General features: G+C 64.0%; 52 protein-coding genes and 1 rRNA gene (1 of these 53 only partly in view). 6 read left to right on the top strand and 47 right to left on the bottom strand.

Going from position 1 to position 56,997, the window contains the following annotated elements; translation table 11 throughout:
* From gmd to GMST_RS19600, 8 genes are all read right to left on the bottom strand, one after another.
* Positions 1-83, bottom strand: partial view of a GDP-mannose 4,6-dehydratase gene (gmd, locus tag GMST_RS19635; protein WP_183356409.1) — the 5' portion only. The gene continues 967 nt to the left of window position 1, outside the view; 83 of the gene's 1,050 nt are visible here — the first part of the coding sequence; its start codon is at positions 81-83; its stop codon lies beyond the left edge, outside the window.
* An 82-nt stretch (positions 84-165) separates the two neighbouring features.
* A complete protein-coding gene (gene hldE / locus GMST_RS19630) occupies positions 166-1,629 on the bottom strand; it encodes a bifunctional D-glycero-beta-D-manno-heptose-7-phosphate kinase/D-glycero-beta-D-manno-heptose 1-phosphate adenylyltransferase HldE (RefSeq protein WP_183356408.1) in 1,464 nt (487 codons plus the stop codon).
* 66 nt (positions 1,630-1,695) lie between these two features.
* Positions 1,696-2,088: a four helix bundle protein gene (locus tag GMST_RS19625; RefSeq protein WP_183356407.1), complete on the bottom strand. Its 393-nt coding sequence runs from the start codon at positions 2,086-2,088 to the stop codon at positions 1,696-1,698.
* Between the two features lie 69 nt (positions 2,089-2,157).
* Positions 2,158-3,108: a GSU2086 family protein gene (locus GMST_RS19620; RefSeq protein WP_183356406.1), complete on the bottom strand. Its 951-nt coding sequence runs from the start codon at positions 3,106-3,108 to the stop codon at positions 2,158-2,160.
* A gap of 49 nt (positions 3,109-3,157) precedes the next feature.
* Positions 3,158-5,083, bottom strand: coding sequence for an LTA synthase family protein (locus GMST_RS19615; protein WP_183356405.1), 1,926 nt, complete (start codon positions 5,081-5,083; stop codon positions 3,158-3,160).
* A gap of 124 nt (positions 5,084-5,207) precedes the next feature.
* Entirely contained in the window at positions 5,208-6,131 is a 924-nt protein-coding gene (locus GMST_RS19610; protein ID WP_183356404.1) for an alpha-1,2-fucosyltransferase, read from the bottom strand.
* Positions 6,132-6,133: 2 nt separating this feature from the next.
* Complete coding sequence (locus GMST_RS19605) at positions 6,134-6,967, bottom strand: glycosyltransferase family protein (RefSeq protein ID WP_183356403.1); 834 nt, start codon at positions 6,965-6,967, stop codon at positions 6,134-6,136.
* 10 nt (positions 6,968-6,977) lie between these two features.
* A complete protein-coding gene (locus GMST_RS19600; protein WP_183356402.1) occupies positions 6,978-7,988 on the bottom strand; it encodes an NAD-dependent epimerase in 1,011 nt (336 codons plus the stop codon).
* Between the two features lie 246 nt (positions 7,989-8,234).
* Here GMST_RS19600 and GMST_RS19595 point away from each other — a divergent pair, with 246 nt between their 5' ends.
* A complete protein-coding gene (locus GMST_RS19595) occupies positions 8,235-9,134 on the top strand; it encodes an O-fucosyltransferase family protein (protein ID WP_183356401.1) in 900 nt (299 codons plus the stop codon).
* Here the strand turns inward: GMST_RS19595 and GMST_RS19590 are convergent.
* The 23 genes from GMST_RS19590 to GMST_RS19480 form a co-directional block, all read right to left on the bottom strand.
* A complete protein-coding gene (locus GMST_RS19590; RefSeq protein ID WP_183356400.1) occupies positions 9,131-9,925 on the bottom strand; it encodes a class I SAM-dependent methyltransferase in 795 nt (264 codons plus the stop codon). The genes GMST_RS19595 and GMST_RS19590 overlap by 4 nt on opposite strands.
* The gene (locus GMST_RS19585) at positions 9,922-10,842 is read right to left on the bottom strand and encodes a glycosyltransferase family 2 protein (RefSeq protein ID WP_183356399.1); all 921 of its coding nucleotides are present in this window, start codon (positions 10,840-10,842) and stop codon (positions 9,922-9,924) included. The genes GMST_RS19590 and GMST_RS19585 overlap by 4 nt, the downstream gene beginning before the upstream one ends.
* A 90-nt stretch (positions 10,843-10,932) precedes the next feature.
* Complete coding sequence (locus GMST_RS19580) at positions 10,933-12,102, bottom strand: glycosyltransferase family 4 protein (RefSeq protein WP_183356398.1); 1,170 nt, start codon at positions 12,100-12,102, stop codon at positions 10,933-10,935.
* Complete coding sequence (locus GMST_RS19575; RefSeq protein ID WP_183356397.1) at positions 12,099-12,857, bottom strand: glycosyltransferase family 2 protein; 759 nt, start codon at positions 12,855-12,857, stop codon at positions 12,099-12,101. The genes GMST_RS19580 and GMST_RS19575 overlap by 4 nt, the downstream gene beginning before the upstream one ends.
* A complete protein-coding gene (locus tag GMST_RS19570; protein ID WP_246399928.1) occupies positions 12,850-13,611 on the bottom strand; it encodes a glycosyltransferase family 2 protein in 762 nt (253 codons plus the stop codon). Before GMST_RS19570 ends, GMST_RS19575 begins: the two co-directional genes overlap by 8 nt.
* On the bottom strand, positions 13,608-14,654 hold the full coding sequence (gene waaC, locus GMST_RS19565; protein ID WP_183356396.1) for a lipopolysaccharide heptosyltransferase I: 1,047 nt from the start codon (positions 14,652-14,654) through the stop codon (positions 13,608-13,610). Before waaC ends, GMST_RS19570 begins: the two co-directional genes overlap by 4 nt.
* A 151-nt stretch (positions 14,655-14,805) precedes the next feature.
* A complete protein-coding gene (gene waaF / locus GMST_RS19560; protein ID WP_183356395.1) occupies positions 14,806-15,867 on the bottom strand; it encodes a lipopolysaccharide heptosyltransferase II in 1,062 nt (353 codons plus the stop codon).
* A complete protein-coding gene (locus tag GMST_RS19555; RefSeq protein ID WP_183356394.1) occupies positions 15,864-16,025 on the bottom strand; it encodes a Trm112 family protein in 162 nt (53 codons plus the stop codon). The genes waaF and GMST_RS19555 overlap by 4 nt, the downstream gene beginning before the upstream one ends.
* 320 nt (positions 16,026-16,345) lie before the next feature.
* Positions 16,346-17,416, bottom strand: coding sequence for a tetraacyldisaccharide 4'-kinase (gene lpxK, locus GMST_RS19550; RefSeq protein WP_183356393.1), 1,071 nt, complete (start codon positions 17,414-17,416; stop codon positions 16,346-16,348).
* On the bottom strand, positions 17,413-18,738 hold the full coding sequence (locus GMST_RS19545; RefSeq protein ID WP_183356392.1) for a 3-deoxy-D-manno-octulosonic acid transferase: 1,326 nt from the start codon (positions 18,736-18,738) through the stop codon (positions 17,413-17,415). The genes lpxK and GMST_RS19545 overlap by 4 nt, the downstream gene beginning before the upstream one ends.
* The gene (locus tag GMST_RS19540; RefSeq protein ID WP_183356391.1) at positions 18,735-19,460 is read right to left on the bottom strand and encodes a phosphatase PAP2 family protein; all 726 of its coding nucleotides are present in this window, start codon (positions 19,458-19,460) and stop codon (positions 18,735-18,737) included. Before GMST_RS19540 ends, GMST_RS19545 begins: the two co-directional genes overlap by 4 nt.
* Positions 19,450-20,391, bottom strand: coding sequence for a lysophospholipid acyltransferase family protein (locus tag GMST_RS19535; protein WP_183356390.1), 942 nt, complete (start codon positions 20,389-20,391; stop codon positions 19,450-19,452). The genes GMST_RS19540 and GMST_RS19535 overlap by 11 nt, the downstream gene beginning before the upstream one ends.
* Positions 20,392-20,599: 208 nt before the next feature.
* Entirely contained in the window at positions 20,600-22,333 is a 1,734-nt protein-coding gene (msbA, locus tag GMST_RS19530) for a lipid A export permease/ATP-binding protein MsbA (protein WP_183356389.1), read from the bottom strand.
* Positions 22,334-23,488, bottom strand: a complete 1,155-nt coding sequence (gene lpxB / locus GMST_RS19525) for a lipid-A-disaccharide synthase (RefSeq protein WP_183356388.1) — start codon at positions 23,486-23,488, stop codon at positions 22,334-22,336.
* Positions 23,489-23,613: 125 nt separating this feature from the next.
* A complete protein-coding gene (lpxA, locus tag GMST_RS19520) occupies positions 23,614-24,390 on the bottom strand; it encodes an acyl-ACP--UDP-N-acetylglucosamine O-acyltransferase (protein WP_183356387.1) in 777 nt (258 codons plus the stop codon).
* A 108-nt stretch (positions 24,391-24,498) separates the two neighbouring features.
* A complete protein-coding gene (gene fabZ, locus GMST_RS19515) occupies positions 24,499-24,933 on the bottom strand; it encodes a 3-hydroxyacyl-ACP dehydratase FabZ (RefSeq protein ID WP_183356386.1) in 435 nt (144 codons plus the stop codon).
* A gap of 110 nt (positions 24,934-25,043) precedes the next feature.
* Positions 25,044-26,102 carry a UDP-3-O-(3-hydroxymyristoyl)glucosamine N-acyltransferase gene (lpxD, locus tag GMST_RS19510; RefSeq protein ID WP_183356385.1) on the bottom strand — a complete coding sequence of 353 codons (1,059 nt, stop codon included), beginning with the start codon at positions 26,100-26,102 and terminating at the stop codon, positions 25,044-25,046.
* A 162-nt stretch (positions 26,103-26,264) separates the two neighbouring features.
* Positions 26,265-26,780 (bottom strand): OmpH/Skp family outer membrane protein, encoded by a 516-nt coding sequence (locus GMST_RS19505; protein ID WP_183356384.1) that lies wholly within the window; start codon positions 26,778-26,780, stop codon positions 26,265-26,267.
* Between the two features lie 27 nt (positions 26,781-26,807).
* On the bottom strand, positions 26,808-29,234 hold the full coding sequence (bamA, locus tag GMST_RS19500) for an outer membrane protein assembly factor BamA (RefSeq protein ID WP_183356383.1): 2,427 nt from the start codon (positions 29,232-29,234) through the stop codon (positions 26,808-26,810).
* 115 nt (positions 29,235-29,349) lie between these two features.
* A complete protein-coding gene (locus GMST_RS19495; RefSeq protein WP_183356382.1) occupies positions 29,350-30,021 on the bottom strand; it encodes an ABC transporter ATP-binding protein in 672 nt (223 codons plus the stop codon).
* Positions 30,014-31,261 (bottom strand): lipoprotein-releasing ABC transporter permease subunit, encoded by a 1,248-nt coding sequence (locus GMST_RS19490; protein ID WP_183356381.1) that lies wholly within the window; start codon positions 31,259-31,261, stop codon positions 30,014-30,016. Before GMST_RS19490 ends, GMST_RS19495 begins: the two co-directional genes overlap by 8 nt.
* Positions 31,262-32,740: a lysine--tRNA ligase gene (gene lysS / locus GMST_RS19485; RefSeq protein WP_183356380.1), complete on the bottom strand. Its 1,479-nt coding sequence runs from the start codon at positions 32,738-32,740 to the stop codon at positions 31,262-31,264.
* Positions 32,741-32,876: 136 nt separating this feature from the next.
* The gene (locus GMST_RS19480; RefSeq protein ID WP_183356379.1) at positions 32,877-34,247 is read right to left on the bottom strand and encodes an RCC1 domain-containing protein; all 1,371 of its coding nucleotides are present in this window, start codon (positions 34,245-34,247) and stop codon (positions 32,877-32,879) included.
* 159 nt (positions 34,248-34,406) lie between these two features.
* Here GMST_RS19480 and ettA point away from each other — a divergent pair, with 159 nt between their 5' ends.
* The gene (gene ettA, locus GMST_RS19475) at positions 34,407-36,092 is read left to right on the top strand and encodes an energy-dependent translational throttle protein EttA (protein ID WP_183356378.1); all 1,686 of its coding nucleotides are present in this window, start codon (positions 34,407-34,409) and stop codon (positions 36,090-36,092) included.
* Between the two features lie 73 nt (positions 36,093-36,165).
* Here ettA and GMST_RS19470 read toward each other — a convergent pair whose 3' ends face one another.
* The 4 genes from GMST_RS19470 to GMST_RS19455 form a co-directional block, all read right to left on the bottom strand.
* Positions 36,166-36,969: a methyltransferase domain-containing protein gene (locus GMST_RS19470; protein ID WP_183356377.1), complete on the bottom strand. Its 804-nt coding sequence runs from the start codon at positions 36,967-36,969 to the stop codon at positions 36,166-36,168.
* An 86-nt stretch (positions 36,970-37,055) separates the two neighbouring features.
* A complete protein-coding gene (locus GMST_RS19465; protein WP_183356376.1) occupies positions 37,056-37,865 on the bottom strand; it encodes an alpha/beta fold hydrolase in 810 nt (269 codons plus the stop codon).
* Positions 37,866-38,000: 135 nt separating this feature from the next.
* Positions 38,001-39,170: an 8-amino-7-oxononanoate synthase gene (gene bioF, locus GMST_RS19460; protein WP_183356375.1), complete on the bottom strand. Its 1,170-nt coding sequence runs from the start codon at positions 39,168-39,170 to the stop codon at positions 38,001-38,003.
* Between the two features lie 312 nt (positions 39,171-39,482).
* Positions 39,483-40,610, bottom strand: a complete 1,128-nt coding sequence (locus GMST_RS19455) for a metallophosphoesterase (RefSeq protein WP_183356374.1) — start codon at positions 40,608-40,610, stop codon at positions 39,483-39,485.
* 235 nt (positions 40,611-40,845) lie between these two features.
* On the opposite strand from GMST_RS19455, the gene GMST_RS19450 reads away from it, so the two are divergent.
* The gene (locus tag GMST_RS19450) at positions 40,846-42,180 is read left to right on the top strand and encodes a 4Fe-4S binding protein (protein ID WP_183356373.1); all 1,335 of its coding nucleotides are present in this window, start codon (positions 40,846-40,848) and stop codon (positions 42,178-42,180) included.
* Here the strand turns inward: GMST_RS19450 and GMST_RS19445 are convergent.
* Both GMST_RS19445 and GMST_RS19440 read right to left on the bottom strand, forming a co-directional pair.
* The gene (locus GMST_RS19445) at positions 42,177-43,046 is read right to left on the bottom strand and encodes a sterol desaturase family protein (RefSeq protein WP_183356372.1); all 870 of its coding nucleotides are present in this window, start codon (positions 43,044-43,046) and stop codon (positions 42,177-42,179) included. The genes GMST_RS19450 and GMST_RS19445 overlap by 4 nt on opposite strands.
* A 40-nt stretch (positions 43,047-43,086) precedes the next feature.
* A complete protein-coding gene (locus GMST_RS19440; RefSeq protein ID WP_183356371.1) occupies positions 43,087-43,596 on the bottom strand; it encodes a DUF1440 domain-containing protein in 510 nt (169 codons plus the stop codon).
* Between the two features lie 292 nt (positions 43,597-43,888).
* On the opposite strand from GMST_RS19440, the gene GMST_RS19435 reads away from it, so the two are divergent.
* Together GMST_RS19435 and GMST_RS19430 are read left to right on the top strand one after the other, a co-directional pair.
* Positions 43,889-44,338, top strand: coding sequence for an AtaL-like protein (locus tag GMST_RS19435; protein WP_183356370.1), 450 nt, complete (start codon positions 43,889-43,891; stop codon positions 44,336-44,338).
* Between the two features lie 39 nt (positions 44,339-44,377).
* A complete protein-coding gene (locus GMST_RS19430; RefSeq protein ID WP_183356369.1) occupies positions 44,378-44,836 on the top strand; it encodes a surface-adhesin E family protein in 459 nt (152 codons plus the stop codon).
* A 60-nt stretch (positions 44,837-44,896) separates the two neighbouring features.
* On the opposite strand, the gene aroC is transcribed toward GMST_RS19430, so the two are convergent.
* The 7 genes from aroC to GMST_RS19395 form a co-directional block, all read right to left on the bottom strand.
* Positions 44,897-45,979, bottom strand: coding sequence for a chorismate synthase (aroC, locus tag GMST_RS19425; protein ID WP_183356368.1), 1,083 nt, complete (start codon positions 45,977-45,979; stop codon positions 44,897-44,899).
* A 135-nt stretch (positions 45,980-46,114) separates the two neighbouring features.
* The gene (gene glgX / locus GMST_RS19420; protein ID WP_183356367.1) at positions 46,115-48,208 is read right to left on the bottom strand and encodes a glycogen debranching protein GlgX; all 2,094 of its coding nucleotides are present in this window, start codon (positions 48,206-48,208) and stop codon (positions 46,115-46,117) included.
* Between the two features lie 207 nt (positions 48,209-48,415).
* Positions 48,416-50,011, bottom strand: coding sequence for an apolipoprotein N-acyltransferase (lnt, locus tag GMST_RS19415; RefSeq protein ID WP_183356366.1), 1,596 nt, complete (start codon positions 50,009-50,011; stop codon positions 48,416-48,418).
* 124 nt (positions 50,012-50,135) lie between these two features.
* Positions 50,136-50,606, bottom strand: coding sequence for a glycine zipper family protein (locus tag GMST_RS19410; RefSeq protein WP_246399918.1), 471 nt, complete (start codon positions 50,604-50,606; stop codon positions 50,136-50,138).
* A gap of 70 nt (positions 50,607-50,676) precedes the next feature.
* Entirely contained in the window at positions 50,677-51,135 is a 459-nt protein-coding gene (locus GMST_RS19405; RefSeq protein WP_183356364.1) for a hypothetical protein, read from the bottom strand.
* Positions 51,136-51,219: 84 nt separating this feature from the next.
* Positions 51,220-52,137, bottom strand: coding sequence for a DMT family transporter (locus tag GMST_RS19400; protein WP_183356363.1), 918 nt, complete (start codon positions 52,135-52,137; stop codon positions 51,220-51,222).
* Positions 52,138-52,255: 118 nt separating this feature from the next.
* Entirely contained in the window at positions 52,256-52,840 is a 585-nt protein-coding gene (locus GMST_RS19395) for a DUF4142 domain-containing protein (RefSeq protein WP_183356362.1), read from the bottom strand.
* Between the two features lie 252 nt (positions 52,841-53,092).
* Here GMST_RS19395 and GMST_RS19390 point away from each other — a divergent pair, with 252 nt between their 5' ends.
* The gene (locus tag GMST_RS19390; protein ID WP_183356361.1) at positions 53,093-54,373 is read left to right on the top strand and encodes a M16 family metallopeptidase; all 1,281 of its coding nucleotides are present in this window, start codon (positions 53,093-53,095) and stop codon (positions 54,371-54,373) included.
* 114 nt (positions 54,374-54,487) lie between these two features.
* On the opposite strand, the gene ung is transcribed toward GMST_RS19390, so the two are convergent.
* The 3 genes from ung to rrf form a co-directional block, all read right to left on the bottom strand.
* Complete coding sequence (ung, locus tag GMST_RS19385; RefSeq protein ID WP_183356360.1) at positions 54,488-55,177, bottom strand: uracil-DNA glycosylase; 690 nt, start codon at positions 55,175-55,177, stop codon at positions 54,488-54,490.
* A 23-nt stretch (positions 55,178-55,200) separates the two neighbouring features.
* Entirely contained in the window at positions 55,201-56,676 is a 1,476-nt protein-coding gene (gene modF, locus GMST_RS19380) for a molybdate ABC transporter ATP-binding protein ModF (protein ID WP_246399916.1), read from the bottom strand.
* Positions 56,677-56,882: 206 nt separating this feature from the next.
* Positions 56,883-56,997 (bottom strand): 5S ribosomal RNA (gene rrf / locus GMST_RS19375); the annotation flags it as partial.

Raw genomic sequence — 56,997 nt, 5'->3', positions numbered from 1 at the left:
ACCTCGTACCCCTTCGAGAGGAGCAGTTCCGTGAGGTAGGATCCGTCCTGTCCGGTGATGCCGGTAATAAATGCCTTTTTCATGGGTCCTCCAAAAACTGGAATTTTCAAATTAATAAACTACCCGACCGGGGCCTCCAACGCAAGCCGGATCGGGAGACAAGCCTCAGTAAGAGGCCAAAATTTTCTCGATGATGCGGCTGGTGGACCTGCCGTCCACGAACTGGACCAGCTCGACCCTCCCGCCGCGGGCCTCGACGATCTCGCGCCCGACCACCTGGTCGAGGGAATAATCGCCCCCCTTTACCAGGACGTCGGGCTGGACCGCCTCGATCACCCGCACCGGGGTGTCCTCGTCGAAGAGGACCACGAAGTCGATGCAGTCGAGCGCGGCCAAGATGTGCGCCCGCTCGGACTCCTCGATGAGCGGCCGGCGCTCACCCTTGAGTCGCCTGACCGAGGCGTCGGAGTTGAGCCCCACCACCAGCAGGTCCCCGAACTGGCGGGCCTTCTGCAGGTACTTCACGTGCCCCACGTGCAAAAGGTCGAAACAGCCGTTGGTGAAGACCACCCTCTTGCCCCGGGCACGTTCGCCGGCGACCAGGTGGGACAGGACGTCGAGGTTCTTGATCTTGGCGTCGGCGTCCTTCTGGCTGTGCCCGACCTCGGCCACGATCTCCTGGGGGAGCACCACCGAGGTCCCCAGTTTCCCCACCGCGATCCCCGCCGCCACGTTGGCGACCCAGGCGGCTTCCGGGAGTTTGAGGCCGCAGGCGAGCCCCAGCGAGAGGACCGAGATCACCGTGTCGCCGGCCCCGGTCACGTCGTAGACCTCGCGCGCCACCGTCGGGATGTGCACGGCGGGAAGCTCGCTGCGGAACAGCGACATCCCCGCCTCGGAGCGGGTGATAAGGAGCGCGTCCAGTTCCAGGGAGCCCAAAAGCCGCGCCGCGGCGGTTTCCAGGCTCTGCTGGTCCACGATGGCGACTCCCGAGGCGATCTCCGCCTCCTTGCGGTTCGGGGTGAGCAGGGTGGCGCCGCGGTACTTTACGTAGTCGCTCCCCTTCGGGTCGACCACCACCGGGGTCCCGAGCTCTCGCCCGGTCCGGCAGACCGCAGCCAGGACCTCCGGGGTGAGCACGCCTTTGAGGTAGTCCGAGACCACGATGACGTTGAAGCCGGGGGCGTTCGCCTCGAGATAGGCGAGCATCGCCTTTTGGCTGTGCTCGGTCACCTCGCTGCGGCTTTCCCGGTCGATCCTGACGATCTGCTGGTTGGCGGCGATGACCCGGGTCTTCTTGCTGGTCTTGCGCTCGGCCTCCTCGAACAGGCCCGCCAATTCCACCCCCTGTTCCTGGAGGGCCTGGCGCAGCACCGCACCGTTTGGGTCGGCGCCGATGACCGAGCAGATGGAGACCCTAGCCCCCAAGGCCACCAGGTTGTGCACCACGTTTCCGGCGCCTCCCAGGCGCAGGTCCTCGCGCACCACCTCGACCACCTGGACCGGGGCCTCCGGCGAGATGCGCTCCGCCCTCCCCCACAGGTACTCGTCCAGCATCAGGTCGCCCAAAACCAGGACGCGCACCTGCGCCGCTCTTTCGAAAAATGATTCTACTTCTCTGCGTTCCACGGAAACCTCGGAAAATCGTTCTATGTTCTACGTTCTAGGTTCTATGTTGTAACCAAAAAGAACCCTTCAGACCCTTCCTTCTGGGTAGGCTCTAGGTTTAGGGTTACCCGGGTGCTTTAGGTAACGGATAAAGCCATCCAGAAGGTTCGTTATCTTCGTGCAACGGGTTATGATCGTATTGAAAGCAGTTTGGTCCACATGCCCGACATCGAGCCCTGCGTAGATCAAGCTCGTTACTTCAGAAAGGGATCCTCGAGATATCACGAGAAACTGCACGAACTCCTTATTGCTCCCCCTGTCAAATCCTTCAGCAATATTGGACATGACAGATACAGCCGCACGCTGCATTTGGTCGCGATAGCCAAAGTCATGGCACCGGGAGAGCACCTTATAAACATCGCGCACCAGGAGCCTTGCCTCTTTCCAAGATTCCACGTCTTCGAACCGGGTTATCTTCAAAACACCCTCCCAAAGAGAAGTGCCTCGATTCTAACATAGAACCTAGAACGGAGAACCTAGAACGGCCGCTCAAAGCCTGTCCAGCACCCCAGCTGCCAAAAACGGCAGCATGATCTCGTGGTGGCCGGTTATCGTGTAACCGTGGCTCTTCCCGGAGGTCGGGCGCTTCACCACGTTGGTGAGCGGCCGGTAGTGCTGCTGCATATCGAAGTTCGCGGTGGTGAAGTGATCGACGTGGTGCCCCAGGTTCTGGGCGATGGAGAGCGCCTTCAAAAACACCTCGGGAAGCAGCACGGCGCTGCCGATGTTCAGGTACACCCCGCCGTCGCCCAACTCGGAGACCACGGAGGTGAGGATCCGGAAATCGGTGTAGCTCGCCTGGCCGATGACGGCACCGTCCGCCGTGGGATGCTGATGGGTGATGTCGGTCCCGACCGCGACGTGCACGGTCACCGGGATGCCGCGCTCGGCGCAGAGCGCCTGGAGGCTTTCGCCTCTGAAGGGGAGCTCGCGCTCGTTGATCATCCGGCCGATGGATTCGCCGTAGCCCAGCCCCTTTTCGACCCCCGCCTTGATGGCCGCGTTGATCTGGAAGCCGGTCTCCTCGGCCATGCCGAAGGTGCCGGCGTGCAGGACGGCACCCACGTCCTCGCTGGTCGCACCGATGAGGGCGATCTCGAAATCGTGGATGGAGCCGGCGCCGTTCAAGGCCACCGCGGTGATGACGTCCGCCTCGATGAGCGAGCGCAACACCGGCTGCAGCCCGCACTTGATCACGTGCCCCCCCATGGCGAGCACCACCGGTTTCCCCTTGCGCCGCGCGGCGACCACCGCGTCGATCACCTTGTTGAGGGCCTGGGAGCCGAGCTGCTTGGGGAGCGCGGCCAAAAGGTCCGCGACACTCATCCCGGCCTTGACCGGCTTGGCGAAATCGTGGGCCACCGAGACCTTGTTCTTGCGCTCGGCGATGGGGTAGGTGCTGACACCCGAGATGTCCAACGGCTCGTATCTTTTCTTCATCGGTTCGGTCCTTTCGGTGCGGGGTGCGGCCGGCGCTTCCCGGATGCTCTCAAAGCCCCGCGTAGCGGCTGTAGAGGTACTGCATGTAGGCCTGCGCGTCCTTGAGCGTCTCGGCCTGGCGGGCTTCGGAAAGCTCGGCCCCGGCCCTGAGCACCACCTTGCGCGAGACGTTGTCGAAGACCGTGGTCTGCTCCGGGGTGCGCAGGGCGAACCCGGTATAGGAGTTGTAGAACGCGTAGTTGTTGCGGTGCCGGTTGAACAGGTTGTTACTCCAGGTAAAGCCGTCGTGCGCAAGCCCCAGCTGGGCCAGGACGGTTGCCGAGATGTCGGACTGCGCCCCGATCTCGGAGCGGCGCGCGCCGCGGTAGGCGGGCTTCACCACCTCGCCGTACAAAAGCAGCGGGATGTGGTAGCGCTCCGGCACGATGTCGCTGCGGTGCAAGGGGAGCGAGTGTCCGTGGTCGGCCACGAAGACGAACAGGGTGTTGGCGTACCAGCTCTGCTTGCGCGCCATCTCGAAGAACCCTTTCAGGCTGCGGTCGGTGTAGTGCACGGCGTTCTTGAACAGGGAAGCCTCGTCGCGCCCCGGGAAGACCGGCTGCATCGGCACCTCGAACGGTTCGTGGCTGCTCAAGGTGAACATGGCGCTGAAAAACGGGGTCCGCTCGCCGCTGAGGTCGTCGATCACCCGCTTGAACAGCACGTGGTCCTGGGCGCCCCACTTCGAGTTCATGTCCTCCTTGCGGAAGGAGTCGCGGTTCACGATCTTCTTGAACCCGGAGTGCACGAAGAAGGCGTGCATGTCGTCGAAGCGGTCGTCGCCGCCGTAGTGGAACTGGGTGGCGTAGCCGGCCTGGGCCAGGCTCCCCCCCAGGGTCGGGAGCCTCTCCATCTTGAGCGGGTGGTTCAAGACGCTCCCCTCGGGGGTAGAGGGGAACCCGGAGAGCACGGCGGCGATGCCGTAGGAGCTGCGGTAGCCGTTGGCGTAGAAATCGGTGAAGAGCACCCCGTTTTGGGAGAGCTCGTCGAAGAACGGGGTTACCCCCTTCTCACCCCCCAGGGAGCCGATCAGGTCGGCGGTCCAGCTCTCCAGGATGAACAGGACGATGTTGGGGCGCTTGGTGGTGAGTACCTCTTCGGTGTCGTTGGGGCCCCCGCGCCCCAGTATCCGTTCCACCCGGCTCTTCACCTCGTCCTCGGGGAGGTAGACGAAGCTGTTCCCCTTGTGGCGCAGGTAGTACTTGAAGTCGTAGAGAAGGTTCCAGCTCGCGTTCAAAGCCGCGTGGTTGGCGAACTGGTGGCTCGAGAAGTAGACGAAGCTCGGGTTCATCGGGGCGACCCCCACGCTGCCGCGGATCCCGAGGAAGATGAACCCGGCGCCGAGGATCCCGAAAAGGGCCCTGAAAAGGCCGGCGCGCACGCCGCGGGCGCCGCGCTCGGCGTAGAGGCCGGAGCAGAGGGCGCGCTGCAAAAGTACCCCTGCCACTACCAAGAGCCCGGCCAGGCCGAAGAGGAGCAGCAAGGGGGACGAGGAGATCGAGGCGAGCGCCTCTTTGGGGTAGCGCAGGTAGGCGACCGTCATGGCGTTTAGCTTGGCGCCGTACTCCTGGTAGGACTGCAGGTCGCCGCCGGTGATGAGGGCGGCCAAGACGAAGCAGCACCAGGTGAAGACCTTCGCCACCGCCGCAGCTTTGGGGATCGGGTAGTAGCGGTTCGCCAGCCAGAGCAGGTAGGGGACGGCCACCAGGTAGCAGGAGCTGGAGAGATCGATGTAGAGGCCGTAGCCGAAGATGCCGGCGAGCGTCGCGGCGTCCAGGCCGTGCAGCTTGTCGAAGTGGTAGCCCACGAAGGCGATCCGGCAGAGCAGGAAGAAGACCAGCCAGGTGACGCCGTAGCGCAGCAGGAATCCGGCAACGGCCTTTATTTCGGGGAGGCATCCTTCAGGCGCGGTCGACGCCTTGGAGAAATCGTTCATGCGTAGTTGGTTCCAATTGCTCGAGTCCGGCCGGAAGCCTTAAAGGAGGCTGCCGCCGGCGGTGTACGGGCGGCCTAAAGGGCGTGCCGGCCCGGAGTTACAGGGGCCTCGTCCCGGTTCCGGATCAGGGGATCTCGGCCAGGTACGAGACGGTGAAGCGCTCCCGCTCGACGCGGTCGTCGCGGGACATGAGGTGGAAAAGCGGCTTGTTGCCGTAAAACGAGCTCCACTGCGAGAAGGTGCTCATGGGGCCCAGGATCAGGTCGCACTGGGAAAGTGCCGTCATATCCCCCACCGGCGTGCCGGGTCCGAAACCGACCGCGAGGCCGGGGAACTCCTCGGCGCTTCTCTGCTCGTCGCTGCAGATCAGGAAGGCCACCCGCTGTCCCGGGAACTGCTCGGCAAGTTCGTGCATCCACTGTGCATAGCGGGCGGTGGGGTAGTAGAACTGGCCGCCGTTCAGGGTCGGGTAGTCGCCGTGGCGCACGTGCACCCCGACCACCAGGTCGGCCTCGCGCTTGAGCGCCTGGACCGAGCGTGCCGCGGCCTCCGCGAAGGCGGCGACCGGCCGGAAGTAGTCCCGGACCACCCCGGCGTGGCGCTCTACCCACTCCGGGGCGCGGAAGCGCCACCCCTGCACCAGCACCAGGCGCGCCGCGCCGCAGGCCGCGCCGACCGCGGGGGAATCGAGCCAGGTGACCTCGGCCCCCTCTTCTTCCTTGAGCGTCGCCACCCTTCCCGACGCGAGCGGGAGTTTTCGGTTCAGCCAGGTGAGCCCGCGCACCGCCTGGTAGGGGAGCCGGGTCTTCTTGAGGAACCCGGCCACCGGGGGGAGATCCAGCAGGCTCGAGCCGCGGGGGGGCGGGTACTGGCAGAAGACGTCCTTGCGGGTGCTCTCGAAAAAGTCGGCATAGGAGTGGAAGCTGAAGTTCACCACCCGGTGCCCCTTTTCCTCGGCAAAGGCGAGGAAGTTCGCGAAGAGCACCAGCCGGTTGGCCATCCGCCCGCTGCGCGAGGCGATCACGAAGAGCTTGGAGTCACCGGTCACGTTCACCCCTTCACCCGGCGGAAATGGTTCTTGGCGAAATCAAGGCCGAAGATCCCCTCCAGCACCATGAGTAACTTGTGGCGCCGCTCGCGCCAGGTGAGCCGGTACCCCGGCTGGGTCGCGAAGAGACCGGTTACCTCTTTTTTCAAGAGGGGCTGGATGATCTTCGGGTGGGTCCCGGTGAAAAGGCGCAGCGAAGTGGGATCGACCTTTTCGTAGACGTCCTTCTTGGTCTGCCCCCCCTGCTGGAGCGAATCGCTGCGCACCCAGCCGTAGTGGTACATCTTGGCGCCGGTCACCACCGCGTTGAGGTAGCGGGCGCGCCGGCTGGTCTTCAAAAGGACCGCGAAGAGCCCGTCGGACGGGAAGACCAGCCGCAGGCTGTTCTTGAAGACGCGCACCTCGCGGCGGTACCAGCGCGGGCTCCAGGCCTGGGTGTTGTGGTTGCCGTAGAAATGGACGTAGTCGAAGGCGAGCCCTTCCACCTTGGGGTTGTCCAGGTGCTTGCGCATCTGGTCCATGACGAGCTGCTGGTCTTCCTCGTGCAGGATCTCGTCCCCCTGGATGTAGAAGGCCCAGTCGCCGGTGCAGCTGTAGTAGGCGACGTTGGTCTGCTGGGCGAGCACGAAGTTCCCCACCAGGCGGTTCCAGCTGCTCCGGTAGACCTTGATCCTGGGATCCCCCATCGCCGCCACGGCCTCGGCGGTGCCGTCCTCGGTGTCCCCCACCACGACGATGAACTCGTCGCACAAGGGGAGTGCCGAGCGGATCGACTCGCGGAAGGGGTAGCCCAGGGAGACCGCCCCGTTCAAAAAGGTAAAACCACTGACTTTCATGTCCAACCCTTCAGGCTTGATAGTAGGTGCGGTACCACTCAACGAAGCGGGGAATCCCCTCTTCGATGCTGGTGGCCGGGCGGAACCCCGTGTCCCGCATCAGGTCGTCGACGTCGGCGCAGGTCACCGGGACGTCGCCGGACTGGATCGGGAGCAGGTTCTTTAAGGCCGTCTTGCCGAGCGCCTTTTCGAGCACCTCGATCATGTGCAGAAGTTCCACCGGCTGGTTGTTGCCGATGTTGTAGAGACGGTAGGGGGCGAAGCTGATTCCGGGGTCCGGGTCGGCGCCGTTCCAGGTCGGATCTCCTGCCGGCGGCCGGTCCAGCACCTGGCAGACCCCCTCGACGATGTCGTCCACGTAGGTGAAGTCGCGCTGCATCTTGCCGTAGTTGAAGACGTCGATGGGGCGCCCCTCGAGAATCGCCCGGGTGAACAGGAACAGCGCCATGTCCGGTCTCCCCCAGGGTCCGTACACGGTGAAAAAGCGCAGTCCGGTGGTCGGGATGCCGTAGAGCGCGGCATAGCTGTGGGCCATCAGCTCGTTGGCCTTCTTGGTCGCGGCGTAGAGCGACACCGGGTGATCCACGTTGTGGTGCACCGAAAACGGCATCGTGGTGTTCGCACCGTACACCGAGCTGGAGGAGGCGTAGACCAGGTGGCCGACCCGGGTGTGCCGGCACCCCTCCAGGATGTTCAAAAAGCCGCTCAGGTTACTGTCGGTGTAGGCGTGCGGGTTCACCAGCGAGTAGCGCACCCCGGCCTGGGCCGCCAGATGCGCCACCCGGTCGAAGCGCTCCTCGGCGAACAGCGCCTCCATACCGGTGCGGTCGGCGAGGTTCAGGCGCACGAAGCGAAAACCGGGGTGGGCCTGCAAAAGCTCCAGCCGGGCCATCTTCAGGTTCACGTCGTAGTATTCGTTCAGGTCGTCCAGCCCGACGACTTCGGCACCCAGGTTCAAGAGCCGGGTGGCCAGGTGGAAGCCGATGAAGCCGGCGGCACCGGTAACCAGGATCTTTGCCATCTTTCCCCCTTTTGGGCCGCATCGGGAACCCATCCGCCGACCGGTTGCCGGATCAGCTTCCGGTCCCAGCCGAACGAGCCACTATACGGAATCCGACGCGATTTTGCAACGAAACTGCGGTAGCGCAGCCAAGCGGCGACCTTGACAAGAGCGGCACCCGCGGCATATAGTCGCGGACGCGCTTCCGGAACCCCGGCCGCCACGCCGGTCCCACCGGGACCTGCCACCCCCCTCGCCAGGAACGTCATGCTTATTCTTGCCAAGAAATACGGCAGGCTGTGCAACCGGCTCTTCAACGCCGTCCACATCCTCGCCTTCGCCATCGAGCACAAACACACCTTCGTGAATCCGGCCTTCTACGACTACGCCGAGCACTTCGAGGCGACCGCCCACGACCCGTGGTGTCGCTACCCGGAAAAGCCGCAAGGGGCCCAACCCTCCCGGTTCAGGCGCCTGGTCCAGTACCGGCTCGTCAACTACGCCGCGAACCTCTGCCTGCAGCTCTCACGGTTCACGGGGCTCGAACGCATCTGCGGCATCACCTCGCTGCGCCCGGGTAACAAGCGGACCAACCCGCAGATCGACCTGAGCGCGCTTAAGCTCGACCTTTCCGACCCCCGGCGCATCGTCATGCTGCAGGGGTGGAACCTGCGCGCCTTCGACCTGGTCATCAAGCACGGGGCAGAGATCCGGGAGTACTTCCGGCCGGCTAGGCACTATCAGGAGGAGGTCGACGTCTTTCTGGCCGAAAAGCGCCGGGAGCACGACCTTTTGGTCGGGGTGGTGATCCGGCACGGCGATTACCGCAGGTGGCAGGAGGGGCGCTACTTCTATTCGCGGGAGACCTACTGCGACCTCATGCAGCAGATGTGCGCCCTGAACCCCGGGAAAAAGGTGTGGTTCCTGATCTGCTCGGACGAGGAGCAGGATACCGCGGTCTTTAAGGAGGCGGGGCTCAGCTTCTTCTTCCGCAGCGGGCACATGATGCAGAACCTCTACTCCCTGGCCGGCTGCGATTACCTCATCACCCCGCCGAGCACCTTCGGCATGTGGCCCTCCTTCTACGGCCGCACCCCGATGTACATCATCGAGGACCCCGAACTCCCCTTAAGCCTCAGCGAGAGCTTCGAGGTCTGCCAGGGCTAGCGCGGCTCCCCGCCCCCGGAGGCGATGAGCTGCGCCATGTCGGTGTTGATGCGGCTTGACATCCGGCGGGCGACGAAGCGGTCCAGGCGGAGCTTCTTGACCGCCTTCACCGCCAGGCGGAAGGAGCGCTGGCTCACGCTCTTCCTGGTCAAAAGGTGCAGGCTGCGCCCGTCTGACACCACGTTGAGGCCGAAGTGTGCCGCCAGCCGGCGCAGCGCCTCCGGCGTGTAGAACGACACGTGCTGGCCGTGCTCGAAGGCGTAGTACCACCACTGTTGCGGCCCCGGCACCGGGTTGGGGAGCAGCTGGGTGGTGAACATGATGTTCTCCGAATAGGCCAGCATCTTGGCCACCTCGTCCAGAGGTTTCACGAAGTGCTCGAAGTTCTCCAGGGAGGTCACCGCCTCCAGCGCCTGCCCCGGCCGGTACTCGAACCCCTCGGCGAAGAGGTTCTGGCAGTAGGGATCGCTCCAGGAGAAATCGAAGCCGATGTCCCGCATCATCCGGGTGAAGATCCCGTACCCTCCCCCGTAGTCCAGGAAATGCCCCCGTTTATCGAAGAACACGTAGAGCAGAGCGGACATCGCCCGGGAGAGGTCCCGGTTGCGCGCCAGGATCCCGGTATCGTAGATGTTGATCGGGCGGGCGTAGGCCTCCTCCAGCCAGTAGGGCTCCTCGGCCTGCAGGAAGCCGCAGCCCAGGCAGCGGTGGAAGCTCACCTGGTGCTTGCGCAGCACCGGCACGGTGAACTGGAGGACGGTCTCTGCCGCACAGATGTTACAGGTGGTCACCCGAAAACTCCTTTGACTGCCTTCACGAGCTTCGCGAGCCGGCGTTTTTTGCGCTCGAGCCAGGGAAGCGGCAGATAGTTGTGGTACTCGATGCGGTCGGCCGGCTCGCACAGCTCGACCCGGTCCGGGTGCTTAAGCGGCAAGGAGAGCGGCTGGCGGGGCATCTCGCTCCAGACCGAGGGTTCCTTGGTGTGGGTGGAATCCGCCCCGAAGCCTATGTTGGAGACCAGGTTCACCGCGGGGGCCACCGCGAGCATGCCGTGGGCCCAGAGGCAGTAGTCCATCTGGTAGTCCCAGGTGTTCACCCGGTGCTGCTGCACGTCATCGAAGATGCGGCTCCAGACCTGCGCCAGGCGCTCCTGCCCGAAGTGTTCGGAGAGCCAGCCGGTTTGCCGTTTTTCGGGCCAGGAGGTGAGGTCTCCGTCGTACTGGCGCCAGACCCGCCGCCAGCTTGCCCAGCCCCAGACGTGGCCGAAACGGGTGAAGTAGTAACTCCCCTCGGCCTCGAAGCGGCTGCGCAGGAAGTTGCCGCCGTTGATCATCCCGACCCGGTGGTCGTCCCGGTAGCGCTCCAGGAGTTCCTCGCAGTAGCCGAAGAAGCTCGGGTCCGGCACCACGTCGTCCTCGAGGACGATCGCCTCCTCAACCTCGTCGAAAACCCACTGCAGCCCCGAGATGATGCGTTTCTTGCACCCGAGGTTTACCGGCGAGAAGTTGGTCTTCACCTCGCACGGCCAGTCCACCCCTTCCAGCACTTGGCGGGCTGCCAGGCAGCGTTCTTCCTCTCCCGGCACGTGGTCCCTCGGACCGTCGGCCACCACCAGCAACTGGCGCGGCCGGGCCTGGCGGATCGCCTCGAAGACCACCTTGGTGGTATCGGGCCTGTTGAATATGATGAAAACCAGCGGCGTGTTCATTGCGTCGTATTCCCTCGTTCTCATCCACAAATAGGCAGAGGACCTGGTTGACCGATCACCCCCCCCCCGGAACCGGGCGTCAAGGTCTCGCTACTTCCCCGTCAGCTTTCCCGCAGCAACCCTTGCAAAGACATCCAGATGCTCACGCGCCACGCGGTCCCAGTCGAAGCTCGCGACTCGCCGTTCTCCCAACTCGCGCAGCCGGCCGCGCAGCTCGGCATCCGACCAGAGCGAGCCGACGGCTTGGGCGATCGCCTCGGGATTGGCGGGGTCGAAGAAGACCGCGGCATCACCTGCCACCTCGGGAAGGGAGGTCGTGTTGGAGCAGGCGACCGGGCAACCGCACCCCATGGCCTCGACCACCGGCAGGCCGAATCCCTCGAAAAGCGAAGGGAACGCGAGCATCCGGGCCAGGCTGTAGAGCACGGGGAGCTCCCGGTGCTCCAGGTAGCCGAGCACCCTCACCCGCTCCTCAAGGCCCAGCTCGGCGACCAGTGCGTCGATGCTCCCCTGGGCCTTCTCGGCGATGCCGGACATGACCAGCTCGCCGTCGAACTCGCCGCGGTCCAGCAACAGGCGCAGCGCCCGCAGAAGCCCCGCGTGGTTCTTATGGGGCCAGGAGGCGGCGGGGAAATAGATGAAGGGACGCTCCAGGCGGTACTTCGCCCGGACCTGCGCCAGTTCCTCGGGATCCTCCACCCGGACGAAACGCGGGTCGCGCCCCAAAAGCACCACGCTCACCCGGTCCGGTTCGACCTGGTAGCGCTCGACGAGGCTCTCCTTGGTGAAACTGGAGATGGCGATCACCCCCTTGGCGACCTTAAGAGAGGCGACGGTACCGTCGTGGCGCTTGCGGTAGCCGCGCTCACCGAAGAACTCGGGGTAGTACTCGTGCTGCACGTCGTGCACGGTAAGGAGCACCGGCGTCCCCGACTGTTTCGGGCTCATGATGTTGAAGGGGTGGTGGATCAGGTCGAGCTTCAAGGCGTCGATCGCGTACCTGCGGATATCGATCCCGCAAAGCCGCCGCACCAGGCTCACGCTCCAGCGGTAGGGGAGCGGCTGCCGGGAACGGATCAGCTGCTGCCGGAAATTGGGGGCGGTGAGCGGGAAGTGCCCGAGGCTGCGCTCGTCGCACAAAAGGAGGTACTCGTTCTCCGCATCCACCCGCTGCAGCGCCTCCAGGAGGCTGCGAAAGTAGCTCTCCACCCCCCCCATGCGCCCCGGGTTGAAGTTCACCAGGCTGATCCCGATCCTCATCGGCGCCCCCCGAAGAGCCTTTGCAGCGGCTGCTTCACGTAGCGCTTGAAGAGCGCGTTCACCCGCTTGATCAGGATGTAGTGCGCTTGGCCGACCTCTCGGTACATGCGGTCCTGCTCGGCCTGCCACTGGGCGGGGGATGCCTGGATGCTGAAGCCGTCCTCGTAGTAGTTAACCAGGGTGGCGCCGAGAAAGCGGGTATCGCCCAGGCCGCGCTCGCGCACCAGGCGGTAGGTGAGCAGCCGGTCGCTCATGATGCGGTAGCTGATGTCGTAGTCGGGCATCAGGTCGCGGCGGTACAGGATCGCCTGGTGGCAAAGCGGCATTCCCTTCAAAAAGCGCCGCACCGACTTAAGCCGCTTCCCTTTCACGTAGCTGAGCGTGCCGTCCGGGTTCAGCATGTTTGCCCTGCCGTAGAGGAGCGCCTCGCCGTTACCGGCCGCGGCGAGCCCCGCCACGTCGGCCAAAAGCTCGTCGCCGGCGTTGAGGAACATGAGGTAGCGGCCGCGTCCCAGCCCCGTTCCCTTGTTCATGGCGTCGTAGATGCCGCGGTCCGGCTCGCTGATGAAGCGGTCGACCAGCCCCCGGTGCGCCTCGATGGTCTGAAGGGTGCCGTCGCTGGAGGCGCCGTCCACCACGAGGTACTCGACCCGGTCGCCTTTGTGGCGCGCCACGCTCTCGAAGGTGCGCAGGAGCCGCTCGGCGTCGTTACGCACCACGGTTACGATGCTTACCTCAAAACTGGAATCAGTCATGCTCCCCCTTGGCGGCCCGGTTCAGCTCGATCGCCTTGCTGTACTTGTAGAAGGTGTAGTGGGAGTAGAGCTTGGAGAGGATGAAACCGGTGTACCCCTCGAGAAAGCCCAGGCGCAGGACGTACATCTTGAAGAAGGTGAACGCCGGCTTGTAGAAGAGCTGCGCCACACCGGGACGCTTCCCCGCCTGCACCAGCTCCTGGGCGGCGAGGCTCGAGTAGCGGTCCATGCGTTTCAGGTAATCGGCGATCCCGGAATAGGTGCGGTGCACCAGGTTCCCGGTAAGGATCCCCACCTCCCCCTGGCAGACCAGCGCCTCGTGCACCTGGCGCTCGCTGAAGGCGCAGCGGGTGCGGTCGTACAGGCGCATGTTGTAGTCGGGATACCAGCCGCAGCGCCTGATCCAGCGCTCCCCGAAGTAGTTCTCGCGCGCGACCTTGAAGCAGGCGATTTTACCGGTGTCGGCCGCGAGGATCGACTCCTGCAAGCGCGGGGTGACCCGCTCGTCGGAGTCGATGTTGAAGACCCAGTCGTTTGCGGCGAGCGAGGCGGCCAGGTTCTTCTGTTTGCCGAAGCCGAGCCAGGGGTGCTCCACGAAACGGACGCGGTCGTGGGCGCGGCAGATCTCGGCGGTGCGGTCCGTGCTGCCGGAGTCGACTACGACGATCTCGTCGGCAAAGTCGAGGCTCGCGAGACACTGGCCGATGTTGGCCTCTTCGTTCAGGGTGATGATGGTGGCGCTGATCTTGGTCACGGTGCGGTGAGGATGTTCGCGATCGCGGCGAGCACCTGCTCCGCCTTGATGCTTTCGGAGCAGGGACCGTCCTGGTCGCACTGTTTGCGCTTGCACTTGGTGCAATGCATGGGTGATTGGATGGTGAGGTTACCCTCGCCCCTCGGGCCGGTGAGCTTGCCGTCGGTGACGCGGAACAGCGAGATGGTCGGGGTCCCGACCGCCGCGGCGATGTGTACCGGGCCGGTGTCGCCGGCGACCACCAGGTCGACTTTCTTCAGGAGCGCGGTGAGGGCCTTCAGTGGGTAGCGGTCCACCACGCGGGCGCCGGGGCCGATCCCCCGGGCGATCTCCGAGGAGCGCTCGCGCTCTCCCTGGTCGCCCCAGGTCAAAAGGATCGAGGCGTCCGGGTAGCGCTCCAGCACCTGGCGCCCGAGCTCGGCCCAGCACTTCGCGGACCAGAGCTTGGTCTGCCACGAGGTGCCGCAGTGGAACAGGAACACGAGCCCGTCCGAGAGCGTGGCGAGAAGCGCCTCCGCGTTGGCGTCGTCCTCCGGTGAGGTCGAGATCGTCGAGGTGAGCCGCATGGTGCGGAAGTCCTTGCCGAACGGGACGCTGATGAGGCGTAGGTACTTGTCGGTGACGTGATAGTCGAGCTGGCGCAGCGGCACCTGGCGGGTGGTGAACAAGAGGTTGGGCCACTCGCGCACCGCGTCCTTGGTGAACCCGAAGCGCTGTTCCGCGCCGGTTGCCCAGGTGATCAGGCCGCTCTTCAGGTTACCCTGGATGTCGAAGACGAAGTCGTAGTCCCGCCCGCACAAGGCGTCGCGCAGGGCACCGATCTCGCGCCAGGTTTCGGCCGCGAAGGGGCGTTTGCGCCAGACCTTGGTGCGCACGGTGTGCAGCATGCTCAAGAGCGGGTTTCCTTCCAGGATCTGGCGGAAGGGTTCCTCGACCACCCAGTCGACCTCGATCCCCGGCACCACCTGGTGCAGGTAATCGAGGGCCGGGAGAGCATGGATGATGTCGCCCAAGGCGGATGCTTTTATGATGAGTACGCGCATAGTGAGAACCGATTAGCAATGAACAATGGACAATTGACGATTAAGGGTCAGTTGCCCACTGGCATTGGTTACTATTAAAGATTTTCCTTTGCGAGGAAGCGCCTGAACCAACAACGTTCGGCGGCTGTTTCAGGTGACCTGCACTTCATTGTCAATTTTCAATCGTCAATTGCTTCTGCAGTTCTACCGCGGCCTGCACCACGTCCTCAGCCGTCACCTGTTTCATGCAACGATGGTCGGTGGGGCACTCGCGCTTGAGACAGGGGGCGCAGTCCACCTCTTTGCGCACCACCACGGCTTTATCGGACCAGGGGTAGGTGGTGCGGTGGTCGGTCGAGCCGAAGACGGCGACCAGCGGCACCCCGAAGGCGGCCGCGATGTGCATGGGGCCGGAGTCGTTGCTGATGAAGAAGTTGCAGCGCTCGATGCTGGCCATCAGCTCCCGCACCGTGAGGGTTCCCGCCAGGTTCAGGCAGGGTCCCTCGAGGGAGGCCTCGATGTCGCGGGCGATGGCGACCTCGCCCGGCCCGCCGAACACCACGAGTTTGGCTCCCCAGCGCCGCGCCAGCTCGGCCCCGGCGGCCGCGAAGCGTTCGGGATACCAGCGTTTTGCGGAACCGTAGGCGGCCCCGGGATTGATTCCGATCACGAAATCGCCGGGGACGATCCCCCCTTCCTCGAAACGCCGCCTGACCGCCGCGCGCTCTTCCTCCGCCAGGCAGAGGAGCTGGCGTTTCTGCGCCGCGCGGATCCCGAAGTGACCCAGCATCTCGAGGTAGTAGTCCACGTGGTGCAGCCGGGGGTCGAGGCTCTTCTGGTTGAAACCGTGGGTCAAAAGGAAGCCGCGCCCGTCGGTGCGGGTCCCCATGCGGCGCGGGATCCCCGCCAGCGTGGCGATGATCGCAGCATCGATGGCGTTTTGCAGCAGGATGGCCAGGTCGAAGCGGCGCCGGCGCAGCTCGCCGGCCAGGCGCAGCCGCCCGCGGATCCCCTGGTGGCGCCCCTTGCGGTCGTAGACCACGACCTCGTCCACCCACTGGTGCGGGGTGAAGAGTTCGGCAACCGTGGGGATCACCAAGAGGGTGATCCGGGCCTTGGGAAAGGTCTCGCGGATGGCGCCCAGGGCCGGGGTGTTCATCACCGCGTCCCCCAGCCAATTGGTGCCGCGCACCAGGATGTTACGCACCCGGTTCGGATCGAGGGGAGCACTCATAGGGGTTGCGCCGCCTCCACCAGCAGGACCGGGATCCCGTCACGCACCGGGAACCTGAGCCGGCAGGCCGGACAGCACAGGGCATCCGGCGCCTGGTCCAGGGGACCGTGGCAGGACGGGCAGGCCAGAATCGGCAAGATCTTCTCCAGGTTCGACATCGACTGCTCCACACAAAAAAACGCCGGTGCCACCGTGGTGGTCCGGTTAACCTGCAGGCTCCGCGCCGCAAGCCGCCGCGACCGCGGTCGCCGCCAGACTCGCTGCAGAGACCGGCAGCAGGCAGCATTCTGCCACAAATGAGAAAGCTTAACCACGTTTTTTCATCTTAAAGACAAAAAAGCGGTTCAGTTAGAACCGGGAAGATGCTCGCCCCCCCCCGAAGCTGCCAACTGAGATGAGGTGGTACCTTCCCCCTCACCCTAACCCTCTCCCGCAAGGGGAGAGGGAATCCTTCAGGTGCATCAACTGGTAGCCGGAGTTAGATGAACCGGTCCAGGGCCTGGCGCAGGGCGCTCCCCTCGAGGAGGTCGAGCTCGAGCTGGGCGACGTAGCAGGGACCCAGCCGGCCGGCACACGACGCGAGCTTCACGGCATCCTTCGCGGTGGTGATCAAAGAGTCCGAGCCGGAGGCTTCCTTCAACCGGCACACCGCGTCGATCTCCTCGGCCCCGTACTTCACGTGGTCCGGAAGGCCGAGCGTCGCGGCAAGGGTAACTCCCTCCCCCTCGAGTAGCTTGAAAAAGGAGGCCGGCGAGGCGATCCCGGAAAAGGCGGTGACCCGCTCCCCCTTGAAGATCTGGAACCCGAGCAGGCTCCCGCCGCTAAGCGGGCGCACCCCGGTCAGCCGGTGGTCGGACCAACAGCTGGGGAGCTCGGGAAAGAGGTCCGGCACCCCCGGCGTTGCAGAGCGGGTGTAGAGCACCAGGTCCGCGCGCCGCGCCGCCTCTTTCCCTTCGCGCAGCATGCCGGCCGGCAGGGTGTAACCGGTCGCAAAGGGGCGCGCCGCGTCCAAAAGGAGCACATTGAGGTCGCGCTTTAGGCGCAGGTGCTGGTAGCCGTCGTCCAGGATGAAGATATCGGGGTTGAGCTCCTTCAGCGCCAGCTCTCCGGCCCGGTAGCGGTCGGAGCCGATGACCACCATGAGCCCCGGCAGTTGCTGCGCGAGGAGGTACGGCTCGTCCCCGCACTGCTCCGGAGCAGCCAACAGGGAGCTCCCGTCCGAGACGATGAGCGGCTCCCCCATGGCGGAACCTCCGTAACCGCGGGAAAGGACGGCGACCCGCTTACCGCGGCTCATGAGGTACCCGGCGATCCAGGCGACGGTCGGGGTCTTGCCGGTGCCCCCCAGCCCGATGTTCCCCACGGAAACGACCGGGCGGGGAAGCCGGTAGGAACGCAAAAGGCCCTGGCGGTAAGCGAAGGCGCGCAGGGCCAGCAGGTGGCGATAGGGGTGCGAAACCGTCTTGAGTGCGCCGAGCAGCAGCCGGTCGCCGAGGCTTTCGCGCTTCCCCTCGACCAGCTCGGTGAAGTAGAGCGCCAGCCCGCTCACCTGGCACCCCGCGCCGCGGCAGCATCTGGGGGCTCGGGAAGTAACCCCGCCGCGAGGTCGAGCGTCCTTCCGGTCGCTCCGGAGCACTCTTCCAAAAGCGCCCTCCCCTGCTCGCCGATGGCAAGACGCGCCCCCCGGTCGCCGGCCAGGCGCAGCACCTCGGTTGCGAGATCGGCGCCGTCGGCCACCTGCAGGCCGGCACCGGCGTTCAGGAAGAACGCGGCAATCTCCCGGAAGTTCTCCATGTGCGGCCCGAAGAGTACGGGCACCCCGCAGGCGGCAGGCTCCAGCGGGTTGTGCCCGCCGGTCGGGACCAGGCTCCCCCCCACGAAGACCAGGTCGCTCACGCTGTAGAGCCGGGCCAGTTCTCCCACCGTGTCGAGCAGCAGCACCGACCCCGCCGGAAGCGCATCGGGATGTTCGGAAAGCCGCGAGCGCAGCGTGCAGCCGATGCCGCGCCGGGCCACCAGTTCGGCGACCGCAGCCGCACGCTCGGGGTGGCGCGGAGCCAGGATCAGGAAAGCCCCGGCGTCCAGTTGCAGGAGCTGCTGGTAGGCCTCCAGCGCCGGTTCATCTTCCCCTTCGTGGGTGCTGGCAACGGTGAGGACGAAGGCGCCGGCGGGAATGCCGTAGCGCCCCTTGAGCTCCAAGAGCTCCTCGGCGCTCGGGCGCTGCAGCGGGATGTCGTACTTCAGGTTGCCGGTCACCCGCACGGTCTGCGGATAGGCGCCGATGGCCGCGATCCGTTCCGCGTCGACGGCGGTCTGCATCCCCAAGGCGGAGAGCTGGCGCAGCACCGGGCCGAAGAACCAGGCCAGGCGCAGGTAGCGGCCGAAGGAGCGGTCCGAGATGCGCCCGTTGGCCAGCAGCACCGGCATGTTCAGTTCGGCGGCAGCCCTGATGAAGTTGGGCCAGAGCTCGGTCTCCATGAGGATAATCAGCTCGGGGTTCACCTGGCGCAAAAGGGAGCGGACCGCGAAGAGATAGTCGAAGGGGAGGTAGAGGCAGCGATCGGCGAGGTTGCTTTTGAGGGCCACCGCGCGCCCGGTCTCGGTCACGTTGGTGAGCACCAGCCTGTGCCCGGGGTAACGGGAGCGCAACCCTTTCAAAAGCGGGAAGGAGGCGATGGTCTCCCCCACCGAGACCGCGTGCACCAGGATGACCCGCTCGCCGCGCAGGACCGCCAGGTCATCCTCGGGGATGGTGCCGAAGCGCTCGCGCAGGGCCGTGCGCCGGCCGCGGCTCTTGGAGCGGTACCAGTGGTAGGCGACAATCCCCGGAAGCGCCAGGAGCAGGATCAGGTTGTAGAGCAGGTGGATCACGTCGTCCCTCCGGGGACGGGAACCGCGGCTGCCGGTTCCCCTGTCTCCGCACCCGCTAGATCCAGGCGCAGCAGGTAGTACAGGGCAAGCCCCACCAGGTAGTCGATGCCGCCGGCCCAAAGGACGTCGGTGGGGAAATGTCCCCCCTGGGCCATCCGGGCTATCCCCATGAGGGCGCCGTAGGCCAGACCGGCCGCCAGCGCCAAACGGGCCCGGCGCCTATCGCGCGCCCGCAGCACGAAGTAGGGGGCGATCAGGTAGAAGGCCGCCGAGGCGTGCCCCGACGGAAACGAGCGCCCCGCCCCGTCGATGCCGCGCTCCCAGGGCTGGTGGAACTGCCGGTCGCCGCCGAAAACCTGCATCTGGCGCGGCCGCGGCCTCCCCCAGTGATCTTTGAAGATTGCGTTCACCAAAAGCCCGGGCCCGATCAGCATGAGCAGCACCATGAGGAGCGCGCTCTTGCGGTACAAAAGGGCCTTCGCCGAGAAGAACCCCGCCACCAGGAGCAGGAGAGCCCCCCCGCTTAAGAGGTAGGCAGGCCAGACGCCGAAGCGGTAGAGAGCGCGCCACGGGTCGAGGTTGCCGATCCCCCAGTCCGGGGCGGCCAGGTAGAAGCGCTGTTCCACGGCGAGGTCGAACCCGGTGGCGGCGCAAAGCGCGGTCGCGCCGACCAGGACGGCCAGGGCCAGCAGGAACTCGCGGGTAATGGTCTTACTGCGCATCGCGTCCTCCGAGGACCGGGACCGTGAGGCCGCCGGTGTTCTTCCAGCGTTTGTGGATCCAGTACCACTCGGTGGGATGGGCCACGATGTAGCGCTCGATGCAGCGGTTCAGCGCCTGGACGTCTTCGGCCGCCGCCTGATCCGGATCGGCCGCCGTCGAGGGCATGAGCTCCGGGTAGAAGTCCATCACCTGGCGGTCCCCCTCGCGGTGGATGAAGGCAGGAACCATGGGGGTGCCGGCCTTCTTGGCGATGTAGGCCGGGAGCTTGGTGGCCCAGGCCGGCCGCCCCAGGAACTCGATGAGGATCCCTTCGTCGGCCCCCACCGCCTGGTCGATCAGCATCCCGACGACCTCCTGGCGTTTGAAGGCCCCCAGCATGGCGCGCAGCGCGCTGCTCTTGTAGAAGACCCGGTTGCCGTAGGCCTTGCGGATCCGCTCCAGCACCTCGTTTAAGTGCGGGTTGTCCTGGCGCCGGGCCACCACGGTGATCTCCTGGACCCGGGCTCCGAAGCCAAGCGCGAGAAGGTCCCAGTTGCCGCAGTGCGCGGTGATGAAGGCGACCCCTTTCCCCTTCTTCCGGGCCGCGTCGAAGTTCTCCAGGCCACGGATCTCGGCTGCGTCGATCAACCGGCGGCCGTGGCCGTGGTAGACCTTGCAGTCCTCCACCAGCGAGCGCCCCAGGTTCTCGAAGGTCTCCCGGGCGAGTTCGCGCGGGGTGCGGAGCACCCAGCCGGGCTGGGCCTCCAGGAACGGGAGGGCGCGCTCGATGTTTTCCAGCGCCACCTGGCGGCGCTCCTTCAGGACATAAAAGAAAAGGCGCCCCAGCCGGCTTCCCACCCAGTCCGCGCTCCGGCCGGGAAGCCAGGAGATGACCAGCGAGAGCACCAGAAACAGCGCCAGCTCCGAATACCAACGAATCTCTTTCAGCACCTGCTCTCCAACAATTGACCCAGGTGGGTCGGTAAAGATCGTAGACCTGCCTCCCCCCCCGCGGGGGAGGGTCGGGGTGAGGGGGAAGCCGAAACAACGGTCGACGTTGCTTCGTGGCAGCTTCACCCAGGTAGGACCAGTTTGATTATTCACCCCTGCGACAGCTCCCTCGCGCTCCGGGATAGCTGGCTGGGGAGTCCTCGGTTTTTTACTCCGCGGCCGGCTGTTCGCCGAACTGCAGCGCATGCAGCCTGCTGTAGGTCCCGCCGCGGGCGATGAGCGCGTCGTGGTTGCCGGTCTCGACGATCTCCCCCTTCTCAAGCACCAGGATCCGGTCGGCGTGGGTGATGGTGGAGAGCCGGTGGGCGATCACGAAGGTGGTGCGGTTGGCCATCAGGTTGTTGAGTGCCGCCTGCACCATCTGCTCGCTTTCGGTGTCGAGCGCACTGGTCGCCTCGTCCAGGATCAGGATCGGCGCGTCCTTCAGGATGGCGCGCGCGATGCAGATCCGCTGGCGCTGCCCGCCGGAGAGACGTACGCCACGGTCCCCGATGTTGGTCTCGTACCCCTCGGGGAGCTGGCTGATGAAGTCGTGGGCGAAGGCGGCCTGGGCGGCACGCTGCACCTCTTCCTCGCTCGCGTCGGTCTTCCCGTAGCGGATGTTGTTCGCGATGGTGTCGTTGAACAGGATGGTCTCCTGGTCCACCAGGGCGACCTGGGCCATCAGGCTTTTCAGCGTGAGCTGCCGGATATCGTGCCCGTCGATGAGGATCGCCCCCTCGGTCGGGTCGTAGAAGCGGCTGATCAGCGAGACCAGGGTGGTCTTGCCGCCGCCGGAGGGGCCTACCAGGGCCAGCACCTCGCCGCGGTTCGCCGTAAGGCTCACCCGGTTCAGCACGTTCTCCTCCTCGTAGCGGAAGGAGACCCCGCGGAACTCCACCTCCCCCTTGGAGCGTCCCAGCTCGTGGGCATCGGGTGCGTCGGCAATCTGGGGAACCTGGTCGATCACCTCGAAGACCCGCTCGGCGGCACCCATGGCACGCTGCAGCGTGTTGTAGGAGGCGACCAGGCGCTTGACCGGGGTGTAGACCAGCAACATCGCGGTGATGAAGGAGAAGAACTCCGGGGCGCTCATCGCCCCCTTCATGACCGAACGGCCGCCCACCCAGATCACCACAGCGATGCCGATCGAGGTGATCGACTCCATGAGCGGGGTGGAGATCGCCTCGTACTTGATGTTGCGCCGGGAGAACGAGTAGAGCTCGAGGTTGGTCTCCTCGAAGCGCTCGATCTCGCGCGACTCCAGCCCGAAGGCCTTGATCACCTTGATGCCGGAGAAGGTCTCCTGCAGGATGGAGGAGATGTCCCCCATCTTCCCCTGCCCCTGGCGCGCCAGGTTCTTGATGCGCCGGCCGATCTTCTGCGCCGGGAACACCGACAGCGGGATCACCGTGAAGGAGATGATGGCCAGCTCCCAGTTGCGGTAAAAGATGAGCCCCAAAAGCGAGGCCGCCGAGATCCCGTCGCGAAACAGGCCGGTGATGACGTTCCCCATCCCCTCCTGCATCATGCCGACATCGTTGAGGATGCGGGACATGAGCGATCCGGTTGGATGCTGGTTGAAGAACCCCATGCTGAGCCGGATGTTTTTGCGGTAGATGGCGTTGCGCACATCCTGGACCGCGAGCTGGCCAGCGGTGCGCAGGAAGTAGTCGTTCATGAAGCGGCACCCGCCGCGCACGGCGTAGAGCACCATGATCCCCAGCGGGAGGAACACGAAGATCTGCATGTCCTTGCCGGAGAAGATCCGTTTCAACACCGGCTCCACCAGGTAGGCGAGAGCACCGTCCATCCCGCCCACCGCGAGGGAACCCAGCGCAGCGAGGGCGATGCGCCACCAGTAGGGGCGGCAATAGCTGATAAGTCGTGCAAAGGCGTTCATTTAACCTGCATCCTTTTCCATCATCTGCCGGGCAAGCAGCGCCAGGCGCTTCAGCGCGCCGCCGCTTCCCAGCTTTTCGCGCACCCCGGCCAGGTCGCTGACGACCTGCGCCCTGTAGGATGCGTCGTTTAACAGCGCGTCGGCCTCGCCGGCAATCGCCTGCGGGTTCGCCTCGTGCTGAATCAGTTCCTTGATGATCCGCTTCCCGGCGACGATGTTGCAGATCCCGATGTGCGGCACGTTGATCACCCGCTTCCCTATCTGGTAGGTAAGGGGAGAGACCTTGTAGATGAGCACGGTGGGCACGCCGACCAGTGCGAGCTCCATGATCACCGTCCCGGAGACCGAGATGGCGGCGTCGCAGGCGGACATGAGCTCGTGGTTCTTGCCGGAGATGACGGCGACCTCGAGCCCCGAGGCGGAGAGTTCCGGCTCCAGGTCGGCCGGGCGCAGGGTGGCCGCCAAGGGGAGCACGAACTGCAGCTCGGGCATGCTCTTTTTGAGGAGCACCGCCGACTCGAGGACGGTCGGCAGAAGCCGCTTCAGGACCCCCTTGCGGCTCCCCGGGAAGAGCCCGACGGTGCGCCGCGCGGGATCGATCCCCAGGGCCGTTCTCGCCTCGCGCCGGTTAAGGGCGGGCGGCACCATGTCGACCAGCGGGTGCCCGACGAAACTCACCGGAACGTGGGCCTTCTCGTAGAAGGGGACCTCGAAGGGGAAGAGGACCGCCATCATGTCGACGACCTTCCTGATTTCGTGCACCCTGCCGCTGCGCCAGGCCCAGACCGTGGGGCTTATGAAGAAGAGCACCGTGATGCCGGCCTTTTTGGCGACCTTGGCCAGCCGCTGGTTGAAATCCTGGTAGTCGATGAGGACCAAAAGCCGAGGCGGATCGCTCAAAAGTCGCTTTTTGAGGACCGAGAACCCCTTCACGATGGTGGGAAGGTGGCCGACCACCTCGACCAGCCCCATGACCGCCATGTCGTTCGCGTCAACCAGCGTCTCGACCCCGGCTTCCCGCATCCGGTCGCCCCCCATCCCGATAAGCCGGGTTCCGGGCGCCAGGGTGCGCAGCTCGCGTGCGAGCTCTGCCCCGTACAGGTCGCCGGACGCCTCGCCGGCTACGATCATGACTGAGTCACTTCTTTGGGACAACGGGTGAACCTCGAAAAAGTGGAGTACGGGAAGAGCAGGCTCCCTCAGAAACAGCACGAGGTCAAGGCCGAGGCGGAAGACGGCACACGCCGTTTCTCATCCTCGACCTTAACCTCAACCTGCAGTTACTTGCACACCCCGCGCTGGGAGGACTCGATGAAGGAGATGAAGTGGTCGACCTCCGGACAGGACGGGATCTCCGCCTTCATCCGCTCGATGGCCTCGGTCTGCCTGAGGCCGGACATGGTCAAAAGCTTGTAGGCCTTCTTGAGCCCGGCTACGGTCTCGGGCGGGAAGTTGCGGCGCTTGAGCCCCACCAGGTTCAACCCCCTCAGGCGCGCCTCGCGGTTGTCGCCGGTGACGATGGTGTAGGGAGGAACGTCCATGCCGACCGGCGTGGCGCCCCCGACCATGACGTGGGCCCCGATGCGGCAGAACTGCAGCACGCAGCAAAGCCCCCCAAGGATCGCGAAGTCCTCGACCCTGACGTGGCCAGCCAGCGTGGCGGCGTTCGCCATCACCACGTGGTTGCCGATGTGGCAGTCGTGGGCCACGTGCGAGTAAGCCATGAAGAGGTTGCCGTCGCCCACCGTGGTCTCGCCGTCGCCGGTGACCGTACCCAGGTGCAGGCTGGCGAACTCCCGGATGGTGTTGCCGTTGCCGATGCGCAGGTAGGTCTCTTCGCCGCGGTACTTGAGGTCCTGCGGGACAGCTCCCACCGACGCCATGTGGAAGATGGTGTTGTTCTCCCCGATCTCGGTCCAGCCGTCGATCACTGCGTGCGGCCCGACCTTGGTGCCACGGCCGATCTTGACGTGCTCTCCGATCACGGCGTACGGGCCGATCTCTACTTCCGGGTGAATCTGCGCGCCGGGATAAATGATTGCGCTTGGGTGGATCATGTGGTTCTCCAGTACTACAGGGACTAGGGACTGGGCTGGGGACTGGGGCCGAAATATCGGACTGCGGACCGATATACCGAGTCCCTCATCCCTCGTCCCTGCCTCTCGCTACTTGTCCGCCAGGGTTGCCTTGAGTTCCGCCTCGGTCACCAGGGTGTCGCCGACGTAGGTCTTGCCGGCCACGCTCCAGATGCCGCGTTTGTAAAAGATGGTCTCGATCTCGATGCGCAGGGTGTCGCCGGGTTTCACCGGTTTGCGGAAGCGCGCGTTGTCGATGGCCATGAAGTAGCTCACCTTGTCCTTCTCGTTGTCGTCGGTGGCAAGGTACGCCATGATCGCCGCCACCTGGGCCATGGCCTCGATGATGAGGACTCCCGGCATGACCGGATGCCCCGGGAAGTGCCCCTGGAAAAAGGGCTCGTTCATGGTGACGTTCTTGATGGCGACGACCCGCTTGCCCGGTTCGATCTCGAGCACCTTGTCTACCATGAGAAACGGGTAGCGGTGCGGCAGAATTTCCATGATCTGATTAATATCAAGCATTGCCGACTCCTCGTACTGCAAATAAGAATTTCGCGCCGTGAGCTACCCGGCGCGCGATCAAAAATCGGAACGGCTAGAGAGGGGGACGTTTAATAGGTGCCCCCGCCGGTTTACTGCACCTCGGTCTCGCCAGGGGCAAGCTTTGCCACCAGGACCTCCAACTCGGCTACCCGCCTTTCCAGGGTTCCGAGGCTCTTCTTCATCTCCGGCAGTTTCGGGAAGACGCCGGAGGCCTTGAGCCAGTCCCGGTGCGGGATGCAGGGGGTGCCGCTAACCGTCTGGTTCGGGGCGACGTTCCCCGGCACGCCGGCCTTGGCGCCGAGCATGACGTTGTCGCCGATCTTCAGGTGCCCCGCCACCCCGACCTGGCCGCCCATGATAACATGGTTGCCCACCTGGGTGCTACCGGAGATCCCCACCTGGGAGACGATCATGCAGTCCTCGCCGATGATGCAGTTGTGGGCGATCTGGACCAGGTTGTCGATCTTGGTGCCGCGGCGGATGCGGGTGACCTCGAGTGCGGCGCGGTCGATGACGGTGTTGGAGCCGATCTCCACGTCGTCTTCGATGACCACGATGCCGATCTGCGGGATCTTGTACCAGTTCTTGCCGTCGGGCGCGTAGCCGAAGCCGTCCGAGCCGACCACCGTGCCGTCGTGGATGGTGACCCGGTTGCCGATGCGGCACCCCGAGCGCACGCTCACGTTGGCGTGCAGGGTGACGTCGTCGCCCAAGGTGACCCCGGGGTAGAGCACCACGCCGGGATAGAGCACCACGCGGCTGCCGAGGGTAACCCCGGGGGCCACCGAGGCGCCGGGGTGGATGGTGCAGTCGGTCCCCATCTTGACCCCTTCGGCCACCTGGGCACCGGGGAGAATGCCGGCCGGCGCCGGGGTGCTCACGTAGAAGAGGGTGAGCAGCTTCGCAAAGGCCAGGTAAGGGTTGGCGTGGAAGATGGCGTTGCGCCCGTGCGGCTCCGCCCCCTCCGGGAGCAGCACCCCGGAAGCGCGAGTGGTAGCCACCTTGGCCGCGTACTTCGGGTTGGCCAGGAAGGTGAGTTGCCCTTCGCCGGCGTCGTCCAGCGTGGCCAGTCCGCCGATCAGCACCTCGCCGTCGCCGGACACCCTGCCGCCCAGGTACTGGGCAATTTCGTTGAGCGATTTTTTCATAAAAACCCCAAAAGGCGAAAAAGGCGGTTCTCAGGTTCTACGTTCTATGTTCTACGTTGAAAAGCAAAGGCCGAAAATCCGCGACCCATTTCTGGCGCTTCTGATTCTCGTTTCGCCGTCAACCTAGAACGTAGCACATAGAACCTGGAACGGCCCTTAGGTTTACTTCTTACGCGACGCGTTGAAGGACTTGAGGACTTCCTCGGTCACATCGGCGCTGGGATCCAGGTAGACGATGCTCTCGCTCTTCACGAAGATGGCGGTGTAGCCGTTCTGGCGGCCGTAGGCCTGGGCTACCTTCACCACCTCGTCCACGATCTTACCGGTGAACTCGTCGTTTTTAGCCTGCAGGTCGTCCTGGGCATCTTTCAAGAAGCGCTGGTACTCCTTGAGACGCTGCTGGTAGTCGCGCTCTTTGGCGCTGCGGGCGCTCTCGGAGAGGACCAGACCCTGCTTCTCCAGTTCGCCCTTGAGCTTTTTCAGTTCGTCTTCCCTGGTGGTTTTCTCGGACTCGTACTTGGCGGCCTTCTGGCTCAGCTGCTCCTTGGCCTCCTTGCCGGCCTCCGACATCAAGAGGACCTTCTGGATATCAACGGAACCTACCTTTGCCGCCTCGGCTGCCGAAGCGGCAAAGGGAACGGCTGCCATCAGGAAAAAAGCGAGAATGAAACGTTTCATGTCGTGCTCCTTATCGTTCCTAAGAATTTAGAAAATACTGCCAATCGAGAATTCGAGTTTTCCGCTTGAGCTGTCGACCCCCTGGCGGGGGTTGAGCGGGATACCGTACTCCAACCGGAGCGGCCCGATCGGAGAGAACCAGCGGAAGCCGAATCCGTAGCTGGTCAGGACACTGCCGAAGGTGCTCTTGAAGGTGTTGTCGCAGTTGCCGGCATCGAAGAAAACCACCCCTTTGAGCCCCGCATCCTTAAGGAGCGGGAAGGTGTACTCGACGTTAGCCACCGCCTCCATCAGCCCCCCGAGGTAGACGTGGTTCTGGGCGGTCGTCTCGTTACCGTTGTAATCGTTGGTGGTTACCCACGGGGCGAGGTACGGCGAAACGGTGCGGCCTGCATAGCCGCGCAGCGAGCTGATCCCCCCGAGGTAGAACCGTTCGTCGATCGGCACCCCTTTGCCCAACCCTTGGATGTACCCCAAAGTGCCGCGCACCGAGGCTACCGAGCCGAAGGCGACCGGATGGAAATAGGTGTGCTCCGTGACGTAGCGCAGGAAACGGTTCGAGCCGCCCAGGCCGGCAAACTCGATCGACAGCGTGTTGATGAAGCCAAGCGACGGGTCGATCCGGTAGTCGGTCGTGTTGTTGGTGAGGCTCGCCGTAATCGAGCTCGTCGACGAGGAGCGGTCCGGCGCGACGATGGTCCCCAGGTGAATGCTCTGCAACAGACCGACCGACTCGTCCCTGATCTCCTTCTGCTCGTACTTGTAGAGCCAGAAGGTGCTCAGGTTATCCGAAAGGCTGTAGCCCGCCTTGATATCGCCGCCGGTGGCGCGCCGGGTGTAGTCCAGGTACTGGCGCTCGGTCCGGTAGACGTCGGCACCCACGGTCCACTTGGTGTCCATGAAGTAGGGATCGGTGAGCCCCAGGTTGTAGGTCTGCGACTTGCTCCCAAAGGATACGGCCGCAGTGGCCTTAAGACCCAGCCCAAGGAAGTTTGCCTGCTGCACGGAACCCTGGCCGATGACGCCGTCCAACGAGCTGTAACCCGCCCCCACACTGAAGGTCCCGGTCGGTTTCTCCTTCACCTCGACGTTGAGGTCGAGCAGGTCCGACCGGCTCCCCTTCACGGTGGTGAGGCTTGCGTCCTCGAAGAAACCGGTGTTCATCAGGTTCTGCTTGCTGCGCTTGAGCCCAGTGGCGGAGTAGAGCTCGCCCTCCTCGAGGCGTAGCTCGCGGCGCAGCACCTTGTCGCGGCTCTTGGCGTTGCCGGCGATGTTGATCCGGTCGATGTGCACCAGCTGCCCCTTCTCCATCTCGAAGGTGATGTCGACGGTGCGGTCCTCGGGGTTGATGTGCAGCCCCGGCGAGGCGTTGGCGAAGGCGAACCCTTTGTCGGCGTAGAGGTCAGTGAGTCCGACCACGTCGGTCCTGAGCGCGCTGCGGCTGAAGAGCTGCCCGGTCTTGGTGGTGAGCTTCTTCATGAGGACATCGCGGCTCTCCAGGAGGTCGCCGCTGAAGGCGAGCTTGCCGATCTTGTACTGCTCCCCCTCGGAGATCCCGATGCTGACGGTAAGGCCCGTCTTGTCCGGCAGGAGATCAACCTTCGGCTCGCCGACCTTCACGTTGACGTAGCCGTTGTTCATGTAGAACTCGGTTAAAAGCTGCACGTCGTTTTTGAGCATCTCCTCTTTGTAGGTGCCAGCACCGGTCAGCCAGGAGAACATCCACTTCTCGCCGGTCTCCATGCTCTTTTTCAGCTTCCGGGCGCTGAAGGCGTGGTTACCCGTGAAGTTGATGGTGCGGATCAGTACCTTGTCCCCTTCCTTCACCTTGACCAGGAGGTTCAGTTCGCTCTCCGAGCGCGGGGTGGTGCTGGTCTCGACCTCGGCCAAGTAGTAGCCGTCGTCGGAGTAGAGCTTCTTGACCTTCTTTACCCCTTGCTGCAGCTCCTTGGGGGAGAAGATGGTGTTCGGCTTGATCCCCAGGGCGTCGCGCACCTTGTCGGTACTGATCTCCTTGGTTCCCTCGAACTTCACCTCGCGGACCACCGGTTTTTCCTGCACCACGTAGAAAAGCGCCACCGCCCCGTCGACCTTCTCAACCTCGGCGCGCACGTCGCGGAAATGGCCGAGCTTGTAGATGGCGCGCAGGTCGGCGTCGACTTGAGCCGGGTCCAGGAGTTCCCCCGGCTTCACGTGCACCGCCGGCAGGATGGCTGCCGTCTCGATGCGCCGGTTCCCCTTGATCTGCACCGAGGCGATCTTGGCGCCGGCGTAGTCGATGTTCACGGCTTCCGCGGCCTTGGGGGCCGCCCCCTTCTCGGCGGCCTTTTCGACGGCTGCCGCTGCGGGAGGCGCCGTCTTGCCGACTGTCGCGCCGTCGGTTTCGGCAAAAGCCAGTGCGGAACTGACGGTGAGCTGGGCTACGATGATGGCAGAGACGTTTTTGCGGAGCAAATTTCCCCCAAGAGCGCAGTGCGCGGATAAAAATCAAAAGTAAGCTCGGTGCTCGTACTGCCGCGTCGGCCCCGATGTGCCGTCGGCGCGACAAACCTTGCGCCCCGGGCTGGAGCTAGACGATGCGCCCGTCCACGATCCGGATGGTGCGCCCCATCCCCGCCGCCAGCTTCTCGTTGTGGGTCACGATGACCAGCGAGATGCCGGTGGAGCGCTGGATGGTGTCGAGCAAGAGGTGAATCTCGTCGCTGGTCTTCATGTCGAGGTTGCCGGTCGGCTCGTCGGCCAGCAGCAGGCGCGGCTCGCGCACCAGTGCACGGGCGATGGCCACCCGCTGCTGCTCGCCGCCGGAGAGTTCCCCCGGGCGGTGCGTGATCCGGTGCGACAGCCCCACGTCGTCCAAAAGCCGGCGTGCCGGGACCTCAGCCACGCTGCGCCGCGTGCCGCCGATCAAAAGCGGCATCATGACGTTCTCCATTGCGGTGAACTCGGGGAGCAGGTGGTGGAACTGGAAGACGAAACCGATGGAGCGGTTGCGGAAGGAGGCCAGGGACTGCTCCGCCAGGGTGAAGATGTTCTGGCCGTCGAAGAGCACCTCCCCCTTGGTGGGGCGGTCGATGGTCCCCAGCATGTGCAAAAGGGTACTCTTGCCGGCACCGGAAGGCCCCACCAAGGCCACCGTGTCGCCGGCTTCGATGGTGAGGTCGATCCCCTTCAAAACGTCGACGGCCTGGGAGCCGCTGCCGTAGCTTTTGTGCAAGTTGCGGACTTCGAGCAGGCTACTCATAGCGCAGGGCCTCCGCAGGGGAGAGCCGCGAGGCGGCCCAGGACGGGTACAGAGTGGCGACGAACGAGATCACCACCGCCGTGACGCTGATCAGGATGACGTCCGAGGGGATCACCAGGGACGGGAAGTGGTCCAGGTAGTAGACGTCCTTGCTGAAGAGCTCGAAGCCGGTGACCTTCTGGACCGCGCCGACGATCGGCTCCAGGTTGAGCGCGATCAAAAGCCCGCTCAATACGCCGATCACGGTACCGAGCACGCCGATAATCACCCCTTCGAAGACGAAGATCTTCATGATGGAGCGACTGGTCGCCCCCATGGACTTCAGGATGGCGATGTCGCGGGTCTTCTCCATGACCACCATGAAGAGCGTCGAGGCGATGCCGAAGGCGGCCACCAGGACGATGAGGGTCAGGATGATGAACATGACGCTCTTCTCGGTCTTAAGCGCGAAGAGGATGTTCTTGTTCATCTGCATCCAGTCGCGGGCGTGGTAGCGCACCCCGAGCGACCGGTCGATCTTGCTGGCGAGTTCCCCGGTCTTGTAGACGTCGCGCACCTTGAGCTGGATCCCGGTGACCGCATCCCCCAGGTCGAGGAACTGCTGGGCCTCTTTCAGGTTCACGTAGGCAAGCGTCGAGTCGTACTCGAACATCCCGGTATTGAAGATGCCGACCACCTGGAAGCGGCGCAGCTTGGGCATCATCCCGAGCGGGGTGATGTTCCCCATCGGGGAGATCACGTCCAGGGTATCGCCGTCGATCACGCCGAGGTTCTTGGCGAGTTCCTTGCCGATCACGAGCCCCGGCTTGTCCCCCTTTACGTCCAGGTCAGTGAGGCTCCCCTGCACCATCGACTTCTTCAGGTTGGTTACCTTGATGTCGCTCTCCACGTCGATGCCGCGCAAGACCACGCCGGAGACGTTACGGCCGCTGGAGAGCATCACCTGGTTGTAGATGAAGGGGGTCGCGGCGACCACGCCGTCCATGCTCTCCAGGCGCTTGATGATCTCCGGGTAGTTCTCCATGGGGCCGCCGCCGCTCAACACCACGATGTGCGCGTTGGTCCCCAGGATCTTGTCCTTGAGATCTTCCTCGAAGCCGGTCATCACCGCGAGTACGATGATGAGCGCCATCACCCCGAGCGCCACGCCGGCGACCGAGATGAGCGTAATCAGCGAGATGAAGGTCGACTTGCGCTTGGCCTTCAGGTAGCGCAGCCCGATCAGGAGCTCGAAAGGCATCTACTTCGCCTCTTTTCTCAGTTGCGGGAACAGGATGACGTCGCGGATCGACGGGGAGTCGGTCAGGAGCATGACCAGGCGGTCGATGCCGATACCCTCGCCGGCGGTCGGGGGGAGCCCGTACTCCAGGGCGCGGATGTAATCCTCGTCCATGTAGTGCGCCTCTTCGTCACCCTTGGCCTTGGCGGCCACCTGGGCCAGGAAGCGCTCCTTCTGGTCGCGCGGGTCGTTCAGCTCGGAGAAGGCGTTGGCCATCTCGCGGCCGGCGCAGAAGAACTCGAAGCGGTCGACGTAGTCGGGATCGTGGTCGTTCTTGCGGGAGAGCGGCGAGACTTCGGTCGGGTAGCTGGTGATGAAGGTCGGCTGGATCAGCTTGGTCTCGGCGACCTCCTCGAAGATCTCGGTGATCAGGCGACCGTACCCCACGTCCTCGGGGAGTTCGAGCCCCAGGCGCTGAGCGTAGGCGTAGGCCAAGTCGCGGTCCTCGAGGCTCTTCGCGTCGATGTCGCCGTAGTGCAGGATCGCCTCTTTAACGGTGAAGCGCTGCCAGGGGCGCTGGAAGCTGATCGGCTGGCCGCCGTAGCTGAAGTCGAGGGTCCCCAGGACCTCCTGGGCCACGTGGCAGAGGAGCTCCTCGGTGAAGTTCATCAGGTCCTCGAAGGTTGCGTAGGCCTGGTAGAACTCCATCATGGTGAACTCGGGGTTGTGGCGTACCGAGATCCCCTCGTTTCTGAAGTTGCGGTTGATCTCGAAGACGCGGTCCAGACCGCCCACCACCAGGCGCTTCAGGTAGAGCTCCGGCGCGATGCGCAGGAAGAGGTCCATGTCCAGCGCGTTGTGGTGGGTGATGAACGGCTTCGCGGTGGCGCCGCCGGGGATCGGCTGCATCATCGGGGTCTCCACCTCGAGGAAGTCGCGGCTGGTCATGAACTCGCGGATCAGGGAGACGATGCGGGAGCGCTTGAAGAAGACCTCACGCACCTCCGGGGAGACGATCAGGTCGACGTAGCGCTGGCGGTAGCGGGTTTCCACGTCGGTAAGACCGTGGAACTTCTCGGGGAGCGGCAAGAGCGCCTTGGTTAAGAGGCGGATCTCGCTGACCGCGAGGGAGAGCTCGCCGGTCTTGGTCCGAAACGGAGTGCCGACGGCGCCGACGATGTCGCCCAGGTCGTAGTCTTCGAACTCGGCGAAGAGCTCGTCGCCCAGGACGTCCTTTTTCAGGTAGAGCTGGATGCGGCCCTTGCGGTCCTGCATCTGCACGAAGGCTGCCTTGCCGAAGGAGCGGCGCATCAGGATGCGGCCGGCCACCACGAAGGTCTGCGGGTTTTCCTCTATGACCTCGACATCACCGTAGGCGGCGCGTACGTCCGCGGAGGTGTGCTGCGGTTTGAAATCGTTGGGGTACGGGTTGATCCCCGCCTCCCACAAAGCATCAACCTTACGTCTTCTCTGCAACAGCAGTTCGCTCAACTCTTCCATATCGTGGGTAACCTTTCTGAAAACCGAAGCTGAAAAAGCAATCTGTCAAACTAACTATTTCCCAAATGCAAGTCAAGGGAAAAGGGGAACTTACCGGCGGTGGAGCCAGCTCGGGGCCGGCTCCGCCGCAAGCAGGTCAGTACCCGGCCACCAGGCTCGGAACCTGGATATAGCCGGCCGAACTGGTGGCGATCGGGTTTCCCAACTGGCCGTACCCGTTGTCGCCCCAACCGTACCATTTGCCGGTGGTGGACCGGAAGGCGAGCGAATGGTTTCCGACTGCCAGGATCTTGGTCACGTCGTGGGCAGGATCGCCCGACCCCTGGACGTTAGTGGTGTTATCGAAGCGTACGTAGCCGGGAGTGGGGAACCTCACTACGCCAAGGCCCTGGGGATCAGTGCTGGACGGGGTTACGTTGCGGCCCGCCTGCGCGAAGCCGTTGAACCCCCAAGATACGACCGAACCGTCGCTCAGCAACACGAGAACATGTTCGAGACCTGCGGAGATATCGGTGATGGTGACATTGTTGGTCCCGCCCAGAAATGCGCTGAGGTTGATGGTAAACGGAACCACGCTGGAGGTGCCGGGCACAATGGTATTCTGGGCAGTCGTTATGTTGCTAAAGGGGTTTCTCCCTATCTGGCCGGAGCCGTTGTACCCCCAGGCATACACCGTCGTGTTGTCGTTACTGAGGGCGTAGCAGGTGCTGCCGCCGGCAGCGATCTTCTTTATGTTGGTCAACGTGTTGGCATGGCCGGAGCCACCGTCAAGCTGAACCAGATCCGCGGTATTATCGCTGGCAAAGGGGCTGGTGGGAATCCGCCCCAGCTGTCCTTTGTCGTTGTTTCCCCAGGTGTAGACCTTGCCGTCGGCGGTCAGGGCGGCCGAGAAGGTACCGCCGGCCACTACCTGCACGATGTTGTTGATGGGTATCGAGGTGCTTCCTGCCACGATCACCGGGGAGGGGATGCTGGTGTCGCTATAGTTGCCGTTGCCCAACTGCCCGTTGCCGTTGTAGCCCCAGGTATAGACGTTGCCGTTTACCAGCGCGAGGGAGTGGAACGCACCTGCCGCCACGGCACTGACGGTTCCGCCGCCGAAGCCGTGCACCTTGACCGGCGTCGGACTGTACGCCTGGGTGCCGGAGGTGGTTACCGCGCTGCCGAGTTGGCCATGGTAGTTGGAACCCCAGGCGTAGACCGTGCTGATGTTGGCAAAGGAGAAGGCGACGGTATGATCCGCCCCCAGGGCGGCCCCATCTACCCGCCCGAGCCCGGCAACCTTGACCAAGGCGGCCTGGTTGTCGAGGTTGCCGACTCCAAGCTGCCCGAAGCCGTTGTACCCGGCGGTCAGGGTGGTGTACCCCCTGAAAACGAGGCTGTGTCCATACCAGATAGTAGTAGAGGAAGGAATGGTCTTGTTGGAGGAGGAACCGCATCCGGAAATAAGGGCCACTACCAGCACTACCGTACTGCAAAAAAGCCCTGCAACATTACCTGGTTTCATGTAGGGAGTCCCCCCGTCAGAGTATTTGAACCTGCGGATTTAACTATACCTAGTAAAGAAAGTCAAGGATCGACTTGTTAAGATTCCCCTGTTGACACAGCGGGCTGCAACCATGTAAGAATGGGAAAATTAAATTAAAAACGGAGGCGACGAGACTGCATGGCCATAGATCCGAACAAGGTTATCTACTCCATGATTGGAGTGAGCAAGTTCTACGACAAGAAACCGGTCCTTAAAGACATCTACCTCTCCTACTTCTACGGCGCCAAGATCGGCGTGTTGGGCCTGAACGGCTCCGGTAAGAGTTCGCTATTGCGCATCCTGGCCGGCGTGGACAAGGAGTTCAACGGCAAGACCATCCTCTCCCCGGGCTACACCGTGGGCTACCTGGAGCAGGAGCCGCAGCTCGACCCGTCCAAGACCGTGCGCCAGTGCGTCGAGGAAGGGGTGCAGGAAGTCGTTGACCTGGTTAACGAATTCAACGAGATCAACCTGAAATTCGGCGAGGAGATGAGCGACGCCGAGATGGAGAAGCTCTGCGACCGCCAGGCGAAGGTGCAGGAGAAGCTGGACCACCTGGACGCCTGGGACCTGGACAGCCGCCTCGAACTCGCCATGGACGCCCTGCGCTGCCCGCCCCCCGAGACCAACGTGGCGAACCTCTCCGGCGGCGAGAAGCGCCGCGTCGCGCTCTGCCGCCTCCTTTTGCAGAAGCCTGACATCCTGCTCCTGGACGAGCCGACCAACCACCTGGACGCCGAATCCGTCGCCTGGCTCGAGCAGCACCTGCAGCGCTACGCCGGCACCATCATCGCCGTCACCCACGACCGCTACTTCCTGGACAACGTGGCCGGCTGGATCCTCGAACTGGACCGCGGCCAGGGGATCCCCTGGCAGGGGAACTACTCCTCCTGGCTCGAGCAGAAGGAGAAGCGCCTGGCCCAGGAAGAGAAGACCGAGAGCGACCGCCAGAAGACCCTCAAGCGCGAGCTGGAGTGGATCCGGATGTCGCCCAAGGGTCGCCACGCCAAGGGTAAGGCGCGTATCACCGCCTACGAGGACATGCTCAACGACACCAGCGATAAGCTGGCCCGCGAGCTGGAGATCTTCATCCCCGCCGGCCCGCGCCTGGGTGGCGTGGTCGTCGAGGCCGCCGGCGTCGACAAGGCCTACGGCGACAAGCTCCTCATGGAAGGGATGGAGTTCCGCCTGCCGCCGGGCGGCATCGTCGGGGTGATAGGCCCCAACGGCGCCGGCAAGACCACCCTGTTCCGAATGATCACCGGACAAGAGCAGCCGGACTCCGGCACCTTCAAGGTCGGCGAGACCGTGAAGCTCGCCTACGTGGACCAGAGCAGGGACTCGCTCGATTCCGAGAAGAGCATCTGGGAAGTCATCTCCGAAGGCCAGGAGCAGATCCAGCTCGGCAAGCAGCTGGTCAACTCCCGCGCCTACGTGGCCCGCTTCAACTTCTCCGGTTCCGACCAGCAGAAGAAGGTGGGGATGCTCTCCGGGGGCGAGAGAAACCGCGTGCACCTGGCGAAGATGCTGAAAGAGGGCGGCAACGTCATCCTCCTCGACGAACCGACCAACGACCTCGACGTGAACACCATGCGTGCGCTGGAGGAGGCCTTGGAGAACTTCGCGGGTTGCGCCGTGGTCATCTCCCACGACCGCTGGTTCCTGGACCGCATAGCCACCCACATCCTCGCCTTCGAGGGCGACAGCAAGGTGGTCTGGTTCGAGGGGAACTACTCCGAGTACGAGGAAGACCGCCACGCCCGTCTGGGCACCGCGGCCGACCAACCGCACCGCATCCACTACCGCCAGCTGACCCGCGCCTAAGCGAGATTTCGGGATCCCGCACCGTAACGCAAAAGGGGCACCTTCGATGAGGGTGCCCCTTTTTTTCCTTCGTCTATCCCGCCTTCACTCCCCAGCCGTACACGACTTCATACGTCGCCGGGATGCCGTCAGCGTCCCCATACTCCCGCCGGTACTCGTCCATCATGTTGAGCATGATGCGGCGTTCCGAGAGCCCCCGCGAGGCGGCCGGCGCGGTACTTCCCGCCCCGATCCGTTTCAGCGAGCGGAGCAGGTCGGGAACGTCCGCGTGCCGCTCCACCTCCAGTTCGGCCTGAACCGACGCGTCCCGAAAACCGACCCGCTGCAATGCGGCCAGCACCTCCTCTTGCGGCAGGAAGTTGTGGGTGCGGTCGGGGCCGCCCCTCAACACCTTCCGGTACGACTCGCGCAGCTCGAAGAGCGTCAGGGCGCCAAAGAGGGCGAAGCGGAAGGTCCCACCGGGCGCGAGCACCCGCAACACCTCAGCGAAAGCCTGGTCCAGCGCGGGGAGCCACTGGAAGGTCGAAGAAGAGAGCACCAGGTCGAAGGCGCCGTCCGCAAAGGGAAGCCGTTCGGCGTCGGCATTGACCAGCACCACCTGAGAGTCGGAGAGATTCACCGCCGCGGTCTGGCACATGCCGAGCGCAAGGTCGGCTCCTACAGCGAGCGCAGTGGGATAGAGGCGGCAGAGCGCGCCCAGCAGCTTCCCCGTGCCGGCACCGACATCGAGAAGCCGCGCGGGCTGCAGATTCTGGGAGGCGAGCCCGCGGGTCAGCCGCTCCACCACCCGGCGTTGCACCACGGCGTGGCTGTCGTAATCGCCCGCCTGCCGGTGGAACGAGCTCTGCACCTTGCGTCTGTCTATAGTGGTAACCATCTAAATCCTGTCATTCTCGATTTGCGGGGAGGGGGACTGGCTCCGCAGATGACTGTCCCCTTGGGGGAACCCTCTATCTCCTCCCCCTACCCCAGCCGCGCCAGAAAATCCTGCAAGACCCGGTTGAACTCCTGCGGCCGCGTCATGAACGGTGCATGGCCGCACCCTTCCATGACCTTCAGCTCAGCCTGCGGCAGCCGTTCCGCCATGTACTGCGAAGCCCCCACCGGACAGATGCCGTCTTCGGCGCCGTGCACCAGCAGCACCGGGCGGTCGATCCCACATAGCCCCTCGCGCAGGTCGGCGGAGGAGAGGATCTGCAGCGCCAGCTGGGCCGCCTCGTGGTCCGGGGATTTCCCGCCCATCACGATCTCGTGCACGATCCGCTGATACTGCGCCGCATCCATCTCCGCTTCGGCAAACATGCCGCGGAAAAAATCGCCCATGGTCTTCTGGTAGTCGCGACGCAGGCGCAGCCCCAGCCCCTTTACCTCAACCGGGGGCTTGCCGTGCGGATAACCATCGCAGGAGGTAAAGCGCGGGGTTCCGCCGACCAGCACCACCCCGGCCAACCGGTCGCGCAGCTTGGGGAACGCTTCCAGCGCCACCTGCACCCCCATCGACCAGCCGACGAGCACGACGTCCCGGAGGTCCAACTGTTCGACGAACGAGACCAGGTCCCCGGAGAAGTCCGCGAGACCGTACCCGCTACCGGCACTCGAGTGCCCGTGTCCCCGCTGGTCCAGTAAGACCAGCCGGAAGCTTTGGGCAAGGGAGTGCTGGAAGCGCCAGACGCGCCCGGACATGGCCCAGCCGTGCACGAAGACCACCGGCCGCCCGCTGCCGATCTCATCGTAGTGAAGGCTCACGCCGCTATCGATTCCCACGTCAGGCATCTATTATTCCTCGTACCGCCCCTCGTTCCTACGCCCTTCGTTCCCACGCTCCGGCGTGAGAATGCGGACAGGGACGCTCCAGCGTCCCAACCGCAGCAGCACCGGAAGTTCCCGCTTCCGCGCTGCGGCCAATCTCTAGATAACCCCGAGCTGCCGCCCCACCGAGGCTATGGTATCCGCCGCCTCCACCAGGTCGGCAGCCTCATGCGTCGCCATCACGGTGCAGCGCAGCCGGCAGCTCCCCGCGGGGACGGTGGGCGGCCGGATCCCCTGCACGAAAATCCCGCGCTCCAGCAAGGCCCGGCTGAATTCCATGGTCGTCTCGGCAGGCCCCACGAAAACCGGGACGATCTGCGTCTCGCTCCCCATGGTATCGAATCCGGCATCGGCGAGTCGCTTCTTGAAGAGGGCGGTGTTGCTGCTCAGCCTTTCGCGCAGACGGGCCCCTTCGGGCGAGTCCACCAGGTCGACCGCCGCCAGCGACGCCGCCAGAACCGCAGGCGGAAGCGAGGTGGAAAAGATGAAACTGCGCGAGGTGTTCACCAGATACTCGCAGATCTCGCCCGATGCCGCAGCGTAGGCACCGAAGCTGCCGAAGCCCTTTCCCAGCGTTCCCATCTGGATATCGATCCCTTTCTGGACGCCGAAGAGTTCGGCGCAACCGCGGCCGGTAGCCCCCAGGACACCGCAGCCGTGGGCGTCGTCCACCATCAAGAGCGCATCGTAGCGGCGTGCCAGCCCCACCAACCGGTCCAGCGGGGCGATGTCGCCGTCCATGCTGAACACGCCGTCGGTGACGATGAGGCGCCTCCCCTTGCCCCCCTTCTCCTGGAGCAGCTTCTCGAGCGCATCGAAGTCAAGGTGCGGGTAGCGATGGAGGTTCGCCCGGGAAAGCAGCGCACCGTCTACGATGCTCGCGTGGTTGAGTCGATCCGAGAAGATGGCGTCACCCCGGCCGACCAAGGCGGAGATGATGCCGGTGTTCGCGGCGTACCCGGAGTTGAAAAGGAGCGCCCGCTCGGTCCCCTTGAAGCGGGCGAGGCGCGCCTCCAGGCGCTGGTGCAGCTCCATGGTCCCGGAGACCAGCCGCGAGGCCCCACTGCCGGTTCCCAGCTCGGCCCCCTGGACTGCAGCCCTCTTCAGCTCCGGGTGGTCCGCCAGCCCCAGGTAGTTGTTGGAGCACAAAAGGAGCACCGGCCGGCCGTCGAGCTCCACCCGGCTCCCCATGGCGCCCTGTATCACCCGCATGCTCCGGTACAGGCCTTGAGCACGGAGCTGTTCCAGTTCTTCCGCGAAACTCTGCACGCTGCCTCCTCCGATTGCCCCGCGAAAGGAGGGGGAAATCCGGAAGTCACCTTCTTAGCACAGGCGCCGCCACTCGTCAACCAAGGAGAACTGTTCGGTTAACAACAGCGGCGTGCCGGTCGCGACCAAAGGTGCGCTCGATACCGAAAGGCGCGGGGCGTCGATCGCGCCACCCTGTGTTGTGGGATGGGGAACGCGCTGAGCAGGTGAGACGTGTCGAAGACGTTTCTGGGTGGGACTCTATGGCCGGCACCCCGGGACGGGCCGCAGGGCCAGGGAGAGAGAGCGCCGCGGCAGGACGCAGAGCGCGGACTAGGTCTTCTGAGACGGCACGATGTCGAAGACGGTGATCTCCGGCGGAGCAAAGACCCGAATCGGCGGCCCCCAGGTTCCGGTACCCCGGCTCACATAGAGGTGCGACCCGGATCCGGCCTCGGAGAGCCCCAGAGGTGCCGGGTAGACGAAATGGGTGATCAGGTTGAAGGGGAAGATCTGCCCCTTGTGCACGTGCCCCGAAAGCTGCAGATCGAAGCGCCCCCGCGAGGCGGTTGCTACCTTGGGGCGGTGCTTGAGCAACAAGACGAAACGCCCGGTCGGGATCGCACCTAGCAGGCGCTCCTCGGCACCCTTGTCCGCCCCTCCCGGGAGTGCCGGATCGTCCACGCCTGCCACGACCAGGTGGTCGCCGACCGGCAGCCACTCGCCCCGCAGCAGTCGGAAACCGGCCTGTTCGGTAAAGGCGACCGAAGGAGCCAGGCCGGCGATCACCTCGTGGTTCCCCAGCACCGCGAACTTGCCCAAACCGGGCCGCAGAGCAGTGAGCTCCCGGTCCCGGTCCTGCAAACCGTCACGCTGGCCGTCCACCAGGTCACCGGTCGAAACCAGCAGGTCGGGTTTCTCGGCCCGCACCAGGGCCAGGATCTGCGCGAGGCGCTCCTTGCCGACCATCAGCCCCAGGTGCACGTCGGAGACCTGGGCGATGCGCAGCCGCACGCCCGCCGGCAGCTTGACGCTCACCAGCGTAACCCGCTCTACCCTGATCCGGCGCGCCTCGAAGTAGCCGTACAGCGAGCTGGCCAGCGCGAGCACCATGGCTACCCCGAGAAGCTGCGGTTCGGAGGGGGCGAGGTCGCGCCCGGTCAACCATCCCATCCCGGCAAGCAGCAGGCGCAGCACGTCGAGTCCGATGCTGGCACTCAAAAAGAGGAAGAAAAAGCCCATCCACAGATATCCGAGATACCCGACCACCTTCGCCGGCACTTCCAGGTGCTGGCGCTCCAGAAGGCGCACCAGTATGGGGGCCGACACCATGAAGACACCCAGTGCGGCGAGGGCCGCGGGAACCGGCTGCGACAGCCCGAAGCAGCGCACCACCCGCAGCAGCAACCAGGCATGAGCTCCGCCGTAAATGGCAAGATAGCAAAGCAGAAACAAAAACATAGCTCCTCCAACCGAAATGTTCGTTACTCTGTTTCATCCGCTGTTGCGGCCCCGACAAAGGCCGCTATACTGTTAAAAATTTTTCACCAAGAGTCAAAACAGGCGGAAGTGCATCTGGCATGTCAGCGGGAGAGCCAGCCAAGACTTCCGCTATTTAGCTCCTAGAGACCGGCCTTCCCTATGTTTCCCCTTGAAACTGCCGTTTGTCAACCTGTCACAGCGTTGGAGATCATCTATGTCGTACCTCTCTGCGCACCACGGCTACCAGTTACTGATCGACCGTCTGCACAAATATCCGCAGGGCGCTCCACACTCCGAGTTGTTCATGAAGATACTCGCGCTGCTCTTCAGCGAGAAGGAGGCGCGCCTGGTGAGCCAGGTCCCTTTCGGCCCGTTTTCCTCGGCCCGGGCGGCGCTCTTGTGGCAGCTGCGCGAGGTGGAGGCGGCGCGCATCCTGGAAGGGCTGGCGGACCGCGCCCTGATGCTGGACCTGGAGCAGGAAAACGGGGAAAAGCTCTACCTGCTCCCGCCGCCAATCTCCGGCTTTCTCAAGTACGCGCTGATGCGGGTCAAAGGGGACGCCCCGCAGGAGGCGCTGAGCGAGTTGCTCAAGCAGTACCTGAACGTGGAGGACGACTTCGTGAGCTCACTGCTCGGGGAGGGGACCACCCGCCTGGGGCGCATCCTGGTGGACGAGGAAAGCATCCAGCCGCAGCAGGTGAGCCGGGTCCTCGACTACGAGCGCGCCAGTGCAGCCATCCGCGCCGCGCGCGCCATCGCCGTCGGGACCTGCGCCTGCCGCCATACGCAGATCAACCTAGGACGCGGCTGCAGTGCCGACCTGGAAACCTGCCTCGTCTTCGATAGTGTTGCCGAATCCTTGGTCCGGCACGGCAGCGCCCGGCAGATCGACGCGGCGGAATGCCTGGATATCCTGCAGAGGTCGCGCGAGCAGGGGCTGGTGCAGTTTGCCGAGAACGCGCAAAGCGGCATCAGCTTTTTGTGCAACTGCTGCAGCTGCTGCTGCGACCAGCTCGCCGCGGCCCGCAAGTTCTGCAACCTGCACCCGGTGCTCACCAGCAACTACCTGGTCCGCATCAAGCGCGACCGGTGCAGCGGCTGCGGCAAATGCGTGAACGCCTGCCCGGTCGATGCCATCGGGCTTGTCTCCGCCCACGACCCGCTGCACCGCTGGCAGCGCCGCGCGGTGCTGGCGCCGGCGCGTTGCCTGGGGTGCGGGGTCTGCGTGCGAGCCTGCAGCGAGACGGCGCTTATCCTGGTACCGCGCCCCGAGCGGCTCGTCACCCCGGTGGACGGCGCACACCGGGTGGTACAGATGGCCGTCGAGGAGGGGAAGCTGCAGAACCTGGTCTGGGACAACCAGGCGCTCACCAGCCACCGGGCCCTCGCGGCCATCCTCGGGGTCATTCTCAGGCTCCCCGCGCTCCAGCGCACCCTGGCCAACAGCCAGCTCGGTTCGCGCTACGTCGACGCGCTGGTCCGCAGGCAGGCGACCCGGGTCGAGCGGGAACTCACGATGGTGGAGCGGGCGGCGAGGCTGCGGGATTAGCCGGCAAGCGTGTTGCGGGGAATGGCGAGCGGGCCGCGCAGGGGCGCCCGTGTGCTGCGCATCTTTTGGAAAGGAAGCAGAAGGATCTTGCCCAAGGTGAGTTCGGCCGCGTTCTGGTACGACGCCACGCCGATGGTTACCGCCTGCTGCGGTACGTTGAGGCGCAGGGTGCCGTGCAGGTAGTCGGGCCAGGAGAGGATGGTGGACCAGTTCGATTCGGTTTCGCGGCGCACGATCGAGTGGTGGATGCCGTGCATGCGCGGGGTCACGATGATACGGCACAGCCGGCGCTCCAGGCCGAGAGGGAGCCGGAGGTTCGAGTGGTGAAACAGGATCTCCAGGAGGGTGAGCGTCTGCCACAGGGCGAGCGAGAACGGGGCGATCCCGAGCAGGCGCACCTGGGCCGCGCGCCAGGGGACCGACAGGAGCAGCTCTCCGGGATGAAAGCGGAGCGCGGTGGAGGCGTCCAGGTCCAGATCGACGTGATGGGCCAGGTGGAAACGCCACAGGAATGGGACCTTGTGGGTAAGGTAGTGCCAGATGTAGAGGGTGTAGTCAAGCAGCAGCACCGCGAGGAGCACCTCGAGCGTTACCGGGAGCCGGACCAGCTTCAAGAGCCCGAGGTTGTGCCGCTGCACCCTCCGGGCAAGGGGGCCCACCACCGGCCGCTCGGCGAGTGCTACGGTCCCCGCCGCCAATAGTGCCACGACAAGGTTCCTGCGGTCCCGGTTCAGCTTGCTCTGCCGCGGCACCCGCAGCGGACGCCTGAGCTCGGCAAGCGCTACCGCCGTTATCGTCCCCACGATGAGTAGCTTGCTGAGCCAGGACGGGAGTTCCCCAGAGAGTGTCCGTGATCGTGAGCCCATTGCCGACTCCTTTGGCACCGAGGCCGGAGGCCTTCCCCCGTCAGCGTTTCTCCGCCAGCCGGTGCACCATCTCGGAGACTGCGGTCCAGGTGATGTGGTTCCCCAATTCCTTGAGGCTTGGTTGCCACGGGATCCGGGTGAGCCGCGGCGAGATCCCGAAAAGCGGCGCGATGCAGCCGTCGCAGGCGAAGAAGAAGGGGACGGCGAAGGGAAGCCCTGCCAGGCGAGTGAGCCGGGGGAAACGGCGCCTGAGACGGCCGTGCAGCAAGCCCCACCCCAGGCCATAGGCGACGCTGAAGGCGAGCTTGGCCCGCTTCTCGCCGCGCCTGCCGAGGCTGCGGCCCAATAGCTTCTCCGCGAAGTAGGGCCCGGCGATCTCATGCGGCGACCCTTTGCGGACCGTGCGCTCCCGCCGCTTCTGGGCGTCGCTCACCAAAAGGCCAAGCAACCGGTCGGCCCTCCCGGTGACCATCCCGGCGATAAGCCCCGCCGCAGCCCCCACCAGAAGGGGATGTCTCGTTACTAGGGAACCCTTCTCTGCAACTGACATGGCCGCCTCCTTTGGCTGAGAGCCTGCTGCCAAGCTACCGGCAGCGTCTGCCGCTCCACATTGTAGCTGCGCCCCCGGGTGTGTCAAATTTTTCTAACACTGATGCGGCGGGCGTTCACCGTGCCGCCGGCTCCCTTCTGAACTCACAGCGGGACCGCCACTGTTTCACCGCTGCACTTGACCCGTAACAATAGAACAATATAATTAGGTTTCTGTCATCGCTCAAAGCAATCACACTGACAAGCTGCCGGCGAGGCAGTTACCTTTATGGAAGAGCACAAGGAGGGCGACCATGTTCATCAAGACGCTGACCACGCTGGTTCATGCCGAGCACGACACGCTGTGGAACCTGCTTTTGGATCGGCTGCAAAACCCGGAGCGCTTCATCCCGGGGGTCACCGAGTCGAGGATTGTCGAGAAGGCCGGCAACGTCTGCATCAGGGAGCTCATGCTGCACGGCGAGCGGGTGCGTGAGAAGATCACCGTGCACCCCTACGAGAGCCAGATCCACCACGAGTTGCTGGAGCATCCCCAGTTCACCGGAACCATCGTGACCAAGGTGGTGCGCACCGCCCGGCAGAGCCCCGTCGCCCCCCAGAACCTCGAGTACGACGTCGACGTGAGCCCGAAAGCGCGCATCATCAAGGGGGTGCTCTACGGCGAGGCCGAGATCGTGGCCGACCTGGAAACCGAGATGCAGCGCCTGAAGTTGCAGGCCGAAGAGATCGAGTCGCGGGCCTGAACCAACACGCCGGGGCCGGTGCGCCTAGAGGAGGGAGTCATGGGGAACGCGGTAAGAAAGCTGTTAAATGGCGTAGTGGCAGCGGCAGCAATCCTGGCAGCGGGCTTTGCCTGGGGCGCGGCGCCTGACTGGGTGCTTCTCGACGAGAACCAGGACTCGCGCTTTTACTATGACCAGAGCGGACCGAGGCCGCACGAGGGGATGGCGCAGGTGCGGACCCGGGTGGTCTACAGCGACGAGGGGAAGGCCGATGCGCTCAAGATCCTGGGGAACCAGAAGAAGTACCAGGGGCTCTTCGAGTCGCACTATCAGCACCAGGTGGACTGCACCGAGGGGCGCACCCGGCTTGTTGAGGCGACCCACTTAGACGAGCAGGGAGCGGTACTGAACCGCAGCGACCTCTCCGGGGTGACCAACTGGGAAGAGGTCCCCGCCGGAGAGCGCATGTCCCTGGTGCTGGAGAAGGTCTGCACTGCACCGGCCCCCGGCAAGAGATGAGCGCGCGGTGGATCTCGGCGCGAAAAAAACCTCTCCAATCTACGGAGAGGTTTTTTTGTGTTACCCCCTGCGGAATTCCTGCCTGAGCAGGAGATCCATCAGCACCAGGGCGGCCATGCTCTCGACCACCGGCACCGCCCGCGGCACGATGCACGGGTCGTGGCGCCCCTTGGCCTCGAGATCGGTCTGGACGCCGTCGAAGCCGGCGGTGCGCTGCTTGAGTCCGATGGTGGCCGGTGGCTTGAAGCCGACCCGGAAGTAGATGGTCTCCCCGTTGGAGATCCCACCCTGGATCCCGCCGCTGTGGTTGGTGAGGGTCCCCAGCCGCCCCCCCTTGGCAACGAACGGGTCGTTGTGCTCGCTCCCCAGCATCCGGCTGCCGGTAAAACCGGAGCCGATCTCGAACCCCTTGGAGGCGGGCAGCGAGAGCATGGCGTGGGCCAGAAGCGCTTCCAGCTTGTCGAAGACCGGCTCACCCAACCCAGCCGGCACGTTGCGGCAGACGCAGGCGACCACGCCGCCGATCGAGTCCTTGTTGTCCTTCACCTCGCCGATCAGCTCGATCATGGCCTGGGCCGTCTCCCGGTCCGGGCAGCGCACCGGGCTTGAGTCCACCTCCTGCCGGGTCAGGGTCTCCAGGTCCACCCGCCCCGCCGAAAGTCCTCCGACACTCTCCACCCAGGCAACGATCTCGATGCCATGCTTTTGGGCCAGATATTTCTCGGCAATCGCCCCTGCCGCCACCCGGCCGATGGTCTCCCGGGCACTGGCCCGGCCGCCGCCGCTTTGCGCCCGCACCCCGTATTTCACCTGGTAGGTGTAGTCGGCATGCGACGGGCGCGGCACCTCGGCCATCTCCTGGTAATCCTCGGGGTGCTGGTCTGCGTTTGGGACCATGAGCCCGATCGAGGTCCCCAGGGTGACGCCGTTTTCCACACCCGAGAGGATTGAGACCGGGTCGGCCTCGCTGCGCGGTGTCGAGAGGGCACTCTGCCCCGGCCGGCGCCGGTCCAGCTGCACCTGGATATCGGCTTCGCAGAGGAAAAGCCCGGCAGGGCAACCGTCCACGATGGCCCCCACCGCCGCGCAGTGGCTCTCTCCGAAGGTGGTCACTTTGAAAAGGGTCCCGAAGCTTGAAGACATGCCTACTCCTTGTGTTGAGATTGCAGCTAACGTGGCGGACACCCGCTCTCCCCTCTCGCCGAGCGCCGCGCGTTCCGGGGAATCTGCCGGCCCCGGCACCGCCCCGAACGTGTCCTGGAACCGGAATCGGAACCGCTAGGGCGCCAGGGCGACCAGGACGACCAGGGAGCGCCCGACCAGGCGGTAGCTGCCGTTGGCGACCGGGGTGAGGGCATCCCATGGGGCGATGTCCTCTGGTGCGGCCCGCGAGGTGTCGATCCAGCGATACCAGGTGCCGCCGGGCATCTTGAGCGGCGAGGGGAGCGTGAAGCTGAGCGGCTTCCAGTACGCGTTGATCATGTAGTGGAACACCACCCGCCGGGAGGCGCTCCAGGCGGTAAGCGCGATACTGTGCGACTCGTGGCTCCAGTCCGGCGCCCCCAGGTGCACCCCGTGCCACTCGAGCTTTGCCTGCCGCAAGAGCTGGTTCAGGGTGAGCGGCTCCATGAGGGTGGTGTCGTCGCGCATCAGGCGCGCCGCGATGAGCAGCTTGGCGAAGCGGTGGATGTCGGCGTGGCGCTCCAAGAACCGCCAATCGAACCAGCCTATCTCGCTGTCCTGGCAATAGGCGTTGTTGTTCCCGAGCTGGGTGCGCCGCGCCTCGTCACCCATGAGCAGCATCGGCGTCCCCAGTGCCAAGAGGGTAACCGCGAGGAAGTTCTTGACCTGGCGGTTGCGCAGCTCCTCGATCGCCTGGTTCTGGGTCGGCCCCTCGACGCCGCAGTTCCAGCTCAGGTTCTGGTCGGCGCCGTCGCGGTTCAGCTCGCCGTTGGCCTCGTTGTGCTTGCGGTCGTAGGAGACCAGGTCGTTCAGGGTGAAGCCGTCATGGCAGGTGACGAAGTTGATGCTCTGCTCCGGCTCGCGCTCCTGGTGGCCGTAGATGTCCGGGCTCGCCAGAAGCCGCGACACGAAACGCGAGATCGAGCCGTTGTCCCCCTTTATGAAGCGGCGCACGTCATCCCGGAACTCGCCGTTCCACTCCTTCCAGCTGTCGCCGATGAAGCTTCCCACCTGGTACAGGCCGCCGGCATCCCAGGCCTCGGCGATCAGCTTGATCCCGGCAAGGGCCGGGTCCGACTCGATGTCCCAGAGGATGGGCGGGTTCTTGAGCGGCTGCCCGGCGCTGTCTCGGGAGAGGATGGAGGCGAGATCGAACCGGAAACCGTCGACGTGCATCTCTTTCACCCAATAGTGCAGGCTGTCGATGATCAACCGGCGCACCACGTGGTGGTTCGCGTTGAAGGTGTTGCCGCAGCCGGAGTGATCGATGGGGCTGCCGTCCTCGGCGAGCATGTAGTAGACGTCGTTGCCAAAGCCGCGGAAGCTGAAGGTGGGGCCTTCGTGGCTCCCCTCCGAGGTGTGGTTGAAGACCACGTCCAGGATCACCTCGATCCCCGCCTTGTGCAGCGCCTTCACCATGTCGCGGAACTCGTCCAAAGGCCCCAGCGGTTCGTGCCGCGAGCTGTAGGCGGCGTGGGGGGCGAAGAAGGAGACCGGGCTGTACCCCCAGAAGTTGTTGAGGCCGTACGGGGCATCGTGGGGGTCGAACTGGAACACCGGCAAAAGCTCCACCGCGGTGATGCCGAGTTCCTGGAGGTAGGGGATCTTCTCGATGAGGCCGGCATAGGTGCCGCGCCGTTCCGGGGCCACATCCGACGACGGGTGCCTGGTGAAGGCCGCCACGTGCATCTCGTAGATGATGGTCCGGGAGAAGGGGCGCTTGAGCGGCCGGTCCCCTTCCCAGTCGTAGCCGCGCGGGTCGGCAACGACACTTTTCATGGCCCGCGCCAGGTTGTCGCCGGGCCGGCAGGCCGCGCCGCGGTCGTAGCCGCCGGGGACCGCCACCGCTCTCCCGTAGGGGTCGATGAGCAGCTTCTCCGGGTCGAAGCGCAGCCCGCGCTCCGGTGCGAAGGGGCCGGCGACCCGGTAGCCGTAGAGCTGGCCGGAGCCGATGCCGGGGACGAAGGTGTGCCAGTAGTGGTAGGTGCGGTTGTACTTGGGATCTAGCTGGATGACCCGGGAGGGGAGAGGGTCGTCGACGCGGTCGAAGAGCAACAGCTCGACGCTGGTGCAGTCTCTGGAAAAGACGCTGAAGTTCACCCCGCCGTGGTAGACGGTCGCGCCCAGCGGTGAGGTGTTACCCTTGTTGAGTTCGCAAAGGAGCTCGGTAGTTTCTGGCAGAGTGGTCATCGCATCCCTTTTGGGGCTGAACCGAGTCCGATCCGCTTAAGTCTCTGTCCCTGATTTTCAGGAGCAGCGCCTCGAGTGATAGAAGCTTTTCTTGATCCTGAAAGAGCGCGGTCCGCTGAGTCAGGAACTATAGTCGAATATCCCCCGCTGTCAAACCTGAGAGAACCCTGAGCCCCCCATGAAGGACCAGTCAGCGCCCCTTCTGACTCAGTGCCATTTCCTGGAAGAGTGCGCGCCGGCGTGTTCTTCCCGTGTCTCCTCCGCGCCGTCGCCACTGCGCCCCTTGCCCGCCATCCCCAGCGCCTGCCCGATGCACCAGGCGGTAAGCAGGATGCAGAGCCAGCCGAGCAGGTCGCCGTAACGCGCGTAGACCGTCGTCCCCTGCAGTATGGGGACCCGATTCACCAGTGTCTCCTTGGTCCAGATGCCGGTGCGGCTCACGATCCGGCCGACCGGGTCGACGATAGCAGAGATGCCGGTGTTGGTTACCCGCACCAGGGCCCGGCGGTTCTCGATGGAGCGGAAGCTCGCCAGTGCCAGGTGCTCCATCGGCTCAGTGGACTTGCCGTACCAGGAGTCGTTGGTCAGGTTGAACATCACGTCGGGCCGGCGCCCCTCCCGGCCGCCGCGCATCAGGGCGCGGATCTTCTCCGGGAAGATGTCCTCATAGCAGATGCTCACCGAGAGCCGGTGTTTCCCCAGGGTGAGCGGTTCTTCGCTCTCGCCGGGCCAGAATCTGCTGGTGTAGGGGGACCAGGAGTAAAGGCGCGGGAAGATGTCGCCAAAGGGGATGTACTCCCCGAAGGGGACCAAGACGCTCTTGTCGTAGGTCCCCAAGATCCGCCCCGAGGGATCGGTGAGCAGCGCGGTATTGCAGACCTTTCCGGAGCCGGGCCCCATCTCCTTCAGCACCGCCCCCCAAAGGACCGGCGTCTTCATGCCGGCGAAGGCGGGCACTTGTCCCTCGCGGGACGAGGCGAGGGCGATCTCGCAGATCCCTTCCGGCCAGACCGTGAGGTCCAGCGGCTGAACCTGGGCCAGTGCCACGGTCATCGCCTGGTGCTCCCGGAAGATGGCGTCGGGATCGTAGTACTTGGCGGTCCCTCCCTGGTTGGTCTGGATCAGCCCGACGCTCAACTGCTCGGCAGAGGCTACCTGGCGCTCCACCGCAGCTATCCGGTAGGCGCCGTAACCCAAAACCGCGACGAGGACGGCGGCCAGTACCGCAAGCGGCCGCCAGGTGAAGCTGCGCCGTTCCAGCCAGCCGCTCAAGACGCTCCAGAGCACGGCATTGATGAAGACCACCAGGAAGCTCACCCCGAGGATACCGACCAGGTCGGCGATCTGGGTCAAGAGCGGCAACTGGTACTGGCTCGCTCCCAGGTAGTTGGGAAAAACCTCGGGCCAGAACTTCTCGAGGGCGGTCCAGACCACCGGTGCCACCCAGACCAGGCTCCAGCGCGTTTTAAGGGCAGCGACGCGGACCGCCCAGGCCCAGACCCCCATGAGCAGGCCGTTAGCCGCCGCCAGAAACAGCAGCCCCAGGGCGGCCAGCGGCCACGGGAGGCCGGCGAAGACCTGGAACATCCCGATCACCCAGTAAAAGCCTCCGGCGTGTCCCACGATGCCGGCGCACCACCCCAGCTGGAAGGCGTGCTTGGGGCGCTGGTCGCGAATCGCCCAAAACAGCGGCAGCAAAAAGATCCACTCCAGGTAGAACTGGTCGAATCCCGCGTACCCCAGAAAAAGCAAGATGCCGCCCAAAACGGCGGCACATAACGGCAGCGCTTTACCAATAGTCATACGCACAACGGCACGATCCCCTTTTCCAAATCCTTTGATGCCGCAGAAGCTCTGCGCCGTACCTCGCGGTGCAGCCAGCAGCGAACCTAGCACAACACCTTTCTGAGTTCAAACTAATTCCCCATCACCGTTCCGGTGTGGGGTAGTAATCCGAGGGGACCGAATAGTCGTAGTCGGGCGGAGGCGGCGGTGGTGCCATGGTCCTGCGCGGCGTGCGGCGCACCACACCTGGAACCTGGTTCCCCTTGGCGTACATGCACTGTACGTAGGTGTTGTCGTAGCGGCGCTGTGCCTCGTACCCCGAGGCCTCACCCGAGCTGGCGCCCGCCGCGGTTCCGAATAAAAGCCCGGTTCCGGCACCGATGGCGGCACCGGCTCCGGCATGCCCCCCCGCCGCCCCGAGCGCTGCACCGAGCCCGCCGCCTATGGCGGTACCGGCTACCGCACCGGTTGCGGTGTTCTGGTCGGCCCGTTCCTGCGGCTTCATGCCGACCTGGCGTTCAGCCCATTGCCGGCAGATGGCATCTTCCGCCTGGAACTGCTCGAAGGTCTTGCCGGGAGCCGGCAAGACCCGGACTGTCGGCCCTGTGGGCATGGTGGCACACCCTGCCGCCAAGAGCAGGGCACCCAGCAACCCTATTGAAAGAGAACGTCTCCTCATGGTCTCATTCCTCCCCCGCTGGCGGCGTGGGGACGACCTTAATCCACCCACCCGGGCAGCGTCTCACGTAGGGGTAGTAAGCCTTGGCATCCTGGCAGTAGAACCAGTAACCGGTGTCCTGGGATCTCGTCTCAGGAACCACGTACTCCTGAGGCTGCTGGATCACTACCGGGGGCTGGCTGTAGTAGGGGTAGTTCGAATAGTACGGGTAGTAGAAGGGATCCCACCACCAGCTCGGTCCGAGCCAGACGTTGAAGCTTCCACCGCCGTGCCCGCGGTACCCTCCATGCCAGCCGCCGCCTCCGTGCCATCCCTCACCACGGCCGCTCCAGCCAGCGCCCCCCCTTCCGACGCCGGTGTGCACACCGTGCGGTGCAGCCTCTGCGACCTGCACCACATCGAGGATCCAGCCGCCGGCCTGCAGGAAGGCGGCTGCAAGGGCTATGCTCACGAGCTTTTTCATGGCTCCCCCCTTTGCCGATTTTCTTACTTCTATCGCTATTTTACCAGTCGGCGGGGGGACAGCGCAAAGACTAAAAAGGCAGGATCAGGCCGCGCTCGGTCGCCCCTTGAGCCGCAGCACCAGGGTCCAAAGCTCCGAGCAGAGCATCCCGGTGAGCATCAGGCAGCAACCGAGCAGGCCGCGGGTTCCGAGCACCTCGTTCAGGAACAGCCACCCCCAGATGGCGGCGAAAACCCCTTCGGCGCTCAGGATGACCGCGGTGTGGGCGGGGTGTGCATCGCGTTGCGCCACCACCTGCATCGTGTAGGCGAAACCGACGGAGATGAGCCCCCCGTAACCGATGGGGCGCCAGGCGGCGAGGATGGCGGAGAGGGTGATGTGTTCGATGGCAAAGGCGGTGATCAGGCTTAACACCGAGCAAACCGCGAACTGGGCGGCGGAGAGCTTGAAGGCGTCCAGGCGCGGCGACAACCAGCCGATCAGCAGCACGTGCCCGGCCCAAAAGAAGGCGCCGATCAGCTCCAGCAGGTCCCCAAAACCGATGGTGAAATGCTCAGTAACGCTCAAAAGGAAAAGCCCCGAGGCCGCCAGGATGGCCCCGAGCCAGGTGCCGGTCGAGGGGCGCTGCCCCCAGAACATGCCGAGGATCGGTACGATCACCACGTAGAGGCCGGTGATGAACCCCGCGTTGCCGGCGGTAGTGTAGGCGATGCCGACCTGTTGCAGGGAAGCGCCCACGAAGAGCGCGCCGCCTGCCAGGAGGCCGCCGTACACCAGGGCGCGGGTTCCCCCCTGCGGCAGGGCTCCGTGGTACGGGGCCTGGCGCCTGCGGTTCAGCAAGACCAGCGGTGAAAGCGAGAGGCTTCCCAGGGCGAAACGGACCCCGTTGTAGGTGAAAGGCCCCAGGAATTCCAGCCCGTTGCGCTGGGCCACGAATCCGCCACCCCAGATGGCGGCGATTAGGAGGAGTAAAAGGTCTGACTTGAGGGTTTTCGCCTGCATGAAGGTTCCTGACTTTCCTGATATTGCCCTGGGACGTAAAGGCACAGCGGGGTAGTCTCGTCGGTTTTCGCTGGAAAGTCAAGAAACGGTGGCAAGGGGGTGAGTCGTTGAGGCGGGTTTAGTGACTGCCGAGCTTCTGTGCCAAACCCTTTGCGTAACTCAGGTGCTCCTCGAAAACCGGCAAATAGCGCACGCTCCAGGCCCGGAGGTCATCGTCATCGAGCCTGCGGTTCGCCTTCTTGAAACGGGCCACACTCTTCGTATGGCTTCGCATCATCGCGTACACGAAGTTCCGATCGAACTCCCGTCCCGAGAGCCGGGTAAGCCGAGCCATCAGCACGTTGTGCTTGCGTTCCACCTGGCGGGGCAGCTTGACGTTGTTTGCGGCAGCGATCCGTTGCAGGTCATCGTAGGCGGTGCCATGGTCCAGTTCCAGTCGCTCGCCGAACTCCTTCACCTCCGGGTTCTCGGCCCGATCGCGCGCCAACCGGCCCATCTGCATCTCCATCACATTGATGCTCGCTGCTTCCTTGAGAAAACGCTTTCCTTGCGGGGTCAGCGTTTCCTGTGCCAGCACCTCATGGCAGAAAACCCCCAGCAGCACGAGTACGACCATACCGAACCAGACCAATCTCCCCATCATTGGTTCCTCCTCGCCTACCCGCCCGGCACCGAACAGGCAACTGCCATGCTCCATCAGCATTAACACCTTCAAATTATCCGTGGATAGTGTAGCGGATTTGGGCTGAAAGGAAATGCCCGGCGCAGCAACCGCCCTCTGGAACCCGGGAATTCTTGGAGGGAAATTTAATTCTCCGTGGCCTTTGACGAACCAGGATCCAAGAGGGTACAATTAAACCATTGAAAATACAGATGATCTTAAAACTGGCTAAGGTTTTCTCGTCATGGGGAGCAGACCACTCCAGCCTGACTTGTTGCCGAAGGAGTCAATGGCATGCCCGATAAACTTTCCAACCTACCGAAGATCCACCAGAGCGAACTCGCCAACGGAACCCGCATCATCACCCAGCCGACACCCGGACTGCAGGGTGCCGCCATCGCGATCCACGTGTTGAGCGGTTCCCGCGACGAGGATACCAGCATCGGAGGCGCCTCGCATTTCTTAGAGCATCTGCTTTTCAAAGGGACCGAGAAGCGGAGTTCTTACCAGATCACCACCGAACTCGATGCAATCGGGGCCCAGCCCAACGCCTGCACGAGCCAAGAAGGGGTGACCTATTATCTCAAGGCCTTGAGCAGCGATCTCCCCCAGGCATTCGATGTTTTGAGCGACATGTTCCTGAACAGCAATTTCCCCGAGAAGGAGATCGAGATGGAGCGCGGTGTCGTTCTCGAGGAGATCAAGCGCGCCGAGGACAACCCGGACCGCTTCCTGCACAACCGGTTCGCGTCTGGGTTCTGGGCCGGGCACCCCTTAGGGCGACCGGTCCTGGGGACCCCGGAGGTGATCGGCTCCATCACCCGAGAACAACTCATGCAGCACATGCGGCAGCGGTACGTACCGAAATCCACCGTGGTTTCGGCCGCCGGGAACATCGATCACGACAGTATCGTTTCCCTAGTCGATAGCTACCTTGGGAGCGGCGCCGCCCGGGAACCGGCTCCCAAGCCCTCATTCCCACCCTCTGCCGAGATCGGCGTCGGTTGCGCGCGCCATAACCAACGCGACATGCAACAGGTCCAGTTCTACCTTGGTTACCCCTCCTTGCCGCCCACCGACTCACGCTACTGGTCGATGCAGCTGCTGCGTCTGGTGCTCGGCGGTGGCATGAGTTCGCGCCTGTTCCGGGAGGTGCGCGAGGAGCGCGGCCTGGCCTATTCGGTTGGCGCATACCTCTTGGAGTACAGCGACCGCCCCGCGTTCGTCGTGGTTGCCGGGTGCAACAGCAGCCGCGCCCAAGAGGCGATTGATGTCTGCCACCGTGAGGTGCTGAAACTTGCCAAGGAAAAGCTCACCCCGCTCAGCCTGGACGACGCCAAACGCCAGGCGCGCGGCAAGCTGCTCTTGAGCCTGGACGATCCTTCTGACTGGCTGATCCCGCTCTCCAAAGAGGTCGGCTATTTCGGTAGGGCACGTACCATGGCTGAAGAGCTCGAACAGCTCGAGGCGGTATCGCCGGAGAGCATCATCGCCCTTGCGGAGGAGCTGTTCACCCCGCAACTCCCCCGGCTCGAGTCGATCGGTCCGGACATGGAACTCACCCTCCCCTCCTGACCGGAAGGTGCAGGTAACGAAAACGCCCCGCGGGCAGTCCCGGCGGGGCGTTTTTTTGTTGGTAGATGCCGGGACCTATCCCCGGCTGGGGCGGCACACGGCCACTAGCCAGAATCAGGGGAGCCGCCAATCAATGGGCGTAGCCCCCTGCTGAACCAGGTACGCGTTTGCCTTCGAGAAGTGGCGGCAGCCGAGGAACCCCCGGTGCGCCGACAGCGGAGAGGGATGCGGGGCCTTCAGCACCAGGTGCTTCCTGCTGTCGATGACCTCACCTTTCTTGTGAGCATACGATCCCCACAACATGAAGACGAGGCCGGTCCTTTTCTCGTTAAGCTCGGCGATCGCCTGGTCGGTGAACGTTTCCCACCCTTTCCCCTGGTGCGCGGCGGCACGTCCCTGCTCCACGGTCAGCACGCTGTTAAGCAACAAGACTCCCTGATCGGCCCAGCTCTTCAGGTTGCCATGCCGGAAGTCGGCGGGGGTGAGCCCGAGGTCCGCCTGAATCTCCTTGAAGATGTTGATCAAGGACGGTGGCGGCTCAACACCCTGCTGCACGGAAAAACAGAGGCCATGGGCCTGGTTCGGTCCGTGGTACGGGTCCTGACCGAGGATCACCACCTTTACCCGGTCAAACGGCGTGGAATTGAAGGCGTTGAAGTACTCGTTCCCTTTGGGATAGATGATCTTTCGATGGGCCAGCTCATCTCGCAGGAAAGCCTTCAGCTCTTGCATGTACGGTTTGGCAAATTCGCCGATCAGCCGCTCTTTCCAGCCCGGCTCCATCTGGACCTGTGTCTCAGTCATAGCCCCCTCACAGTCACCGACAGTCATAGTTCCTCAACAGAGATGTTCGAGGTAAATCCTCCACCTTGCGCCGGAACCAGTTCAAGGTGATTCAGGATGCAGGGTATCTTGTCTTCCTGGTGATGGGTCACGTAGAGGATCTGGCTGCGACCGGTTTTACCGAGGTGATCGACCAGCTTCAGTACCATTTCCCGGTTCACATCATCAAGCCCCTGGCACGGCTCATCCAGAATCAGCAGATCCGGTTGTTTAACCATGGCCCTCGCCAAGAGGACCAGTCGCTGTTCACCATAGGACAGGTTGCGGAACGGGGTGTCGAGATGCTTCTCCATGTGCAGCATTTTGAGCCACTCGAGCGCGATCTCCTGCTGGCGTTTCGAGTAGTCGTGGTAGACGCCGATCGAATCGAAAATGCCGGAGATAACGACGATCTTCACCGTGACGCCGACCCGGTAATCCTGCTGGAACCCGGTGGAGACCAGACCGATCCGTCTCTTGATATCCCAGACACTCTCGCCTGAACCTTTTCTGATTCCAAAGAGGGTGATGTCGTTGGCATACGCCTGGGGATTGTCCCCGCCGATAAGGTTGAGCAACGTGGACTTGCCGGCACCGTTGGGGCCCGAGATCTTCCAATGCTCTCCGCGGCTTACGGTCCAGCTCAGACCATTGAGGACATACTTCTCATCGTAGCGGACCACGACATCACGCATCTCGATGAGCGGCAAAATTTCCGGCAGGGGAGCAATCTCCGTGGACGGATCAATTTCGGGCAACTGCGGCGGCAGGGTGTAATGGAAGGCATGAAAGCGCCGCAAGGCCTCGGAGTTAAGCAGTTCGTCCTTGGGACCTGACATCAGAATCCGGCAGTCCTTCACGTACGCGATGTGGGTGGTCTCTGGGACAATTTCACTGAAGCGGTTCAGAAGCAGAATCACTCTCAGCCCGTTGCCGATCGATTTCGAGATCAGCTCATTGAGTACCAGGACCGATTGCCGGTCCAGACCATCGAACGGTTCATCGAGCACGAGCAGATCAGGATCCTGCATGAGCGCTTTGCAGATAAGCACTTTCCGCATCTCGCCGGTGGAGAGGTATTTAAGGCCACGGGGAAGAATCGTGGTAAAGGCGAGATCCTGCGCGAGAACCTGGAGTTTCTCCCGGTCACAGGCCAAGGGATGTACCCCGAGAATGAAATCGGTGACGATGGTGCCCTCATCCACTTTGCCGATAAAGTCCGAGTCGTCGTTATAGCGTTCCTCTTCGAGAACTTCGTTCAACTTTTCAAAGGAAACAAAAGCGGGACGTAGTGCCGTCTGGCAAGAACCTGTAACTACCTTAAGGTTGTTGCAGAGCAACTTGCCGAAAGTAGATTTGCCGGAACCGTTGGCGCCGACAATAGCCCACTGCTCGTCAGGTCGTAGCGTAAGGGTGACGTTTTCCAGGCGGATATAATCATTGATGACTGCAGTAACGTTGTCGAAGCTGATCTGTGACAAAGATGACTCCCGAAAGTACTTCAGAAAGAAACTCAGCACAGTTTGGTACATCGAAGTACGCGTTGTCAACCTGGAACAAAGAAGAAAGAGAATTACCCACGGACCACGAAGGGTTTGTAGAGGCAGGTTTTCAAGAAAACGTAGGTTGTTAACGCAGACAGCGAAAAGCCCCACCGTTTTTTAACGGTGGGGCTTTTCAATTAAATTCCCTGCGGCGACCTACTCTCCCACACAGTTACCCGTGCAGTACCATCGGCCCAGAGAGGCTTAACTTCTGTGTTCGGGATGGGAACAGGTGTGACCCTCTCGGCATTGCCACAG

The sequence above is a fragment of the Geomonas silvestris genome, assembly GCF_014193515.1.
Classification (GTDB): Bacteria; Desulfobacterota; Desulfuromonadia; order Geobacterales; family Geobacteraceae; genus Geomonas; species Geomonas silvestris.
This window is presented reverse-complemented; position numbering and strand designations above follow the sequence as displayed.

What these genes read in the sequence shown, in the direction of transcription:
- lpxA (WP_183356387.1), bottom strand. Translation starts at nt 24,390, where the DNA reads ATGATCCACCCAAGCGCAATCATTTATCCCGGCGCGCAGATTCACCCG.
- ung (WP_183356360.1), bottom strand. Translation starts at nt 55,177, where the DNA reads ATGACTGAGACACAGGTCCAGATGGAGCCGGGCTGGAAAGAGCGGCTG.
- waaC (WP_183356396.1), bottom strand. Translation starts at nt 14,654, where the DNA reads ATGCGCGTACTCATCATAAAAGCATCCGCCTTGGGCGACATCATCCAT.
- GMST_RS19445 (WP_183356372.1), bottom strand. Translation starts at nt 43,046, where the DNA reads ATGGGCTCACGATCACGGACACTCTCTGGGGAACTCCCGTCCTGGCTC.
- GMST_RS19585 (WP_183356399.1), bottom strand. Translation starts at nt 10,842, where the DNA reads ATGAACACGCCGCTGGTTTTCATCATATTCAACAGGCCCGATACCACC.
- fabZ (WP_183356386.1), bottom strand. Translation starts at nt 24,933, where the DNA reads ATGCTTGATATTAATCAGATCATGGAAATTCTGCCGCACCGCTACCCG.
- ettA (WP_183356378.1), top strand. Translation starts at nt 34,407, where the DNA reads ATGGCCATAGATCCGAACAAGGTTATCTACTCCATGATTGGAGTGAGC.
- GMST_RS19430 (WP_183356369.1), top strand. Translation starts at nt 44,378, where the DNA reads ATGGGGAACGCGGTAAGAAAGCTGTTAAATGGCGTAGTGGCAGCGGCA.
- GMST_RS19600 (WP_183356402.1), bottom strand. Translation starts at nt 7,988, where the DNA reads ATGGCAAAGATCCTGGTTACCGGTGCCGCCGGCTTCATCGGCTTCCAC.
- aroC (WP_183356368.1), bottom strand. Translation starts at nt 45,979, where the DNA reads ATGTCTTCAAGCTTCGGGACCCTTTTCAAAGTGACCACCTTCGGAGAG.
- GMST_RS19615 (WP_183356405.1), bottom strand. Translation starts at nt 5,083, where the DNA reads ATGAACGATTTCTCCAAGGCGTCGACCGCGCCTGAAGGATGCCTCCCC.
- GMST_RS19405 (WP_183356364.1), bottom strand. Translation starts at nt 51,135, where the DNA reads ATGAAAAAGCTCGTGAGCATAGCCCTTGCAGCCGCCTTCCTGCAGGCC.
- GMST_RS19595 (WP_183356401.1), top strand. Translation starts at nt 8,235, where the DNA reads ATGCTTATTCTTGCCAAGAAATACGGCAGGCTGTGCAACCGGCTCTTC.
- msbA (WP_183356389.1), bottom strand. Translation starts at nt 22,333, where the DNA reads ATGAACGCCTTTGCACGACTTATCAGCTATTGCCGCCCCTACTGGTGG.
- GMST_RS19490 (WP_183356381.1), bottom strand. Translation starts at nt 31,261, where the DNA reads ATGCCTTTCGAGCTCCTGATCGGGCTGCGCTACCTGAAGGCCAAGCGC.
- lpxD (WP_183356385.1), bottom strand. Translation starts at nt 26,102, where the DNA reads ATGAAAAAATCGCTCAACGAAATTGCCCAGTACCTGGGCGGCAGGGTG.
- GMST_RS19450 (WP_183356373.1), top strand. Translation starts at nt 40,846, where the DNA reads ATGTCGTACCTCTCTGCGCACCACGGCTACCAGTTACTGATCGACCGT.
- GMST_RS19455 (WP_183356374.1), bottom strand. Translation starts at nt 40,610, where the DNA reads ATGTTTTTGTTTCTGCTTTGCTATCTTGCCATTTACGGCGGAGCTCAT.
- GMST_RS19400 (WP_183356363.1), bottom strand. Translation starts at nt 52,137, where the DNA reads ATGCAGGCGAAAACCCTCAAGTCAGACCTTTTACTCCTCCTAATCGCC.
- GMST_RS19540 (WP_183356391.1), bottom strand. Translation starts at nt 19,460, where the DNA reads ATGCGCAGTAAGACCATTACCCGCGAGTTCCTGCTGGCCCTGGCCGTC.
- GMST_RS19605 (WP_183356403.1), bottom strand. Translation starts at nt 6,967, where the DNA reads ATGAAAGTCAGTGGTTTTACCTTTTTGAACGGGGCGGTCTCCCTGGGC.
- GMST_RS19435 (WP_183356370.1), top strand. Translation starts at nt 43,889, where the DNA reads ATGTTCATCAAGACGCTGACCACGCTGGTTCATGCCGAGCACGACACG.
- GMST_RS19465 (WP_183356376.1), bottom strand. Translation starts at nt 37,865, where the DNA reads ATGCCTGACGTGGGAATCGATAGCGGCGTGAGCCTTCACTACGATGAG.
- GMST_RS19410 (WP_246399918.1), bottom strand. Translation starts at nt 50,606, where the DNA reads ATGCCCACAGGGCCGACAGTCCGGGTCTTGCCGGCTCCCGGCAAGACC.
- GMST_RS19440 (WP_183356371.1), bottom strand. Translation starts at nt 43,596, where the DNA reads ATGTCAGTTGCAGAGAAGGGTTCCCTAGTAACGAGACATCCCCTTCTG.
- GMST_RS19580 (WP_183356398.1), bottom strand. Translation starts at nt 12,102, where the DNA reads ATGAGGATCGGGATCAGCCTGGTGAACTTCAACCCGGGGCGCATGGGG.
- GMST_RS19390 (WP_183356361.1), top strand. Translation starts at nt 53,093, where the DNA reads ATGCCCGATAAACTTTCCAACCTACCGAAGATCCACCAGAGCGAACTC.
- GMST_RS19480 (WP_183356379.1), bottom strand. Translation starts at nt 34,247, where the DNA reads ATGAAACCAGGTAATGTTGCAGGGCTTTTTTGCAGTACGGTAGTGCTG.
- GMST_RS19555 (WP_183356394.1), bottom strand. Translation starts at nt 16,025, where the DNA reads ATGTCGAACCTGGAGAAGATCTTGCCGATTCTGGCCTGCCCGTCCTGC.
- lysS (WP_183356380.1), bottom strand. Translation starts at nt 32,740, where the DNA reads ATGGAAGAGTTGAGCGAACTGCTGTTGCAGAGAAGACGTAAGGTTGAT.
- GMST_RS19470 (WP_183356377.1), bottom strand. Translation starts at nt 36,969, where the DNA reads ATGGTTACCACTATAGACAGACGCAAGGTGCAGAGCTCGTTCCACCGG.
- glgX (WP_183356367.1), bottom strand. Translation starts at nt 48,208, where the DNA reads ATGACCACTCTGCCAGAAACTACCGAGCTCCTTTGCGAACTCAACAAG.
- GMST_RS19575 (WP_183356397.1), bottom strand. Translation starts at nt 12,857, where the DNA reads ATGACTGATTCCAGTTTTGAGGTAAGCATCGTAACCGTGGTGCGTAAC.
- GMST_RS19505 (WP_183356384.1), bottom strand. Translation starts at nt 26,780, where the DNA reads ATGAAACGTTTCATTCTCGCTTTTTTCCTGATGGCAGCCGTTCCCTTT.
- GMST_RS19620 (WP_183356406.1), bottom strand. Translation starts at nt 3,108, where the DNA reads ATGAAGAAAAGATACGAGCCGTTGGACATCTCGGGTGTCAGCACCTAC.
- GMST_RS19495 (WP_183356382.1), bottom strand. Translation starts at nt 30,021, where the DNA reads ATGAGTAGCCTGCTCGAAGTCCGCAACTTGCACAAAAGCTACGGCAGC.
- GMST_RS19395 (WP_183356362.1), bottom strand. Translation starts at nt 52,840, where the DNA reads ATGCTGATGGAGCATGGCAGTTGCCTGTTCGGTGCCGGGCGGGTAGGC.
- waaF (WP_183356395.1), bottom strand. Translation starts at nt 15,867, where the DNA reads ATGAGTGCTCCCCTCGATCCGAACCGGGTGCGTAACATCCTGGTGCGC.
- lnt (WP_183356366.1), bottom strand. Translation starts at nt 50,011, where the DNA reads ATGACTATTGGTAAAGCGCTGCCGTTATGTGCCGCCGTTTTGGGCGGC.